Genomic DNA, 57,671 nt, shown 5'->3' on the forward strand with positions numbered 1-57,671 from the left:
GTGCAGGGTGCAGGGTGCAGGGTGCAGGGTGCAGGGTGCAGGGTGCAGGGTGCAGGGTGCAGGGTGCAGGGTGCAGGGTGCAGGGTGCAGGGTGCGCCTTCCGCATCGACCTTTTTGCGCCTTCGGCAAATTCGGGAGTGACGTCACACGCCCACCGCCGGGCGCGCAAGATCGAACGGCGTGGCCGCGTTCGAAAACGCCAAGGACGCGCCAAGGCTGGAAGCCTCCCTGCCACGTCACCCTCCCTGCCACGTCACAATGACGCCTATGGGAACACGCTGACGCCGATGCGTGCGCCGTGGCGGTGTTTGCGGCGCAGGATCGACGGAAACTGTCGTTTTTACTCTGCCGCGACGGGTGCCGGGCCGCTAGGCTCTGCCTCAACGCTAGGGAGAGACACATGGCACTGGATGAGCGCAAGGGCGTCTGGAAATCGGCACCGGGCAAGGGGCGCAAGACCCCGAAGGGCCGGCAGCTTGACGAACAGGCACATGCGGAGGTCTGCGCTTTGCTGGAGGATCGCTCCCGGCAGCGCGATTTACTGATCGAGCATCTGCACCTGATTCAAGACCATTTCGGACATCTCTCCGCCCGGCACCTGCGCGCGCTGGCCGAGGAAATGCGCCTGAGCATGGCCGAAATCTACGAGGTGGCGACGTTCTATGCGCATTTCGACGTGGTGCGCGAGACTGAAGCCCCGCCACCTGCGCTGACCATTCGGGTGTGCGATTCGCTCAGCTGTGCGCTCGCGGGGGCTGAAAGCCTGCGTGCCGCGCTCGAAGAGGGGATGGATCCGACGGAGGTCCGCGTGCTCCGCGCGCCCTGCATGGGACGCTGCGACACCGCACCGGTGCTGGAACTGGGCCACAACCATATCGACCACGCAACCCCCGAGAAAGTCGCCGCGGCCATCGCAGCGGGCGATACCCACGCACGTATTCCCGATTACCAGACCTTGGCGCAATATCGCGCCGAAGGCGGGTACGAGACGCTCACGAGCCTGCGAGAGAGCGGCGAGTGGGAGGCGGTGCAGGAACAGGTGCTCTCCTCCGGTCTGCGCGGTCTTGGCGGCGCGGGTTTCCCGTCGGGCCGCAAATGGGGGTTCGTGCGGGCAAATCCCGGCCCGCGCTACCTTGCCGTGAATGGCGACGAGGGGGAGCCCGGCACGTTCAAGGACCGTTACTATCTCGAACGGGTGCCGCATCTGTTTCTCGAAGGGATGCTGATCGCGGCCTGGGCCGTGGAGGCGGCACAGTGCTACATCTACATGCGCGACGAATACCCGGCGGTGCTCGAGATCCTGCGCCGGGAGATCGCGGCATTGGAGGCGGCAGGTCTGGTGGCGCCGGGTCATATCGCACTGCGTCGGGGCGCGGGCGCCTATATCTGCGGCGAAGAAAGCGCGATGATCGAATCGATCGAAGGCAAACGCGGCCTGCCACGGCATCGCCCGCCTTATGTCGCGCAGGTTGGGCTGTTCGGCCAGCCGACACTTGTCCACAATATCGAGACGCTACACTGGATTGCCCGGATCTGTCGCGAGGGGCCGGAAGTCCTGTCGGCGCATGAACGCAATGGCCGTGTCGGTTTGCGCAGTTACTCGGTCTCCGGGCGCGTCGCGCGTCCGGGCATGTATCTGCTCGAAGCCGGTTCCACCATCGCCGACATTATCGCAGCAGCAGGCGGAATGGCCAAAGGCCATGTCTTCAAGGCATATCAGCCGGGCGGTCCATCGTCGGGCCTGCTGCCGGCGAGCATGGACGACATCCCGCTCGATTTCGACACGTTGCAGCCGCACGGCTCCTTCATTGGCTCGGCAGCGGTGGTGGTTTTGTCCGATCAAGACAGGGCGCGCGATGCGGCGCTCAACATGTTGCGCTTTTTCGAGGATGAAAGTTGCGGTCAGTGTACCCCGTGTCGTGTGGGCTGCGAAAAGGCGGTCAAGCTGATGAGCGCGGAGACATGGAACCAGCCCCTGCTGGAAGAGCTGTGTCAGGCAATGGCGGATGCGTCGATCTGCGGTCTGGGTCAGGCCGCGCCGAACCCCATCCGTCTCACGATGAAGCATTTCGGTGAGGAATTGTAGCGCCGCACGACCTTGGACCCGTGCCCGCGCGCGGCGATAGACGCGCCTCTCTGGGCATGTCACGCGGGGCCGACTGCCATGGTGGCGCGATGCGCGATGCGATCAGTCTCCGAAACACTCCCGGACGCCTGCCCGCGGTCTCGGCCCGGACCAGAAGCGGTGGACCCCCGCGCTCAAGGCCACGGATCGGCTCGAGGCAGGGCGCCCGTGGTCCATAGGGGACTCGAGAGCCGTCCGGCCTGGGTCTCAAACCGGTCCGTGCCACCCCGCTCAGAGACTGTCACGGGGCGTTGCGGTAGACGGCGCAAAGGCACCCCTTCGCCTTGAGGTCGCGACACAGGCGCCAGGCTGTGTCTTGCGTGTCGCGTCCGAGGCGCGCCATGAAGTACCCACCGCGCGGGCTGGCGCGACTGCGCTGCCAGATCAGTTCAGGCTCTTCATCGTCGATGACCGCGGTGCAGGCGCGCATGCGTTCCGAGAATTGCCGCCGGGCCCTGTCGCGGGTCGTGCCAAAGGCCACCTGCACGCCCCAACGCGAGAACTGTTCTTTCGGTTCGGGATACGGCGTAAGCACGCGCTGCCGAGCGAGGGCGTAACAGGCCGGCTGGAAGCCGATATCCTTCTGCAGACGGTAATCATGGTCTTGCGGCGGCGCGTCGCGCCAGATCTGTGCCGGCAGGCCGGTGATGATCTGCACGTAATCAACCGTTTCCTGCGCAAGCCAACCGCTGCCGGCGACCAATCCGTTTGCCCGCCCCTCGCCGCCATTATACGCGATGGCCGCCATCCCGAAGCTGCCATAACGGCGTGTCAGGTCGCCGAGATATTCGGCTGAATACTCAAGCGCTTCCGCTGGGTTATACGGGTCGCGCAAACCGCGCCGTGCGGCGGTTGCCGGGATGAATTGCGCGATACCCTGCGCGTTTGCGGGGCTGCGTGCATGTGGATCAAAGCGGCTTTCCTGCCAGAGCAGCCGGGCAAAAAAACCGGGATCGAGCCCGTGGTGATGCGCGAGCGTTTCGATCGCTTGGCACAGATCGTAGACCCTGTGCGCGGGGCGGATGCACTGCACCGGTCCGAACGCGCCGGGCGAGCATTGGGTCGCCGGATCGCGGGATGCATGAGCCCGAAGCTCGCCGGAAGAGAGCACGAGGGCCGCAAGAACAACGGCCGCAAGAACAAGGGCAAGAAGTGGTCTCATGGGTCCGAGCCTGCGCCCTGACCGGGGAACGGTCAACCGGCCTTTCATTCCGGCGGCTTGCGTATTACATCCCCTTCTGACGCGCCGCGCTCCGGCAGGCACGGACACCGTGTACCGTCGCAGGCATGGCAGGCGAGGGTCCGGACTTCGAATGACGACGGTGTGCTCCGGACCCCGGTGGGACGGAAAGCCAGCCTCTGGAGGAAGAATGTCCTTTTTCGGCAAGCTGAAGAACAAGCTTTTCAAATCCTCGTCGAAACTGGACGAAGGCCTCGACGCGATCATCCAGGATGGCGGAACGGAAGATGCCCCCGCGGCGCAGGCGCCTGCAAAGACGGAACACCCCGCAGCGCCCGCACCGGTGGCGGAACCACGGGACCCGGGCGCTCCGGGCGCTGACGCCGATGCTGTGGAGCCGCAACCTGCCGACGACGCGCTCAAAGATCCAAGCGCAAGCGACCTGACACCCCCGCGCGAACCGGAACCGGATGACAACCGGCCCTTCCCCTCGGAGGCGCTGGAACCGGAGACGCGGCGTGCCGAGGATGCGGAGCCCAAGGAAACGGACGCGGATGCCGAAGTCGCCGCTGATCTGGCGCCTCCGGCGTCTGCGGCACCCGCATCGCGCCCGGTTCAGGAGCCCCCGGCGGTGGCGCCGCCCCCCCGATCCGCGCCCGAACCGTCCAGGCCCCTTGCGGATGATCCCGCTCGGCCACCATCGCCCGCGCCGGCGCGCAAACACGACCGCGACAGACAGCCGGAACAGGCGCCCGCCCGCATCGACACGCGCGCCACGATCGACGCGATGGAAGCGATGGATCTCGCGCAGGCAACGGAAACGGCCGACACGGGTGCGCCCAGACCGGGCCTTCTGGGGCGACTGTTCGGGCGGGGCGAAAACAAGGGCGCCCCCGTCATCCGGCGTGAATTGAACGATGAGATGCTGGAGCAGCTCGAAGAGCTTCTGATCGCGTCGGACATGGGGGTCGAAACGGCCCTGCGCGTGACCGCCAACATTGCAGAGGGGCGATTTGGCAAACGTCTCTCGACGCAGGAAATCAAACAGCTGCTTGCAACGGAAATCGCCCGGATCATGGAGCCTGTGGCGCGTCCCTTGCCGCTCTACCCGTCAAAACCGCAGGTTGTTCTCGTGGTTGGGGTCAATGGGTCCGGCAAGACCACGACCATCGGCAAGCTGGCATCGCAATTCCGGGCTGCCGGGAAATCCGTGGTGATCGCGGCGGGAGACACCTTTCGTGCCGCCGCGGTGGAGCAGTTGCAGGTCTGGGGCGACCGTGCCGGCGTCCCGGTGCTGACCGCGCCCGAGGGTTCTGATCCCGCAAGCCTTGCCTTTGATGCCATGGGCCGGGCACAGGCCGATGGCGCCGATCTGCTGATGATCGACACGGCAGGGCGGCTGCAAAACCGCGCCGATTTGATGGAGGAACTGGCCAAGATCGTGCGCGTGATCCGCAAGAAGGATCCCGATGCGCCGCACAACACGCTGCTTGTCCTGGATGCCACCACCGGGCAGAACGCGCTGCGCCAGGTCGAGACCTTCCAGAAACTTTCGGATGTCTCCGGCCTGGTGATGACGAAGCTTGATGGCACCGCGAAGGGCGGCGTGCTGGTGGCGCTTGCGGACCGGTTCGGTTTGCCCATTCACGCCATCGGCGTCGGCGAACAGATCGACGATCTTTCGCCGTTTGACCCCGAGGAATTCGCGGCCGCCCTGACTGGCCTCGATCCTTCGTGAGCCGGCGCGGGGTTTCTTTGAGCTCGAAATATCCCGGGGGGCTCGCCTCTGGCGAGCGGGGGCAGCGCCCCCACAGATCCAAAATGAAAGGCCTGCGCGTTGAGTGAGGCATTGATCGCGCTCGAGGGCACGGAGGCGGGCCATCGGGTCGCCTTGATGCTGGCGCTGCTTGCGGCGTTTCTGCATGCCGCCTTCGGCGCGCTGCAAAAGGGCCGGCACGACCCGTGGCAGAGCCGCGCGGCCATCGATCTCAGCTACGGGCTGATGGCGGCGCCCATTGCCCTGTTTCTGGTGCCTTGGCCGGAGCCGCATATGTGGCCGATCTTTGCCGTGGCCTGGCTCATCCACACCGTTTACAAGCTTCTGCAGGGCTACGCGTATACCCAGGGCGCCTACACGGTGGTTTACCCGGTGGTGCGCGGCACGGGCCCCTTGTTCACGGTGATCGGGGCCGGGTTCCTTTTCGGCGAGCGGTTTACAGGCGTGCAATGGCTGGGTGTCGGGGTTCTGCTTGCCGGCATCTACGGTCTGGCGCTCTACAATCTGCGCAATCTCACCGATGGGCGTGACCGGTTGCCGCGTGCGTTGGTCTTTGCGGTGGCCACGGGTCTCTTCGTGGCGCTCTATACCACGTATGACGCTTATGGCATCCGGGCGACCGCAGACCCGTTCACATTCCTTGCGTGGTTCTTCCTGATCGACGGCTGGGTCATGCCGCTGCTTATGGCGGGAAAACTGCGCCGGGCGGTGGTCGAGGGGGAGGGTGCTGCGCTGTTCCTGCGCGGCATGGTGGGCGGTGTTGTCGCGTTTTTCAGTTTCGGGTCCGTGATGCTGGCCACGCGTCTCGACAAGGTGGGCGAAGCGGCGGTTCTGCGCGAGACCTCGACGGTCTTTGCAGCGCTGATCGGTTGGCTCGTTCTGCGCGAGACGGTCGGTCCGCGGCGCATCGCGCTGATGGCGCTGATTGCGGCCGGCGCCGTGATCGTGGAGCTTGGCGGATGAACGATCCGAGCGCGCGCGCCGCATATCGTCAAAAACAACAGCTTTTGTCGATCTGCGTTGAGCCTGACGCATGATCACCCTAGATCCCAAGTGACCGTCCGGTCCGCAGCCAAGGAGCGCCCATGAGCCAGAACAAGATCAATCCCGTTCTCAAATCGACCCTCGAACTGGGCCCGGTTCTGGGGTTTTTTGTGGCCTATCTCTGGTTGAAGGACGAACGCTACACCCTTTCGGGCGTGGCCTATGACGGATTCATCATCGTCACGGCGGCGTTCATTCCGATTTTCCTGCTCGCCATGGGGGCGCTGTGGTGGCTCACCGGCAAATTGTCAAAGATGCAGGCGGTCACGGCGGTGATGATCGTGATTTTTGGCGGGCTGACATTCTGGCTGAACGACGAGCGGTTCATCAAGGTCAAGCCGACGCTGGTCTACCTTGTTTTCGGCGGGCTGCTCGGGCTTGGACTGCTGCGTGGGCAATCCTGGTTGCAGATGGTGATGGAGGAACTCATGCCGCTCAAGGACGAAGGCTGGATGATCCTGACCCGGCGGTTCATGTGGTTCTTCTTTGCCATGGCGGCGGCCAATGAAGCGATCTGGCGGACGCAATCCACGGAAACCTGGGTCTATCTCGAAACCTTCGGCTTTCCGGTCGCGGTGTTCGTTTTCTTCATGGTGCAGTCGAAATTGTTTTCAGATTATGCGCTTGAGGAGGAGAGCCCGCAGAACGATCCGTGAGCGCGATACGCTGTCGGGTCGCCGCGCTTTCGCCATCAGATTGCAGAGGTTTCATGCGGATCGGCGCGAGGATCAGGAGGGGGGGCGGTCGCTCCGTTGGAGCGGCTTTGTTTGTGGGGTGAGGGGCCAGCCCCTCACACTCCCCGGAGTATTTCAAGACAGAAGAAACTCGCAGAGGATCCCTCGCGGGCAAATGGTGCCTTGGCGGCTGTCAGCGTGCGATTTTGGTGCTGAGGTGGATCAGGCTTTCCGAGCTTCTCACCCCTTCGGCTTCGCCGATCTTGTCCAGGGTGGCGTCGAGCGCCTCGGTATCCTGTGCGCTGAGCGTGATGAGCAGGTCGACGCGGCCCGAGGTTGTATGCACCGTTTCGACGGCGGGCATCGATTTCAGCCTGCTGAGCACGGCGGGGGCGGCGCGCGGCTCCAGTGCCACCAGCACCGTGGCGCGTAAGGGCGGCCGCAGCGCCGCGCCGCGCTTGAGCGTGTAGCCCGCGATGACGCCTTGCGTCTCCAGCCGGTCAAGCCGTGCTTGCACCGTTGTGCGCGCAAGGCCGAGACGGCGCGCCAGATCAGACACGGGCAGGCGGGCATTTTCCGCAAGCAACGCCACAAGTGCGCGGTCTGTTTCGTCGATATTTACGATCATGTCGTCAATCCGTCAGTTATATGCTTCATTTTGTGCTGAGTGACAGGTGATTGTGAAGGGGGTTTGATGTGATCCTCTCTCCAGAACACAGATGAGTTGGAGAGGCAGTCATGCATCACGATCGGTCCGGCGTCATTGCCGCGCGGGATTGGCTCTTGCGGCACCAGCCCGACGAGCCGGTATTTTTCTTTGCCCCTGCGCGTTTGCGTGCGCGGGCATGGCATTTTCTGCGCCGTTTTCCGGGGCAGGTCACCTACGCTGTGAAGGCCAATCCGGACCCGGCGTGCCTGCGCGTGTTGGTGGAGGCCGGTGTCGGCGCATTTGATGTCGCCTCGGTGGCGGAAATGCAGGCGGTGCGTGCCGTCGCCCCCGATGCGGCATTGCATTACCACAACCCGATCCGTTCGGCAGGCGAGATCGCTCAGGCGCGCGGTTTCGGCGTCCGCTCATGGTCGGTCGATCGGGCGAGTGCGCTCGACGCGCTGGGCGATATTGCCGGCGCGCAGATCGCTGTCCGTCTGCGGCTGCCGGTTTCTGGTGCGGCTTATGATTTCGGGGCAAAATTCGGCGCCGACCCGGATGCCGCCGAGGCGCTTTTGCGGCTTGTGGCGGCGCGGGGCGGCGTGCCATGCATGACGTTCCATCCCGGAACACAATGCGAGAGCGCGGCACCCTGGGCGGCGTATATCGCTGCCTGTGCGCAGATTGCCCAGCGTGCCGGGGTGCGCCTCGCCCGGTTGAATGTCGGTGGTGGGTTCGCCGCGCATCGCAGCGGGCGCGCACCCGACCTCGATGCCGTTTTCAACCGCATCGCGTCGGCCCGCGAGGCGGTCTTTGCGGACTCCGGAGGGCAGCCGGAGCTAGTCTGCGAACCCGGACGCGCCATGGTGGCCGATGCCTGGCAGATTGCGCTGCGCGTGAAGGCCAGCGACGAGACCGGCGTGTATCTCAACGACGGGGTGTATGGCGCGCTGTCCGAGTGGCGCGACCTGCCACCGGGGGATCGGATCGCCGTCTTTGCCGCTGACGGCGCAGACCGGCGCGGCGCCGCCGTGCCGCGGGTGGTGTTTGGCCCCACCTGTGACAGTCTGGACCGGCTGCCAGCTCCGCTGCCGCTGCCCGATGATCTGCAGGTCGGGGATTATCTGCTGATCGAGGGGATGGGCGCCTATTCCGGTGCGCTGGTGACTGGATTCAACGGGTATGGCGCAAGACAGGTCGTCACGACCGTCGCGACCGGCGCAATTCCCGTATTGCATGGCACGAAACCGACCGGGCGGGGTCGAAAGGCCGCTGGACACCGCGTGTAATCCTCCTAGTGTCCGCCTCAACAGAAGGTATGACACGGGACGAGCGCGATGGATAAATTTGGGAAGAGCCAGCCAGTCAAGCGGCGCGAAGATGTGCGGTTTCTCACGGGAGAAGGCCGTTACGTGGACGACATCACGCCCGATGGGGCGCTCCGGGCTTTTGTGTTTCGCTCTCCTGTCGCGCATGGGCGGATCACCGAGCTCGATGTGCGCGATGCGGAAGCGGCCGAGGGTGTGCATCTTGTGGTGACCGGTCAATCGATGCTCGATGCCGGGGTCAACACGCGCATGAAGGCGGCATTGGTGGACAACCGCGATGGGAGCAAGGGCGCAGATCCCAAGCGCCCGATGCTTGCGGAAGGGCGGGTGCGCTTCGTGGGGGAGCCGGTGGCGGTGGTGATCGCCGAGACCCTCGAACAGGCGCGCGATGCGGCGGAATTGATCGTATTCGACGTCGAGGATTTGCCTGTACATATGGAGGTCGCACCGGGTGGTCCGACGATCCATGACGAGGCGCCCGACAATATCGCCTTTGATTTCGGACTGGGCGACGAGGCCGGAACCGAGGCCGCTTTTGCCAAGGCCGCGCGTGTTGTGAGCCTCGACATTTCCGATAACCGCGTGATCGTGAACGCGATGGAGCCGCGCGGTGCCTACGCTGAATGGGACGGTGAGCGCTTGCATGTGGCGTTCAACGGGCAGGGCGTCTGGGGCATGAAGGGCGACCTGGCGGTGGCGTTCGGGCTCGATGCCGCGCAGGTCCGGGTGACCAACCCCGATGTCGGCGGCGGGTTTGGCATGAAAGCCTTCGCCTACCCGGAGTATTTTGTCGTGGCGCATGCCGCGCGCGTGCTGGGCCGCCCCGTGCGTTGGATGTCGGAACGCACCGAAGCGATGCTCTCGGATAATGGCGGGCGCGATCTGACGACGCTGGCGGAACTGGCCTTTGACGAGAACAACCGCATTCTGGGCTACCGGTTGCACTCGCGGTGCAATCTCGGAGCCTATAATTCCGCCTTTGCCCAGGCGATCCAAACCAATCTTTTCTCGAAGATCCTGACCGGCGTTTACGACATGGGCGCAGCCTACATGCGCTGCGAGGGTATTTACACCAATACCACGCAGGTCGATGCCTATCGCGGGGCCGGGCGGCCCGAGGCGATCTATGTGATCGAACGGGTGATCGACCGCGCGGCGCGGGAGCTGGGTGTCGACCCCTGGGAATTGCGCCGGATCAATTTCATTCGCGCGGATCAGTTTCCCTATGACACGATCGCGGGTGAAACCTATGACGTGGGCGACTTCCATCGGGTGCTGGCGCATGCCGAGCGGCTCAGCGACCGCGCCGGGTTTGCGGCGCGAAAGGCGGCCTCCGAGGCGGCTGGAAAGATCCGGGGGCAGGGGCTGTGCTACTATATCGAGAGTATTCTCGGCCAACCGCACGAGGACGTGGCGGTCGAGTTCACCGATACGGGGGGCGCCGTGATTTACGTGGGCACCCAATCCAACGGGCAGGGGCATGAGACGGTTTTTGCGCAGTTCCTGTCGGATCAGACCGGTATTCCGACACAGGCGATCGAGGTCGTGCAGGGCGACAGCGACCGGATCGCCCGCGGCGGAGGGACCGGCGGGTCGCGTTCCGTGACAGTGCAGGCCAATGTCACGCTGAAAGCTGTGGCAGAGATGGTCGAACAAATCTCTGCCTTCCTGGCTGGTGAAATGGGAGTTGCCCCGGAGGATGTGAGCTTTGACGATGAACGCTTCCGGGCTGACGGTTCGAACCTGACCCCGACCATGCTCGAAGCGGCACAGATGGCGCGCGAGGCTGGCCGGACGGACTTGCTGCGGTTTGATGCCCATGCCCAGCTTCCGGCGCGGTCCTTTCCCAACGGCGCGCATGTCGCCGAGCTGGAGATCGACCCGGAGACCGGCAAGGTCACGATTGACGGCTACTGGATCGTGGATGATTTCGGCAATCTGATCAATCCGATGCTGGCCGAAGGTCAGGTGCACGGCGGTGTGGTGCAGGGCATTGGGCAGGCGCTGACGGAGCGCGTCGTCTATGATGAAGACGGGCAACTCTTGACCGCGACATTCATGGACTATGCAATGCCCAGAGCGGATGACGTGCCCATGATCGGGTTCGCCTTCGAACCGGTCCCCTCCACTGCCAACCCGATGGGCATGAAGGGCTGCGGAGAAGCCGGGACGGTGGGTGCCCTTGCGGCAATTGCAAATGCGATGCAGGACGCCCTGTGGGATCGCGGTGCGCGACAGGTGGATATGCCCTTCACGCCGCAGCGTGTCTGGGCCTTGTTGCAGGAAAACCAAGGCAAGATCGCAGCGGAGTAAGTTTTGAAGCCCCCTGTCAGACGGCGTGTCGGGCAGGGGTGCCGGCCTCGCCATGACGGTCCGGCAACAGGGCTATCCTGACGCATCAAGCGGGCCTGCATTCCGGCTGGGGGCTCAAGGGACCGGTTGGCCGCCATGTCGATGTTCATTGGGGCCTTGCGCCAAAGGGATGTTTGCGGCATCGGCGGCTTTTCGCGCATTTCGTGACAGAATTCGTCAAGATATGTCCTGGATATGCCTTTGGAACCCTTTTCATCGAAATTTTGTCTCCTATGTATTTCGGTGTACCGCGGAGCCGGAACCTTCGCGGAGCATTACTGTCCCTCGTTCCGTGACTTGCGCCCGTGGCTTTTGCCCGGGCGCTTTTTCTTTTTGACATAAGGCGCTAGGGTGCGGCATGACTTTGCCAGATCCCCCCAGTGACGAAGACCTCAAGGCAGTTTTGACCCGCACACGCGAGATTGCCGTGGTCGGTGTCTCCCCCAATCCCGTCCGCCCCAGCTATTTTGTGGCGCGCTATCTGAGCCTGAAGGGATTCACCGTCTATCCGGTCAATCCGGGCCATGCGGGCAAACCGCTTTTCGGCCAGACCATCCGTGGCAGCCTGACGGACTGCCCTGACAGTGTTGACATGATCGACGTCTTTCGTCGGTCGGAATTTGTTCCGGAAATCATCGATGAAGCGCTTGAGGGGTTGCCCAATCTGCGGACCATCTGGCTTCAGATCGGGGTGCGCCACGACGAAGCGGCAGCACAGGCCCGCGGGCGCGGCATCGACGTGATTCAGGATCGCTGCCCGAAGATCGAATATCAACGCTTGTTCAACGAATTGCGGATGGGCGGCTTCAACACCGGTGTGATCTCCTCCAAGCTCTGACCCAAGACCGGCGTGCCCGTGATGCTGCATGACGCCGCGCAAAACGAAAAACCACCCGTCATGGCGACGGGTGGCATTGCTCACATTCGGGAGCCGGGCGGGGGAGACAGCGGCCCCGCCCGAGCAGCTTCAGCCTTCGGAATACGGCTCTGCGGCTTCAAGCTCGGAGCGTGGCATGTCGAGCGAGACACGGGCGATCTCACCGCTCGCCGTTTCTTCGATCATCAGCGCGTCGAGATCGACAGCCACGGGCTTTTCGCCGAGGCCAAGGAAGCCGCCCACATCGATCACGGCCTTCTCAATGGAGGTGCCGTCGTCGGCGAGGATCAGTTCACCCACTTCGCCAACCCACTCATCGCCAGCGGTGTAGACCCGTGCGCCGGTGAGATCTTCGGTTGTGATGTCGGCCTCGGACGCGCGAACGGCGTTCATACCTGCGGTCGTCATATCGGTGTCGACCGTGCGCAGATCACTTTCAGCGGTCTCAGTCTCCATCGCGCGCGCATCCGTTTCGGCGCTTGCCGTGTCTTCGCTGGCCGTCATCGCATCATCGCCCGTTGCGCTGATATTCGCGGCTTGGGTCACGGTGGCGTCACCGTCTGCCATATTCGGCTGCGCGGCATAGGCGGACCCTTCAGTCTCGTCTTCATTCGCCATCGGATCGGCGGCACTGGCAGACTCCACTTCGGTGCCTGTCGCCATCTGACCGTCCTTCCAGGCCTGCTCCGCTTCCTGGTAATCCGGTGCATCCTTGAGCATGTCGGTCGGGCCGTTGAAGACGATGAAATACTCGTCGGCCTCTGCGCCATCGCTGATGAAGGTCAAGGCATCCATGGAGATGGAAATCTCCTTCTGACCGAGCCCGAGGAACCCGCCGACGGCTGCGATGATGTGATCGACCTCGCCGTCCTTGCCGATGATCACATCATTGATTTCACCGGCCATGTCCCACTCGAGTTCTTCGGGGTCGGTTGTCGTGGCCGCGACATCAATCGACTTTTCGGTCTGCCACAGCGTCGCGCCGATCAGATCCGTGCCGCGATACTGCTGTGCCTCGAATTCGGGTTGAAAGCTCTCTTCGTTGATATTGGCGGTCTGTGCATAGGCCGGCAGGCTGATTGCAAGTGCCAAGGCTGTCGACGCGAGAAGCGGTTTCATGATAGTCCTCCAGTTGATGTTGTTTGACCCTTTCCAGCAGGTCACTTGGACAACATCGAGAGCGGCGCCGGGTTCCCGGTGCCGCTCACTTTTTTGTGCAAAAGGCGAAATAAATGATCCGCCCCCGCGTCACATTGAGTGCGTCTGAGCGGTCCTGCCGTGCGGGATCTGCGTCTCATGGGATTGGTCTTGTGACGCCGCTTTGCGCTTGGCGCATGTCTGGGTGCGTTGGCGAGAGACGGGTCTCAAAGCGGGTGGGATGACCCGCCTGATGGCGCCTTGCGTATCGGCGCTAGGACCGGCGCGCGGCTTTCTCGGCAAGGCCCGATTGACCCTGACGCGCATCGAGCACCGCCATGACCTCGGAGACGCTCACATCCCGCGCCTTGAGCATCACCAACAAATGAAACAGCACATCCGCCGCCTCGCTGGTGAGCCTGTCCCGGTCGCCCTTGACCGCTTCGATCACCGCTTCAATGGCTTCCTCGCCGAATTTCTCCGCAACCTTGTCCGGCCCTTTTGCAAGCAGCTTGGCGGTCCAGCTCTCCTCGGGCGTGGCCTGCGCGCGGGACGCGATGATGGTCTCGAGCTCTTCGAGTGTCATGACGCGGCCCTTTCTCAGATCCTGACCGGGATGCCTGCGGCGGCCATATGCGCCTTGGCCTCGGCGATGGTGAAGGTGCCAAAATGAAAGATCGACGCGGCAAGCACGGCCGAAGCATGACCCTCTGTCACCCCTTCTACGAGGTGGTCCAGCGTGCCGACCCCGCCGGATGCGATAACGGGAATGTCCACCGCATCCGCGATGGCGCGGGTCAGCGGCAGGTTGAAGCCCGACTTGGTCCCGTCCCGGTCCATGGAGGTGAGGAGAATCTCACCCGCCCCCTTGGCCGCTACGGTTTTGGCAAAGGCCACGGCATCGATGCCGGTGGGACGGCGCCCGCCATGGGTGAAAATTTCCCAGCGGCCCGGCTCCACGGTCTTGGCGTCAATGGCGCAGACGATGCACTGGCTGCCGAACTGGTCCGCGGCGCGCGCGATGACGTCGGGATCAGCCACGGCGGCCGAGTTGAAGCTGACCTTGTCCGCCCCGGCCAGCAGCAGCGCACGCACATCGTCGACCGTGCGCACCCCGCCGCCCACCGTCAGGGGAATGAAGCATTGCTCGGCGGTGCGTGTCACGACATCGAACATCGTGCCGCGATTCTCATGCGTGGCATGGATGTCGAGAAAGCATATTTCGTCGGCCCCTGCCGCATCATAGGCGCGCGCGGCATCCACGGGGTCGCCGGCATCGACGAGATCGACGAAGTTGACCCCTTTGACGACGCGCCCATCGGCCACGTCGAGGCAGGGAATGATGCGGGTTTTCAACATGGCATCGGCCTAGCGCGAAACGGTCGGTCTTGTGAAGAGGGCAGTTGGTGCAGAGGCCATTTCGGGGCGCATCCCTGCGCGTGCCGCGTGGCGGGACGTGACAGGAAAAAGCGGTGCGGCCATCCCTCAGTTGCGCAGCAGCGCAATCGCCTCGCGCAGATCCAGGGCCCCGTCGTAAAGAGCCCGGCCGGAGATCGCGCCGTTCAACGCGGCGCCACAATCGCGCAAGGCCCTGAGATCCTTCAACGAGGAAACGCCACCCGACGCGATCACGGGAATCGAAACCGCTCTTGCGAGCGCGGCGGTCGCAGCCACGTTCGGCCCCTGCATCGCGCCGTCGCGATTGATGTCGGTATAGATGATGGCGGCAACACCGGCGTCTTCGAAGCGCCGCGCCAGATCGGTGGCGTCAACATCCGTCACCTCGGCCCATCCGCGCGTGGCCACACGCCCATCCTTGGCGTCAATGCCCACGGCGATCTGACCGGGGAAGGCGCGCGCGGCATCGCGAACCAGATCGGGATCTTCGACGGCAACCGTGCCAAGGATGACGCGCGCGAGCCCACGCTCCAGCCACCCTTCGATGGTCGCCATGTCGCGGATGCCCCCGCCAAGCTGTGCCGGTGTGCGGGTCTGTTCGAGGATCGCCTCAACCGCTGCCGCGTTCACCGGTTCGCCGGCAAAGGCGCCGTTGAGATCCACAAGGTGCAGCCATTCGCAGCCGGCGGCGACAAATTCCAGCGCCTGCGCTGCGGGGTCGTCGTTGAACACGGTGGCTTTGTTCATGTCACCGCGCAGCAGTCTCACGGCTTTACCGTCTTTCAGGTCAATGGCGGGGTAAAGGATCATAACTCAGGCACTTTCCACTCATGCTGCGCTGCCGCACAATTGTTCCTGTCGTTAATCTGACGCCACGACAGATGCAAGCGGACCTCGCGTCACGCTTGATCACGATGCGCGCCCCGCGAAAGGATTGTGCTCGAAAAACGGGAGGACAGACAATGAAACCCTTGATGATTGCCGCCGCGCTCATATTTGGCGCGGGCGGTGCGATGGCCGATCCGGTGCTTGGCACCTGGAAAACGCAGACCGATGACGGGCGCTATGCGCATGTGACGATGCAGCCCTGCCAGGGCAAGATCTGTGGCGTGATTGTGCGCACCTTCAACGCCAGCGGTGAATATGCCTCGCCGAACAAGGGCAAGACGCTGGTGATCGGCATGACGCCGAACGGTGGCGGGAAATACACCGGCAAGGTTTGGCGACCGTCCAATGACAAGGTTTATAACGGCAAGATGACGCTTTCGGGCAATGCGCTCAAGATGTCGGGCTGTGTTGCCGGTGGCCTGCTGTGTTCGAGCCAGACGTGGAGCCGCGTGAACTGAGCGCCGCACCGGAGACAATGCGCAAGAGGGCGGGCCGAAGCGGCGCCGCCCTTTTTTCAATGGGCGTGTGGGATCAACCCCTGCCGGGTCGAGGCTCGCCAGCGGAATTTGGCCCGCTCCTCAAGGCCGCCAGCGCAGAAAGTTTGCGATCATCTGCATGCCGACGGAGGCGCTTTTCTCCGGGTGGAATTGAAACCCGATCCTGGTGCCATGGCCGACCACGGCCGTCACCGCGCCACCATAGTCACAGGATGCGATCCGCTGTGCGGGGTCATCCATCACCATCTGGTAGGAATGCACGAAATAGACGTGCTCTCCGCTGCTGATCCCGTCGAGCACCGGATGGCTCTGTTCGATTTGCAGATCGTTCCAGCCCATATGCGGCACTTTGAGCGCGGCATCCCGTGGTTCGATGCGGCGCACCTCTCCATCGACCCAGCCAAGCCCGTCCGTGGGTTCGTATTCGTGACCGCGGCGCGCCATGAGCTGCATCCCGACGCAGATTCCCAGGAAGGGCCGGCCGCGGGATTCCACCGCTTCGATCATGGCGTCGAAACAGCCCGATGCGCGCAGGGCGGAAGCACAGGCCGGGAACGCGCCGTCGCCGGGCAGCACGATGCGGTCGGCACGGGCGACGATTTCGGCTTTGTCGGTGACAACGACCGTGCCGGATCCGGTTTCCTGAGCCATTTTCTGAAAGGCTTTTTCCGCGGAATGCAGGTTGCCGCTTTCGTAGTCGATGATGGCGGTCAGCATGGCACGCTCACAAACTGCCCTTGGTCGACGGGATGGTGTCGGCCTTGCGCGGGTCGGGCTCCAATGCGTCGCGCAGGGCGCGGGCGACCGCTTTGAAGGCGGCTTCGGCGATGTGATGACTGTTGATCCCGTCAAGCGCCTCCACATGCAGGGTGATCCCGCCATGTGTCGAGAAAGCCTGAAAGAATTCGCGCACGAGCTCGGTATCGAACGTGCCGATCTTCTGCGTCGGCATGGTGACTTTCCATGTCAGGAAAGGCCGGCCCGAGAGGTCGAGCGCCGCGCGCACCAGCGCGTCATCCATCGGCAAAAGGCACGCGCCATAGCGGCGGATGCCGCGCTTGTCGCCAAGTGCCTGCGACAACGCCTGACCCAGGGCAATGCCCACATCCTCGACGCTGTGATGGTCATCGATATGCAGATCGCCCGCGCAGCGGATCGTCATGTCGATCAGCGCATGCCGCGACAGCTGGTCGAGCATGTGATCGAAGAACCCGACGCCCGTCTGGTTGTCATATTGGCCGGTGCCGTCGAGCGCGATGTCGACGGAGATCTCGGTTTCCGCGGTCTTGCGGCTGACCTGCGCGTGGCGCATGGGCTCTCTCCCGTGGCTGGTTGCGGCCCTTATAGGCCCCGGGGTTTGCGGGGCCAAGCCTGTGACGCGGAACGGGATTTCGCCGTTGTGCGACCGTGTCGCCTGTGCCAGCCTTGCATGTGCGCAGGAGGACCGCGATGGATGTCATCACAAGACCACTCGCGGCGGCGGTGCGGCGCGCCGGCTGCGTGCTCGCCTTGCTGCTTCTGGCGCCCGGCGCACTTGGCGCGGAACCCAAGGTCTATGAAGGCCGGGAAGCGCAGGCGCTGAAATGTGCATGGATCATTGCCGCAGCGGCGCGCGTGCTTGAAGAAGCGGGGATGATCTCGACCGAAGACCACGGCGTCTCCATCGCGATCAGCGCGCGTATCCTGCAGCTCTATGTGACCGGTAGCGACCGACAAAAACTTGGCGCTTTTCAAGAGATTGCCCTGCGCAATGACCGCAGCGGCGCGGTGCAGGCGTTTCAGGATCAGGCCCTGCTGTGCATCCGGCAATTCCCGGTAGAGTGAGGGAGTCGCGCGGAGACGCGTTACCCATCGAAGCAGCGGCTTCGGATGTCTCGCCTCTGCGCGCTGAGAGTTGAATCCGATGGAGCGGGCGAGGCGATTCGAACGCCCGACCCTAACCTTGGCAAGGTTATGCTCTACCCCTGAGCTACGCCCGCATGACCATCGGTGGCCAGTCCATTTGGAGCGGGCGAGGCGATTCGAACGCCCGACCCTAACCTTGGCAAGGTTATGCTCTACCCCTGAGCTACGCCCGCGCTGCCAAATGGTTCCCGCGATTTAGCTTTGCCGCGCGCGGGGTGCAAGAGGAAATTTCGGGAAATTTTGCCAATGGCCCGGAAACCGGACACGCCCCGATTGCGAAAGGGGCGGTGCCGGTTGATGCGCAAGGGTCGGATCGCTGCGTTGGTGCGGATTTCGCTGCGCGCCCATGGCGCAGGCTGACCCCGGAAAGGCGCAATTAGTGAACGTAATGAGAGTGTTACGCGGAGTCTGGGTCATGTGAGCCGGCCATGGCCACGGCGAAATCCTCGCTATGGATCACCGCGCCGGTTGGGCCGGTGAGTGCAATGCCATAGGCGCCGGGCTCATCGACGCTCAGCGCGGTGGTTTTCGCCGAGAGGGCCATGGGCATCTGGTGGCACGGGCTTTTGAGTGTCGTGAAGGCGATGCCTTCGACCGCGCCAGAGATGGTGCGATGCACATGCCCGCAGAGCAGCTGGACCGGACCGCGATAAGCCTGCAGACGGTCGAGAAGCGCGCGCGGATTGGCAAGACCGATCCCATCCATACCGGCAAAACCGGTGGCAAAGGGCGGGTGGTGGCAAGCGATCAGAAGCGGTGCGCCATCGGCGGCGGCCATTTCTCCATCGAGCCAGTCAAGCCTTTGATTGCAAAGCCATCCGCCGTGCCGGGGCGCTGATCCATCGCGGTCGAGCGTGTCGAGCAAGAGCACCCGCATGCCGCCGTTTTGCAGGGCGTGACAGGCAAAGCCGTCGGTCATCTGGTCTGGAAATTCTGCGCCGAATGCCGTGGCATCATCGTGATTGCCGAGCGTGGCAAAAACCGGGCAGGGGATGTCGGACAACAGGGCCGCGAGCCCTGAGTATTGGCCGGGCCGCCCGTGATGCGTGAGATCGCCGAGCAGCAGGAGCGCGTCGGCATCGGGATGTGTCCGGATCGCGTGGGAGAGGGCGGCGCGGCTGCGCGCGGCGGGGTCGAGCCCGATGATTGTCTGGCCGGGATCGGTCAGGTGCAGATCGGTCAGAACGAGGAGTTTTCCGGTCATGGCGGGGAGAGTCTTTGGCTGAAAATCGAGGATGCACAACGCATGCACATCCCATGCACAACCCATGCGCATGCTCTGTGTCAATCAATTTACCGCCCCGGGGGCCTTGGTGTGGGGTGGGAGCCGGGTTGGGGGCGCTGCCCCCGTCTTCGCAAGCGAAGACTCCCCCGGAGTATTTTTCGACAGAAGAAGCCGGGGGCGCGGCGCGACGGGGCGGCGGCGGGTTTGGGGCCGGGCAGGGCGCGGGGCGGGGGACGTTGCGGGGCCGCGTTTGGCCGGCTTGCCGCGTCACGGTGGATGGCTCAGGCCATCGGGACCTGTTCGCAATGCAGGACCGGGCCAGCGTCGGTGTCGAGCAGCACATGGTAGAGCGGCGGCACGTCAAAGATTGGCGTGATAGCGTCGCTGTTGGTGGCGAGCGCTACGTCGAAGGCGGTGCTGCCGAGGATGGCGGTGCTCTGGCCTTTCAGGGTTGCCAAGATCGGGCGGTGCAGGTGCCCGCAGATCAGCAGATCCACGCCATGCGCCCGCAGCAGGTCGAGCAACGCATCGCCATTGCGCAGGCGCAGCCTGTCGGGACCGGCCATGCCGACAGCGGCGGGCGGGTGGTGGGCGACGACCACCCTGTGGCTTGCCGCACAGGCCGCGAGCTGTGCGTCCAGCCAGCCGAGCCGGTCGGCGCAGAGGACGCCGCTGTGTTTCGGGTCCGGTTCGCGGTCGAGCGAGTCGAGGCAGAACAGCGCCGTGCCCCCCAGCGTGACGACCGATTGCACAAAGCCATGCGCATCCTGCGCGGCGTCGGGAAAGACCGAGGCAAAAGCCGCGCGGTTGTCGCAATTGCCCATCAGGAGCGTCGCGGGCAGCGCTCAGCGCAGCTTGCGCGCGTGCCAGCGGGTCGTAGCCGGGTGGCCCCCCCGGTTCAGCCGCAAGGTGCAGATCGCTGAACAGGAGGGCCTTGTGCATCGGGCGCTATTCCAGCTCGACCAGCAGATCCTTGGCGTCAATCTGGCCGCCGGGCGTGACATGCACCGCTTTGACGGTAGCGTCGCGCTCGGCGTGTAGGCCGGTTTCCATCTTCATCGCCTCGATGGTCAGCAGCAGGTCCCCGGTTTTCACCGCATCACCCGCCTTGACCGCAACCGTTGCCACCACGCCGGGCATCGGCGCGCCGATATGATCGGCATTGCCGGGCTCTGCCTTGGGCCGGGCGGCGGTGGCCGCTTTCACCACGCGGTCCGGGACACGGATCGTGCGGGGCTGGCCGTTGAGTTCGAAGAACACCCGGACCTCGCCGTCATCCTGCGTCTCACCCACGGCCTGAAGCCGGATTTCGAGCGTCTTGCCGGGGTCGATTTCGGCCGAGATCTCCTCGCCCGCTTCCATGCCGTAGAAGAACGTCCGTGTCGGCAGCGCGCGCACCGGGCCATAGGTTTCGTGCCGGGTCGCGTAATCGGTGAAGACCTTTGGATACATCAGGTAGCCATTGAGGTCCTCGTCATCGATCTCGATGCCCAGCTTGTCGGACAGGCTCTTGCGGGTCTGCTCGATATCGACCGGCTCGGCCAGAAGGCCGGGGCGCTTGGTGAAGGGTTTCTCGTCCTTGAGGATGCGCTTCTGGATCTTGGTGGGCCAGCCGCCGGGAGGCTGGCCGAGATTGCCGCGCATCATGTCGACCACGGAATCGGGGAAGCTGACTTCGGTGGTGCCGTTTTCCACATCGGCGCGGGTGAGCCCCTGAGACACCATCAGCAGCGCCATGTCACCCACCACCTTGGAGGAGGGCGTCACCTTGACGATATCGCCAAACATCTGGTTCACGTCGGCATAGGTCTGGGCGACCTCGTGCCAGCGCTCCTCCAGCCCCATGGAGCGGGCCTGTGCCTTGAGGTTGGTGAATTGCCCGCCGGGCATTTCGTGCAGGTAGACCTCCGAGGCGGGAGCCTGCATGCCGGACTCAAAGGCCGCGTATTGGCCGCGCACCGCTTCGAAATAGTTGGAGATCGTGCGGATCGCGCCGATGTCGAGCCCGGTGTCGCGCTCGGTATGGCGGAACGCCTCCACGACGGAGCCGAGCGTCGGTTGCGAGGTGTTGCCCGACAGCGCGTCCATCGCCGCATCGACCGCGTCGACACCGGCTTCGGCCGCGGCGATGATCGTTGCGATGGCGGCCCCGGAGGTGTCATGCGTGTGGAAATGGATCGGCAGGCCGACCTCTTCCTTGAGCGCGCGCACCAGCGGACCGGCGGCGGGGGCTTTCAAAAGGCCCGCCATGTCCTTCAGACCAAGCACATGGGCGCCGGCATCACGCAGCTCCTTGCCCATGTCGACATAGTACTTGAGATTGTATTTGGCGCGATCGGGGTCGTGGATGTCGCCGGTGTAGCAGATCGTGCCTTCGAGCACGCGGCCGGTGTCGAGCACGGCGTCCATGGCGACGCGCATGTTCTCGACCCAGTTGAGGCTGTCGAAGACACGGAACACGTCGACGCCGGTCTCGGCTGCCTGTTTGACAAAGAACTGCACCACGTTGTCGGGGTAGTTGGTGTAGCCCACGCCATTGGCGCCGCGCAGCAGCATCTGGGTCATCAGGTTGGGCATCGCCGCGCGCAGGTCGCGCAGGCGTTGCCACGGGCATTCTTGCAAGAAGCGATAGGCGACGTCGAAGGTGGCCCCGCCCCAGCATTCCACAGAAAAGAGCTGCGGCAGATGATGGGCATAGGCCGGGGCCGCGCCGATCATGTCGATGGAGCGCATGCGGGTCGCCAGCAGCGACTGATGCCCGTCGCGCATGGTTGTGTCGGTGATCAGGAGTTGTTTTTGCGCCGCCATCCAGTCGGCCACGGCCTGGGGCCCGTGCTCTTCGAGCATGGTCTTGGTGCCGGGCGACGGGGTCTGGCCCACGGGCACCTGTGGCGGGCGCGCGGGCTTGAGGTCGGGATGCGGGCGCGGACGGCCCTGCACCTCGGGATGGCCGTTCACGGTGATGTCGGCAATATAGGTGAGCACCTTGGTGCCGCGGTCGCGCCGCAGCTTGAAGTCGAACAGATCCGGCGTCGTGTCGATGAACTTGGTGGTATACTGGTTCGTCAGGAAGGTCTGGTGTTTGAGCAGGTTGATGACAAAGTCGATATTGGTGGTCACGCCGCGGATGCGGAATTCGCGCAGTGCCCGGTCCATCCGCTTGATCGCCTTTTCGGGGGTCTGCGCCCAGGCGGTGACCTTGACCAGCAGCGAATCGTAGTAGCGCGTGATGACCCCGCCGGCGTAGGCCGTGCCGCCGTCGAGCCGGATGCCCATGCCGGTGGCCGCGCGATAGGCGGTGATGCGGCCGTAATCGGGGATGAAGTTGTTCGACGGATCCTCGGTTGTGATCCGGGTTTGCAGTGCGTGGCCGTTGAGGCGGATGTCGTATTGGCTGGCGCGGCCGGTGGCTTCGGCCAGTGATTTGCCCTCGGCGATCATGATCTGGGCCTGCACGATGTCGATGCCGGTGACCTCTTCGGTCACGGTGTGCTCGACCTGCACGCGCGGGTTGACCTCGATGAAATAAAACGCGCCGCTGTCCATATCCATCAGGAATTCGACCGTGCCAGCGCATTCGTAATTCACATGCGCACAGATCTTGCGGCCAAGCTCGCAGATTTCCTCGCGCTGGGCTTCGGAGAGATACGGTGCGGGGGCGCGTTCCACGACTTTCTGGTTGCGGCGCTGCACCGAACAGTCGCGCTCATACAGATGATAGATCTGGCCCTGTTTGTCGCCGAGGATCTGCACCTCGACGTGGCGGGCGCGGAGGATCATCTTTTCGAGATAGCCCTCGCCATTGCCGAAGGCGGCCTCGGCTTCGCGGCGGCCTTCGAGCACCTTTTCCTGCAGCTCGTCGGCATTCTCGATGGGGCGCATGCCGCGCCCGCCGCCGCCCCAGCTGGCCTTGAGCATAAGCGGAAAGCCGATCTCGGCGGCCTCCTTGGTGATGGCGTCGAAATCGTCGCCCAGAACCTCGGTGGCGGGGATCACGGGAACGCCCGCCTCGATCGCCACGCGGCGGGCCGACGCCTTGTCTCCCAGCGCGCGCATGGTTTCGGCGCGCGGTCCGATGAAGGTGATGCCATTGGCGACGCAGGCATCGACGAAGTCTGGGTTTTCCGACAACAGGCCGTAGCCGGGGTGGATTGCATCCGCGCCCGACAGCTTGGCCACGCGGATGATTTCCTCGATGCTCAGATAGGCCTGAACCGGGCCAAGACCCTCGCCGATGCGGTAGGCTTCGTCCGCCTTGAACCGGTGGAGCCCCAGCTTGTCCTCTTCGGCATAGATCGCGACGGTCTTCTTCCCCATCTCATTGGCGGCGCGCATGATGCGGATGGCGATTTCGCCGCGATTGGCGATGAGGATCTTCTGGAATTCGGCCATGACGGTCCTTTCCGTGAGAGGCTGGCTTTCCGCGTGGCATAGGCCATGGAACGGCAATCGACAACTCGTAGAACTGGGTAGTGGGACGAAATTACCCGGTTGGGCGCGGCGTTGCGACGGACGCTTTGCGATGTCCGGCTTTGCGCAGGGAGCCGGGCGGGCAATGGGGCGCGGGTGGCATCCGGTCGCTGCGCGGCATCCGTCGGTCCGGTTTGCGAATCCCTGCCGCGCCTCCGGCGCGAACGGGGGCGCGGCGCGTGGGTTTTCCGGTCCGTCTTGCGACGCCCGCGCCGCGGAAGGCGGCCCGCTGCGTCCGTTATCCGGTCGGTCTTGCGGCGCCCGTGCCGCGGAAGGCGGCCGGTGCCTGCCCGGCATGCCGGCTGCGGCGATCGATCTGACGCCCGACGATGGATCTGGCGATCCGGTTTGTGGAGCGCGCCTACGGCACCTGGCCGCGTTAACCTTTTCACGACCGCGTTTACGATTTGTTAACCTTTTGGTATGAGTCGGAAATGGCCGGTGAAGTCGAACTTGCGGGAATCCTGTGCGCCTTGCTGTTGCAAGGCGAGGCGGAGGTGCGCCATCCCTATGTCGCGGCCGGAGAGCGTCGCCATGTGATTGTGGATTGTGAGACGAACACTCATGTGGTCGAGGTCGGGTTCGACAACAAGCGCAGCAGCTTTGACAGTCTTCACCAGGCGCTGTTTGCGGCGGAACTCACCGGCAAGCTGCCGATGGTTGTGGTGATCGACACGGATGGCATTGAAGAGGCGCAGCAATTCCAGATCGAATCCGTGTCGCGCCGGGTGGGCGTCTCTTACCTGACGGTGACCGAGAATTTCCTGCTGCGGTGGCGGATGACCGCGCCGTTTCGTGCAGATCACGCGGTGCCACTTTTCGGATTCTGACCGGGATCCGGGTGCTTTGCTCCCGTCCCGGTCCTTCGGGCGCGCAGCGCGACGAGCCCACGCTTTCGCGTTTGAAATCGGGAAAGAGTGCATTTCCCGCGTTGGCCGGTCGGTTTTTCGCCGCAGCGCCAGGCAGAATTTTTTATATCGGTCGGTGGTCGCGGTTGTGCGCACGGTCTCTGCGCCCGTGCGGACGGGCTTGAGGGCACCGCTCGATCATGGGCCGCCACGCCCGCGGATGTGAGGCCACGGCGCCTGGGGGGGCTTGGACCGACCGCCCGCGGCGCGGAAGGGATCCCGCGGATTGACGGGGTCCTGAAGCGGCGGCGGTTGCTGCTCGATGGCGAAAGGGGCAGCCCGCGCAGCGGTCGCCGCAGCTGTGCCGCGAAAGGGCATGTGCAACCGAATGGGGACAGCCGCATCTGGGCGGCGCGCGGCCGGGACGGGGCGGTTGCCCTAGGGACCGGAAGCGCGCGCGAGGATCTCGGTGCCGCGCAGATCCACCGGTCTGTTGGCGCCAAGCTGTGCGAGATTGGCGCAGAGATCGGCGCGCAGGATCTTGGCCAGATGCGCCGCGCCGGGGGCTCCGAGCGCTGCGAGCGCGTCGTGCCAGCCGCGCCCGAGCATCACCAGATCGGCCCCCAATGCGATGGCGCGCAGAATGTCCAGCCCGCCCTCGATGCCGCTGTCATAGATCAGGGGCAGGGTGCAGGCGGCGCGGATCCTGCGCAACGAGTCCAGCGGAGCGGGCGCGCCATCGAATTGCCGACCGGCATGGCCCGAGACCCAGAGCGCGTCGATTCCGGCCGCTTCGAGTCGTGGCGCATCCTCGGCGCGCAGCACACCCTTGACGATGAGAGGGCCGTCCCAGAGGGCGCGGGTTTCCTCCAGGTAGGTCCAGTCCGGCGAGACGCGCAGCCGGTAGCCGATATGGGCCGTGGCGCCGCCGGTGGCATTGTCGGCATAGGCTTCGAGCGTTTTCATCGAGGGCATGCCATGGCGCAGCCGGGCCAGCGACCATGCCGGACGCAACGCGCATTGCAGCGCCAGCCGGGGGGTGAGCCGTGGCGGCTGTGTCAGGCCCGACGCGAGCAGACGTTCGCGCCGTGACGCGGCGGGCAGGTCGGCGGTGAGCACCAGCGTGGAAAACCCCGAATCACGTGCGCGTGCGAGCATGTCGGCGCGGATCGCGGGATCACGCGGGCAGTAAAGCTGGAACCAGCCCTTGCCCTGCGTCGCCGGTCCCACCTGTTCCGGCGTGGCCGCCGCGACGGTGGAGAGCGTGTACGGGATCCCGGCATCGGCGGCGGCGGATGCAAGAAGGCGTTCGGCATCGGGCCAGATCAGCCCTGACATGCCCACCGGCGCCACGCCGAAGGGGGCGCTCCAGCGGGTTCCCAGGACCTCGGTGCTGAGGTCCGGCGCGGGCTCGCCGGTCAGGATGGCCGGTTGGAACAGCACCGCGTCGAGTGCGGCGCGGATGCGGTGCCGGGCTGTTTCCGCGCCGGTGCCGCTGTCGAGATAGTCCCAGACAAAGCGTGGCAGGCGTTGACGCGCGCGGGCGCGCAGGTGCGGCAGGGACGGGAAGCGGGCATCGAGATCCATGCGGCTCATTTGGATGCGGATGCGCGGGATTGTCCAGATCGGGGATGCGATTGGGGATCTGTTGGGGGCGCTGCCCCCAAACCCCCGGGATATTTCTGGCCCAAAGAAGCCGGGGCGCGGTTCCCTGGATGGCACGTGCGCAGCGCGCGTGGTCAGGTGGATGGGCGCCGGGCGGGCAGCGATGCATTTCGGCGGAACATTGCGCGAACGTGTGCTTTTCCTCGCCGTGGCTTTGCGCTACTGTGTCGGCCATGAGCAGTTTCGATGACATGGATGCCTTCGAGGGCGCGTCACTGGCCGCCCGAGCGATGGCCGCGCGGCCCAAGCCTTACCTGGACGGGTTGAACCCCGCGCAGCGCGAGGCGGTGGAGATTGCCGACGGGCCGGTTTTGATGCTGGCCGGGGCGGGCACCGGAAAGACCAAGGCGTTGACCACGCGGATCGTACATCTGTTGCAGACCGGCCGGGCGCGGCCGAACGAGATCCTTGCGGTGACCTTCACCAACAAGGCGGCGCGCGAGATGAAGGTTCGGGTAAGCGGGATGCTCGGCCAGTCAGTGGAGGGGATGCCTTGGCTCGGCACGTTCCATTCGATCTGCGTCAAGCTGTTGCGTCGCCATGCGGAGCTGGTCGATCTGAAGTCGAATTTCACCATTCTGGACAGCGACGACCAGCTGCGGCTGCTCAAGCAGTTGGTGCAGGCGGCGGGCATCGATGACAAGCGCTGGCCCGCGCGGCAGCTGGCCTCGATCATCGATGGCTGGAAGAACCGCGCGATCACGCCCGAGAGCATTCCGGCGGCGGATGCAGGGGCGTATAACCACGCAGGTCCGAGGCTTTACGCGGAATACCAGGCGCGGCTCAGGGAGCTGAACGCGGTCGATTTCGGCGACCTGCTGTTGCATATGGTGCAGATCTTCCAGACCCATGATGATGTGCTCCAGCAATACCAGCGGTGGTTCCGATACATCCTCGTGGATGAGTATCAGGACACGAACGTGGCGCAGTACCTGTGGCTGAGGCTGCTGGCATCGGGGCACAAGAACATCTGTTGCGTCGGCGATGACGACCAGTCGATCTATGGCTGGCGGGGCGCCGAAGTGGGCAATATCCTGCGGTTCGAGAAGGACTTTCCGGGCGCGCATGTGGTGCGGCTGGAGCAGAATTACCGCTCGACGGAGCATATTCTTGCGGCCGCCTCGGGGGTGATTGCGGGCAACAGCGATCGGCTCGGCAAGACGCTCTGGACGGCGGCGGAAGGCGGCGAGAAAGTGCGGCTCATCGGCCATTGGGATGGTGACGAGGAGGCGCGCTGGGTCGGCGAGGAGATCGAGGCCATGCAGGGCGGCACGCGCGGCATGCGGGCCTATTCGCTCGACGAGATGGCGATCCTCGTGCGCGCGAGCCACCAGATGCGCGCGTTCGAGGACCGGTTCCTGACCATCGGCCTGCCATACCGGGTGATCGGGGGGCCGCGATTCTACGAGCGGATGGAGATCCGTGACGCGATGGCCTATTTCCGGCTGGTGGTCTCGCCCGATGACGATCTGGCCTTCGAACGGGTGGTGAACACGCCCAAGCGGGGGCTGGGCGACAAGGCGCAGCAGACGATCCAGCGTATCGCACGGGAAAACGGCGTATCCTTGGTCGAGGGCGCGGCGCTGGCCGTCGAAGCGGGCGCGATCAAGGGCAAGGGCGGCAAGGCGCTGGGTGAGCTTGTGGTGGCGCTGGCGCGCTGGGCAAAGATGGCGCGCGGGCCGCTGCGCGTGGTCGAGGATCCCGATGCGGTGGTCGATGATGGCGCGCCGGAGCGGATCGAGGAGGGCAAGCCGGAGATCAGCCACATGGAGCTCGCCGAGATCGTCCTCGACGAGAGCGGCTACACCGCCATGTGGCAAAACGACAAGACGCCCGAAGCGCCCGGGCGGCTGGAAAACCTCAAGGAACTGGTCAAGGCGTTGGAAGGCTTCGAGAACCTGCAAGGCTTTCTGGAACATGTCAGCCTCGTGATGGACAATGACAGCGATGACGGCGGCGCAAAGGTCTCGATCATGACGCTTCACGCGGCAAAGGGGCTGGAGTTTCCCGCCGTGTTCCTGCCCGGCTGGGAAGACGGGCTGTTTCCGTCGCAGCGCTCGATGGACGAGCAGGGGCTGAAGGGGCTCGAAGAGGAACGGCGGCTGGCCTATGTGGGCATCACCCGCGCCGAGGAACTCTGCACGATCAGTTTTGCGGGCAACCGGCGGATATTCGGGCAATGGCAGAGCGCGATGCCCAGTCGCTTCATCGACGAACTCCCCGAGGCCCATGTGGATGTGCTCACGCCGCCGGGTCTCTACGGAGGGGCCTATGGCGCGGCCGGAATGGCGGCATCGGCCTCGCCCGCGGCCATGGCGGAGGCCGCCAGCGACCTTCACGACCGCGCAGCGGAGGCCAATGTCTACAACTCGCCGGGATGGCGGCGGCTTCAGGCGCGCGGCGGCGCGCGCAGCCTCAGCCAACCGAAGGAAACGCGCAACCAGATCATCGATCTCGACGCGGTCAGCGCTTACACGGTGGGCGAACGGGTGTTTCACCAGAAATTCGGCTACGGCGCGATCACGGGCATCGAAGGCGACAAGCTGGAGATCGATTTCGAAAAGGCCGGCAGCAAGAAAGTGGTGGCGCGGTTCATCATGGCGGCGGATGATGTGCCGTTCTGACTCAAGCCCGCCAGACAGGGTCCCGGGCGGCGCGAGGCCCGATCAATGAGCGGATCGCTGATCGCAGGGGCTCTGTGGGTTCTGGCATCGACAGGGGTGGCGCTCCTGCCCATCGCCGCGCAATACAAGCCGGGGGTAATCCTGCTTGGGCTGGGACCCGTGCTGATCCTCTGGATCGGCTGGGAGCATGGTTGGATCTGGGCGGCGGTGGCCGCCACCGCCTTCTTGTCGCTTTACCGCAATCCGTTGCGTTTTCTCTGGCGGCGCCTGCGTGGAAAGCGCCCCGCCACATCTGACCGGCCAGGAGGACAGGGGCCATGGCATTATCGGTGATTGCCGGATTCCTGTGGCTTTTGATTGCCAATGTGCTGGCGATGATCCCGTCGAAGGACAATCACTGGAGCCGCGCCTATGTGTTGATCGCAGTGGGAGTGCCGATCTTTCTCTGGATCGGGATCGAGTCCGGTTGGCTGATCGCCTGTTTCTTTCTCGCCGCTGGAATGAGCGTGCTGCGCTGGCCCGTGCGATACCTCTTTGCCTGGATCAAACGCATGCTGTCCCGCGGGTAAGCGCGCCGATACCCCCGCAAACGCGCCCTCGGGGAGACGCCTTTGGTTTCTTCTGTCCGGCAATACTCCGGGGGTTTGGGGGCAGCGCCCCCATAGGCAAGCATGATGGGCATGGGCGCGCGCCGCGGTCGGCCTGAAATCGCTGCCTGGGTTCGGCGCCCATGCTCCGCCGGATCGCCGGACCCGCCGGACCTGAACCGGCGCGGCTGCGGCAGGCTTGCACCGCTGGCGGCATCGCGCTAACCCCGCGCCATGACCACCATGCCTGACCCCCGGGGCCGACTGACGCCCGACCGCCCCTTGAACGATCTGACATGGCTGCGCGTGGGCGGGCCGGCGGAATGGTTGTTCCAGCCTGCGGACCGCGCGGATCTTGCCGAATTCCTGCGGGCGCTGGACCGGGACGTGCCCGTATTCCCGATGGGTGTCGGCTCCAACCTCATCGTGCGGGACGGCGGCTTGCCCGGCGTCGTGATCCGCCTCGGGCGCGGCTTCAATCATATCGAGGTCGAGGGCAACCGGGTGCGGGCCGGGGCCGCGGCGCTGGATGCGCATGTGGCGCGCCGCGCGGCGGAAGCCGGCGTGGACCTGACGTTCCTGCGCACCATCCCGGGCGCCATCGGCGGTGCCCTGCGCATGAACGCGGGCTGCTATGGATCCTACGTGGCCGATCACTTTGTCGAGGCCACGGCGATCACCCGGGCGGGAGAGACCGTTGTGCTGGGCGCGCGCGACCTCAATTTCCGCTACCGTCAGACCGATCTGGAGCCCGGCAGCGTGCTGGTCGAGGCGGTGTTCGAGGGAGGATCGGGCGACCCTGCCGCTCTCGAGGCGCGGATGGCCGCGCAGCTGGCCAAGCGCGACGAGACCCAGCCCACCAAGGACCGCACCGCCGGCTCGACCTTCCGCAACCCTGTGGGCCATTCCTCGACCGGGGCGGACGATGACACCCACGAGCTCAAGGCGTGGTCGGTCATCGACGCGGCCGGCCTGCGCGGGGCGACCCTCGGTGGCGCGCAGATGTCCCCCAAACATCCGAACTTTCTGGTCAATACCGGGGCAGCCACGGCCAAGGATCTCGAATCATTGGGCGAGCTGGTGCGAAAAAGGGTTTTCGAACACTCCGGAATAGAGTTACAGTGGGAAATCATGCGCGTCGGCAAACCGGCGCCAGAATAAGGGCGGCAAACGCCCATTCCGGGATGGCGCAACAGGGCCGGACCGGCGTGACCGAGGCAGGTTGCACAAGAAACAGGGGCAAACCCCTGACAAAACCGGGAAAACCGGAGTGACGCACCGCGATTGGCGAGCCGATTGGCTCCGTGCGATGCAGGCAGATTGAGGCGGATTGGGCATGTCGAGCAGGGCATCCCGAACGGTGGTGGTGATCAAGGGTGGTCCTTCGTCAGAGCGCGAAGTGTCCCTGAGTTCCGGTGCGGAATGCGCCGCCGCGTTGCGGGAAGATGGCTTTCAGGTGATCGAACTGGACGCGGGCGCGGATCTCGCGCAGCGACTGGTCGAGATCGGCGCGGATGTCGTGTTCAACGGGTTGCATGGCCGTTGGGGCGAAGATGGCTGCGTGCAGGGCCTGTTGGAATGGCTGCGGCTGCCTTACACGCATTCCGGCGTGATGGCCTCGGCGCTGGCCATGGACAAGGAGCGCACCAAGGACATCTACCGCGCCGAAGGGTTGCCGGTGGCGGCGAGCCGCCTTGCGACCCGTGCAGAAGTTGCCGCAGGGCACGTGATGGCCCCGCCCTACGTGGTCAAGCCCTATAACGAAGGCTCCTCCGTCGGCGTCTATCTCGTGCATGCGGGCGACGCGCCGCCGATCCTGTCGGACGCGATGCCGGAAACGGTGATGGTCGAAGCCTTTGCGCCCGGTCGCGAACTGACCACCTCGGTGCTGGGCGCAGGCCCGCTTGGGCCGGCCCGCACGCTGGGGGTGACCGACATCCTCACCGACGGCTGGTATGATTACGATGCGAAATACAAGCCGGGCGGCTCGCGCCATGTCTGCCCGGCGCAGATCCCCGAAGAGATTGCCGCGCTGTGCGAGGATTACGCGCTGCGTGCCCATGAGGCGCTTGGTTGCCGGGGCGTGACGCGGACGGATTTCCGCTGGGACGAGGCACGCGGGTCCGACGGGCTGATCCTTCTGGAGACCAACACCCAGCCGGGCATGACGCCCACATCGCTTGTTCCGGAGCAGGCGCAGGCCAAGGGCATCAGCTTTCCTGAGCTGTGCCGCTGGATGGTGGAGGATGCGTCATGCGACAGGTGAGACGGGATCCGGAAATGGCGCGGCTCGATCCGTCCGTGAGCCGTGCGAAATACCGCATCGAGCGGCTGATGCTCACACCGCTCTTTCGCTTTGCAATGCGCGTCGGGGTGCCGTGCGCGCTTGGATTTGGCGCGGTGACATGGTGGGCCTCGGTCGAGGAAAACCGCACCGCGTTCAACCTCATGGTGGCCGATGTCCGGGCGCAGTTCGAAAGCCGGCCCGAGTTTCAGGTCAAGCTGATGGCCATTGACGGGGCGTCGCCCCAGGTCGCCGAAGCGATCCGCGCGACGCTGCCAGTGGGCTTTCCGGTGTCGAGCTTCGATCTGGATCTCGAGACCATGCAACAGGCCGTGATCGAACTCGACCCGGTCCGCAGCGCGGATCTGCGCATCAAGCAGGGCGGTGTGTTGCAGGTCGACGTGACCGAGCGGGTGCCCGCGGTGCTCTGGCGCAGCGACGCGGGCCTGTCTGTGCTCGATGCCGATGGCGTGCGCGCGGCCTGGGCCGGGTCGCGGGCCGAATATGCAACCCTGCCGGTGATTGCCGGGGAGGGGGCGGAGAAGGTTGTCGATGAGGCGCTTGCCTTATACGCAGCGGCGCAGCCGATCATGGACCGGTTGCGCGGCTTTGAGCGTATGGGCGCGCGGCGCTGGGACGTGGTTCTGGACCGCGATCAGCGCATCATGCTGCCCGAAGAGGAGCCGGTGCTGGCGTTTGAGCGGGCCATTGCCATGCAGCAGATCCCGACCATGACCCTGCTGGATCGCGATATCGTTGCGGTGGACCTGCGTTTGCCGCATCGCACCACGTTCCGGATGACCGCAGAAGCGGCGGCGGAATTCAGAAAATTCAAAAAAATTGAGGCTGGCGGAGACCCAAACCCATGATCGAGCTCTATGAGTCGCAGCGGGCGATGCGCAACATGCGCAAGGCAGCAATGCAGCGCGGTGTGATTGCAATTCTGGATGTCGGCAGTTCCAAGATTGCCTGTCTGGTGTTGCGGTTTGACGGGACCGATCCGGCTGAGGATGGGGTGGGCAGCCTTGCGGGGCAGTCCGGGTTCCGGGTCATCGGCGCGGCCACCACACGCTCGCGCGGGGTGCAGTTTGGCGAAATCACCGCGATGGGCGAGACCGAACGCGCGGTGCGCACCGCCGTGCAGGCGGCGCAAAAGATGGCCGGGATCCGGGTCGACCACGTGATTGCCTGTTTCTCCGGCGCGCAGCCCGCGTCCTACGGGCTGGCCGGGCAGGTGGAGATCGCGGGCGTCACGGTGGACGAACAGGATGTGGCGCGCGTGCTGTCGGCCTGCGACGTGCCGGATTTCGGGGCCGGGCGCGAAGTGCTGCACGCGCAGCCGGTGAATTTTGCGCTCGATCACCGCTCCGGGTTGATTGATCCGCGCGGCCAGATCGGCCACGAGCTGAGCTGTGACATGCATATGCTGACGGTGGACGGGCAGGCGATCCAGAACCTCGCCTATGCGGTGCGGCGTTGTGACCTTGAACTCGCGGGGATCGCGTCGTCGTCCTACGTGTCGGGCATCTCCGCGCTGGTGGAGGACGAACAGGAGCTGGGCGCGGCCTGCATCGACATGGGCGGCGGGGCCACGGGGCTTTCGATCTTCATCAAGAAACACATGATCTATGCCGACAGCGTGCGCATGGGCGGCGATCATGTCACGCAGGATATCTCCATGGGGCTTCAGGTTCCGATGGCGACAGCGGAGCGGATCAAGACCTTTTACGGCGGCGTTGTCGCCACAGGCATGGACGACCGCGAGATGATCGAGATCGGCGGCGAGACCGGCGATTGGGAACACGACCGCCGCACGGTGTCGCGCGCGGAACTGATCGGGATCATGCGCCCGCGCGTCGAGGAGATCCTCGAAGAGGTGCGCGCGCGGCTCGACGTGGCGGGGTTCGATCACCTGCCGTCGCGCCAGATCGTGCTGACCGGCGGCGCAAGCCAGATTCCCGGCCTTGACGGGCTGGCCACCAAGATCCTCGGCCAGCAGGTGCGCCTTGGCCGCCCGCTGCGCGTGCATGGCTTGCCGCAGGCCGCGACGGGGCCGGGATTTGCCAGCGCTGTGGGCCTGTGCCTCTTCGCCGCCCACCCGCAGGACGAATGGTGGGATTTCGATCTTCCGGTGGACCGCTACCCCGCGCGCAGCTTCAAGCGCGCGGTGCAGTGGTTCCGCGACAACTGGTGAGCCCGCGCTTCGGCCTTGACGGGCCGGGGCGATGCGGCCTGCGCGAAGGCGTGTGATTCTTCCGGAATGGTGGCGGCCCGCGGGTCGCCCTATGGGTCGTGGCCCAAAAACCCGCGATATGTGCGCCATACCCTGAAATACAGCGTCTATTGGCAAGGTTTCGCCCATATTTTGCGGTAAATTTGTGTTTTTTGGGTGACGATCCACCCATGAGTCTGTAAGAATTGAGACCAATGGGACGAAAAAAGGCCGGATACGCGGCTTGCAACAACACAGGCGGACACACGCGATGACACTCAACCTATCGATGCCCGGACAGGACGACCTCAAGCCTCGTATCACCGTCTTTGGTGTTGGCGGCGCGGGCGGTAACGCGGTCAACAACATGATCGAGAAACAGCTCGACGGCGTGGATTTCGTCGTTGCCAACACCGATGCCCAAGCGCTCCAGCAAAGCCATGCGGAAAGCCGCGTGCAGCTTGGTGTGAAGGTGACCGAAGGGCTTGGCGCCGGGGCGCGGGCCTCTGTCGGCGCCGCCGCTGCCGAAGAGAGCATCGAGCAGATCGTCGACTACCTTGCCGGCGCGCATATGTGCTTCATCACCGCCGGTATGGGCGGCGGCACCGGCACCGGCGCGGCGCCGATCATCGCGCAGGCCGCGCGGGAGCTTGGCGTGCTGACGGTGGGCGTTGTGACCAAGCCGTTCCAGTTTGAAGGCATCAAGCGGATGCGTCAGGCCGAAGACGGCGTGGAAAGCCTGCAAAAGGTGGTCGACACGCTGATCATCATCCCGAACCAGAACCTGTTCCGTCTCGCCAATGAGAAGACGACCTTCACCGAGGCGTTCTCCATGGCGGATGACGTGCTTTACCAGGGCGTCAAAGGCGTGACCGACCTGATGGTGCGCCCCGGCCTGATCAACCTCGATTTTGCCGATGTGCGCGCCGTGATGGACGAGATGGGCAAGGCCATGATGGGCACAGGCGAGGGCGAGGGCGAAGATCGCGCGACCCAAGCCGCCGAGAAGGCGATTGCCAACCCGCTGCTCGATGAAATCAGCCTCAAGGGTGCCAAGGGGGTGCTCATCAATATCACCGGCGGTCACGACCTGACGCTGTTCGAACTCGACGAGGCGGCCAACCGGATCCGCGAAGAGGTGGATCAGGACGCCAACATCATCGTCGGCTCCACGCTGGACGATGGCATGGCGGGCACGATGCGGGTCTCCGTCGTCGCAACCGGCATTGACGCCGCGGTGTCCAACGCCGAAACGCCGCTGCCGCGCCGGTCGCTGCGTGAGCCGCTCCAGCCGACGGTTGCCGCGGCCGAGCCGGAGCCGCAGCCGGAGGCCGTTGTCGCACGGGTCGCCGAGCCGCAGGAGCCGCAATACGAGGAAGAGTACGAAACACGGGCCGCGCCCGTGGCCGCCGCCGCGGAAGAGCCGACGCTTTTCGAGGGAATGAACGCCGCCGAACGCGATGTGCCCGCCGACAGCTTCTATGACCGCGCGCAGCAGGCTCAGGACACGGAGGATCGTCTTCCGGAACCGGCCTATCAGGCGCGCGCCGCCGAATATCAGTCCCGCGGCGACAGCATCGACGCGGATGCGGATCCGGAAGCCTATGTGGCACCGCGCGCCCCGGCGCCGGCGGCAGCCGCGCCTGCCCGCACCAATGCCGAGGCGATTGCACGGATGCGCGCGGCGTCGGCCAAGGCTCGCGAAGCCGAGGCCACCGCAGCCTCCGAACCGCGCCGCCCCGCTGCGCCCGCAGCCCCGGCGAGCCCCGAAAAGGGCCGGTTCACCGTGAACACCCTGCTGGGCAAGATGACGGGGAGCGGCAAAGCCGAAGCCACCGCCGCACGGCGTCAACCACCGGTTCAGGCGCATCAGCCGGCCCCGGTTGAAGACACGGATCCGGAGCAGGACAAGATCGAAATTCCCGCGTTCCTGCGCCGTCAGGCCAACTGAGCGACGCGGAATTCCGCTTCAAATAGCGAGGAAACGGGCCTGTGGATGGTTTCGTTTTATCGAATTAAAGCAGGGGCTTGCCCCTGCTTTTTTATGTTTGGGCGAAGTTCCGCCTGCGGCATCGGCGAGGATGTTTCATCCGGTTACAATCTTTGATTTGAGCCATCGTGCCCGGTCCCTTAGATCCTTTGGCAAGAAGAAAAAGACCCGCATTGCGTTCGCGGGCCCGCCAAGGGGACAGGCCAGTGCAAACGACCATCCGATCCGCGATCACCTTTCTGGGCGAAGGCCTGCATTCCGGCGCGCCAGCGCGGTTGACGATCCGTCCGGCATCCGCCGAGCACGGCATCTGGTTCAAGCGCACCGACATCCACGTGGGCGACACACTTGTCCCGGCCCGCTGGGACGCGGTCGAAAGCTCCCCGCTGTGCACCCGTATCGTGAACCGGGCGGGGGTCTCCGTCTCCACCATCGAACATGTGATGGCCGCTTTGGCCGGGTGCGGCGTGCACAACGCGCTGATCGAAATCGACGGGCCGGAATGCCCGATCCTCGATGGGTCCTCCGCGCCCTTCGTGCGCGGTATCCTGACCCGTGGCACGCGTCGCCTCGTGGCGCCGGTTCGCGCGATCGAGATCCTCAAGCCCGTCACCGTGAAGACCGAGGCGGGCTGGGCGCGGCTGAGCCCGTGGCGTGGCACGGCGATGACCTTCCATATCGAGTTTGATGACGCCGCAATCGGGGTGCAGCACAAGCGGCTGAACCTCGCCAATGGCGCGTTTGTCCGTGAACTCTGCGACAGCCGCACTTTCTGCCGCTCGGCGGATATCGACGCGATGCGCGCGGCGGGAAAGGCTCTTGGCGGCACCTACGAGAACGCGGTTGTGGTCGATGGCGACCGGGTTCTGAGCCCGGGCGGTCTGCGCCATCGGGACGAGGCCGTGCGCCACAAGATGCTGGACGCGTTGGGCGATCTGGCGCTCGCAGGTGCGCCGATCCTCGGTCATTATGAAGGCCACAAGGCCGGCCACGCGATGACAAATGCGCTGTTGCGCGCGCTCTTCGCCCAGCCCGATGCGTTCCGCGTCGTGCTGTGTGACGAGGCCATGGCGGGGCGTTTGCCGGGTGCAGGCGTCGAGAGCCATGAAATTCCGGCTGTCGCCTGAAATCACGGCTCCGGGATCGTCTGCACGCAGGGCGCGCTTTGACGTTTTGCACCGGAATTATCTATGCTAGGACCGTCTGTGACACCGCCGCAGCACTGTGGCGGGAGAGAATGATTGCCAGAGGATTGTCACGCATGGCTGGGGGCTTTTTGCGCACACCCATGATACTCGCAGCAACCGCGGCGTTCGTGCTGGCGGGGTGCAGCGAGTTGCAGCGCCGGGACACCGGCCCGGGCGGCGCTCCGTTGGAGACGTTCACCGCGGAACAGATCTTCGAGCGTGGCGAGTTCGAGCTCAACCGCTCCAACGAAGAGGCCGCGGCGTTTTATTTCGGTGAGGTGGAGCGGCTCTATCCCTACTCGGAACTGGCCAAGCGCGCGCTGATCATGCAGGCCTTTGCCTATCATCAGGACAAGGATTACGAGAACGCGCGCGCCGCCTCGCAGCGTTTTATCGATTTCTATCCCGCCGATGACGACGCGGCCTATGCGCAATATCTCCTGGCGCTGAGCTATTACGACCAGATCGAGCTGGTCGGGCGCGATCAGGGGCTGACCTTCCAGGCGCTGCAATCGCTGCGCACGGTGATCGAGCGCTACCCCGACAGCGAGTATGCCCGGTCCGCGATTCTCAAGTTCGATCTCGCCTTCGACCATCTGGCCGGCAAGGAAATGGAGATCGGCCGCTACTACCTCAAGCGCGATCACTACGGTGCGGCCATCAACCGGTTCCGCGTGGTGGTGGAAGATTTCCAGACCACGACGCACACCGCAGAGGCCCTGCATCGTCTGGTCGAGGGCTATCTGTCGCTGGGCCTGATCGAAGAGGCCCAGACCGCGGGCGCGGTTCTGGGGTATAACTATCAGTCGACCGATTGGTACGAAGACAGCTATGCCCTGCTGACCGGACAGGGGCTGGAGCCGAAAGTCTTCGAAGGCAACTGGCTGGGCGCGGTCTATCGTCAGATGGTTCGCGGCGAGTGGCTCTAGGAAACGACGGGGCTGCTCCCCGTCCTGCGGACACTGTCCATGCTGCGTGCGCTTGAAATTCGCGATATCCTGATCATTGATCACCTCGACCTGGCCTTTCAGCCGGGTCTCAACGTGTTGACCGGCGAAACCGGGGCCGGGAAGTCGATCCTGCTCGACAGCCTGGGGTTTGTGCTGGGGTGGCGCGGGCGCGCCGAGCTGGTGCGTGCGGGGGCGCCTCAGGGAGAGGTCACGGCGGTCTTCGATCTGGGACCGGACCATCCGGCGCGCGCGATCCTCGCGCAGGCGGGGTTGCCCGATGAGGGCCCGGAGCTGATCTTGCGCCGGGTCAACACCTCCGAGGGGCGCAAGACCGGGTGGGTGAATGACCGGCGGGTCTCTGGCGAGGTGTTGCGGCAGCTCTCTGCGACGTTGGTTGAGCTGCATGGGCAACATGACGATCGCGGCTTGCTGGACCCGCGTGGCCACCGCGCGATCCTCGATGCCTATGGCGCGCTGGATGCGGAGCGCGCCGCCTGCCGACAGGCGTGGCGCGCGCGCGTCGAGGCACAGAAGGTGCTGGATCAGGCGCGGCAAGCGCTGGCGGCAATCCGCGAAGAAGAGGATTTCCTGCGCCACGCGGTTGCCGAGCTGACCAAGCTTGCACCGGAACCGGGCGAGGAGGCCGCGCTCGATACCGCGCGCCGCACCATGCAGGCCGCCGAGAAGATCCGCGAGGATATCGCGCAGGCATCCAGCGCCCTGGGGTATGACGGGGCCGAAGGCGCCATGGCCAATGCGCTGCGCTGGCTCGAAGGTGCGGCAGGCCCGGCGGAGGGCCGGTTGGATGCGCCGATTGCCGCGCTGACCCGCGCCTTGGCCGAGCTCGACGACGCGGCGCGCGGGGTGGCGGATTGTCTTGACGACATGCGCTTCAACCCGGCCGATCTCGAAGATGCGGAAGAGCGGCTTTTTGCGATCCGCGGTCTGGCGCGCAAGCATCAGGTCGCCCCTGACGAGTTGCCGGAACTGGCGGAATCGCTGTCGGCGCGGCTTGCGGCGCTCGATGCGGGGGCAGGGCAGATCGACGGCCTCGAACGCGCATTGTCCGAGGCTTCGAGAGCCTATGACACCGCCGCTGCGGCGTTGCGCGCGGCGCGACAGGCGGCGGCGGCCCGGCTCGATGCGGCGGTGGCGGCCGAGCTTGAGCCGCTGAAAATGGGCCGCGCGGTTTTTGCGACACAGGTTGAGCCCGCACCGCCCGGCCCGGAGGGCGGGGATGCGGTGCAATTCACCGTAGCGACGAATCCCGGTGCGCCCTCAGGGCCACTTGACAAGATCGCCTCCGGGGGGGAGCTGAGCCGGTTCCTGCTGGCGCTCAAGGTCTGTCTGACCGGCGAGAAACAAAGCGGCGCCACGCTCATTTTCGACGAGATCGACCGTGGTGTTGGCGGCGCGACCGCTGATGCCGTGGGCCGGCGTTTGCAGGCGCTGGCCAGCGGTGGGCAGGTTCTGGTTGTCACCCATTCGCCGCAGGTCGCCGCGCGCGGCGGCCATCACTGGCGGGTGGAGAAGCGCGTCAGCGATGACGTGACCACATCGACCGTGGTTCCGCTGGACGCGCGCGACCGCGAAGGCGAAATCGCGCGGATGCTGTCTGGCGATACCATCACGCAGGAAGCCCGCGCGGCAGCCCGGGCGTTGCTCACCGGATAGGGCGTTTGCGGCGCGCCGAAGCGCCGAAGTTTCGCGCCGGAGCGGCCCGCGCAGGCCAGGCGCCGGTCCGTGCGAGGGGCGTGGCGCGGGGAGAGTTTCGCGGTTTCGTGCGCGTCCCACGGCCCGCCGATCGACGCCCACCCAAACGCGGCGCGCCCCATCGACATCCGCCTGACCACGACGCGCCTGACACAACCCGCCTGTCCCACCGACGCCCACGCAAACGCGGCGCGCCCGTCCTGCCCACCGCCCTAAGTGTCAGTTTGACGCCACCAGCTTGCCCGGATTGAGCAGATTCTGCGGATCGAGCGCGCGCTTGATCGTGCTCATGACCGCCCATCCATCGCCATGTTCGGCCTGCATGAAGGTCAGCTTGCCCATGCCGACGCCATGCTCACCGGTGCAGGTTCCACCAAGCGCCAAGGCCCGTTCGGTCATCCTGTGGGAGAGCCGCTTCGCTTCTTCCAACTCCCCCGGATCGTTGGGATCGACAAGCAGGATGGCGTGGAAATTGCCGTCGCCCACATGGCCCGCGATCGGGCCGGGAATCGACGATGCCGAAATGTCGCGCTGTGTGGCCTCCACCGCCTCGGGCAGGGCCGAGATCGGCACGCAAATGTCGGTGACCAATGCGCGGGCGCCCGGCCGGGCATTCAGAATGGCGTAATAGGCATTGTGCCGCATGGCCCAGAGCGCGCGGCGGTCTTCCGCGCGACTGGCCATCTCGAGCCCGAGGGCGCCGTGATCCTCTGCGATCTCGGCAAAGCGCTCGGCATCTTCCGCCGCCCCGGCGGTTGATCCATGAAACTCCACCAACAGGTGCGGTGCATCCCGCATCCGAGCGCCGGCATACGCGTTGAAGGCCCGCGCCGTGGCCGCATCGACAAATTCCAGCCGCGCGGCGGGAAGCCCCATCTGGATCGTTTCGGTGACCGCGGCCACGGCCGATCCCATATCCGGGAAGGCGCAGATCCCGGCATGCACCGCCTCCGGCAAGCCGTGCAGCCGCAAGGTCAGCCGCGTCACCAGGCCGAGCGTGCCTTCGGAGCCAACCATGAGACCGGTCAGATCGTAGCCCGCGGCTGATTTGCGCGCGCGGCTTCCGGTTTCGATGATCCGCCCGTCGGCCAGAACGACTTCGAGCCCGATGACATTGTCGCGCATGGTGCCGTAACGCACGGTGGTCGTGCCGGAAGCCCGCGTCATCGCCATGCCCCCGATGCTGGCATTGGCGCCAGGATCGACGGGAAAGAACAGCCCCGTGGCGCGGAGTGTCTCGTTCAGCGCCTCGCGGGTGACGCCCGGCTGCACCGTCACATCCATATCCGCTTGCCGGATATCGAGCACCGCGTTCATACGCGAAAAGTCCACCACCACGCCGCCGCGCACGGCCAGCCCCTGGCCTTCGAGCGAGGTGCCCGCACCCCAGCCGATCACCGGACAGTCATGGGCGGCACAGATCCGCATGATGTGCGCGACCTCCTGCGTATTGTCCGGCCAGACGACCGCGTCGGGCGGTGTGAGCGGAAAATGTGTCTCCGAGCGACCATGCGCCTCAAGAACAGGCTTGGAACGGCTGACCCGTTCGCCTAACAGGGAAGACAGATCCCCGATCGCATCCGCTATGGCCATGATGGTATTCCTTGAATCACCCGGGCCAGCTTATCCAAGCGCGGCTGGACGCGATAGCCCGCGGTATCGGAGGACCCGCCTTTGCTGAGCCTTCTGACCAAGGAAATCCGCAGCGCGGCGTCGCATTGCGCCCGCGGGTGGGACCTGTTGCGCCACAAGGGGCCGGGGCAGATCCAGTTCTGGTTTATCGCGCTCGGGATCGGGATCGCCGCGGGCTTTGCAGCCATCGGCTTCCGCGCGGCGGTCGAAGCGCTGCAGGGCTTCGTCTACGGCTCGCCCAATGCCGCCTCGCTGCACAGCTTCGCGGCCACCTTGCCGTGGTATTGGCTGCTGCTGATCCCCGCCTTCGGCGGCATGGCCGTGGGGATCGTGCTGCACTGGCTGACCGATGACGGACGGGTGCGGTCGGTGGCGGATGTGATCGAGGGGGCTGCGCTCAATGACGGACGGGTGGAAACCAAGGCCGGTCTGGCCTCCGCGCTGAGTTCCTGGATCACCCTGTCCACGGGGGGATCGACGGGCCGGGAAGGCCCGGTGGTGCATATCGCGGCGCTGATTTCCACCTGGGTTGCCAACGCGCTCCGCGTCGATGGGATCACCGGGCGCGATCTTCTGGGCTGCGCCGTGGCGGCGGCGGTCTCGGCGAGTTTCAACGCGCCCATTGCCGGTGCGCTCTTTGCGCTCGAGGTGGTGCTGCGCCACTTCGCACTGCACGCCTTTGCGCCGATCGTGGTGGCAAGTGCTGCGGGGACGGTGATCAACCGGTTGTTCTATGGCGATGTGACGGAATTCCTGCTGCCGGGAACCACGGTGGTCGAATTCTATATCGAGCTCCCTGCCTTCTTCCTGATGGGGCTGGTTTGCGGTCTCGTGGCGGTGATCATGATGCGCACGGTGTTCTGGGCGGATGATCTGGAAACCGATCTGCAAAACAGGCTGGGCTTGCCGCGTTGGCTGCGGCCCTCGGTGGCGGGGTTGCTGCTTGGTGGCATCGCGGTGTTCTACCCGCATATCATGGGGGTGGGCTACGAGACGACCTCGCGGGCGCTGACCGGAGATCTGTTGCTGCACGAAGCGATTGTCTTCACCGTGATCAAGGTGGCGGCTGTCGCCATTACCATGGCGGGCCGGATGGGGGGCGGGATCTTTTCGCCCTCGCTCATGGTCGGCGCCATGACCGGGCTGGCCTTCGGACTGATCGCGACCGGGTTCTTCCCGGACCACTCTGGCGCCTTCACGCTCTATGCCCTGGCGGGTATGGGGGCGGTGGCCGCCGCCGTGCTGGGCGCGCCGATCTCAACCACGCTCATCGTGTTCGAACTGACCGGCGACTGGCAAACCGGCCTAGCGGTGATGATCTCCGTCTCGATGTCGACCGCCGTCGCGTCGCGGCTGGTGGACCGCTCGTTCTTTCTCACCCAGCTGGAACGCCGCAACGTGCATCTGGCCGCCGGCCCGCAAGCCTATCTTCTTGCCATGTTCCGCGTTCAGGGCGTGATGCGCAAACCGCAGGACCCCGGTGCCGCCGATGAGGCCGCGTGCCATGAAATGATCGAACAGGGGCTTTTCCTGCTGGCGACGGCGACCCTCGAAACGGCGCTGCCACGTTTCGAAAGATCCGGCGTTGCCTTCCTGCCGGTGGTCACCATGGAGGAACAGGACGGTGCCCAAGTGCCGATCCTGCAGGGCGCGCTGTTCCACGTGGATGCGCTCAAGGCCTATAACCGCGCGCTCGCCGCCACCGCGGCTGAAGAGCATTCCTGATCCGCTGATCCGCTGCGCCGTTCCGCCGCTCTGCCGTCCCGCCGTTCCGCCGCTCTGCCGTCCCGCTGTTTCTTTGGGCTGCAAATATCCCGGGGTCCGGGGCAGCGCCCCGGTCCGTCATCTGCCCCGCGCCGGCGCGCTACTCGAGCGCGTAGGGCAGGGTCTCCCGCAGCATCGGGTCAATCGCCAGCCGCTTTTCCAGCGGGGGGACGGAGCGCTGATGGCACTGCGTCCGCTCGCAGATCCGGCAGGAGATCCCGATCGGTTCGAAGGCGGCGGGCCGGGTAAAGTCCATGTCATCGGCATAGACCAGCCCCGCCGCGTGGCGGACCTCGCAGCCCAGGGCAATGGCGTAGCGCCGCCGCGGCGCGCCGAAATGGCCGCCGGTCTTGGAGACGTCGCGCGCAAGGCTGATATAGCGCACCCCGTCGGGGGTTTCGGCCAGCTGCCGCAGGAACTGCCCCGGCAATTCAAACGCGGCATGCACGTTCCACAGCGGGCACGCCCCGCCGAACCGGGCAAATTGCAACCGCGTGGCGGAATGCCGCTTGGTGATCGTTCCGGCCTGGTCCACGCGCACAAAGAAGAACGGCACACCCTTGGCGCCGGGCCGTTGCAGGGTGGACAAGCGATGCGCCACCTGCTCGATCGAGGCCCCGAACCGGGTGGCGAGCAACTCGAGGTCGTGCCGCGTGTCCTGCGCCGCCTCAAGAAACGCGCGGTAGGGCATCTTGGTGGCACCCGCAAAATAGTTGGCAAGGCCGAGTTTCGCAATGCTGCGGGCCTGATCGGATTGGAACCGCGCCAGATCCAGCGTGGCATCGAGAAGCTGCGCCTGCCGCAGCAGCGCGGTCTGCACCAGCAACTGGAAGGTCTGGGTTTCGGGGCGCGCAAGCGATGACAGCGTCAGCTCCTTGCGGTCAGGATCAAAGCGCCGCAACGGTGCTTCGCGGGAGCGGCGCACGGTGATGCCCAGCCGCGCCAGACGCTCGGTCAGGGCCTGTGCCAGCGGGCCTTCCTTGGCGAGCCCTTCGGCGAAATGCTCTGCCGCGCGGTCCACCGCGTCGATGTAATTGTCGCAATAATGGAAGAAGTCGCGCACTTCTTCCCAGGGAGAGGGTTGAAGCTGCGCGCCCTCGCGCCCCAGCGCCTCGTCCAGCGAGGCAAGCCGTTCGTGGGTTTGCCGATAGGCGCGGTGCAGTTCCAGAAAGGCCCGCGCCAGCGCCGGGGCGTTGGAGGCGGTCAGACGCAGATCGGCCAGCGGCGGTGCGCCATCGGCAAAGACGGGGTCGGCCATGGCCTCGCGCATATCCGTGACAAGCCGTTCCGCATCGCCCTGTCCAAGCTCGGTCACGTCAAAGCCGAACTCCTGCGCCAGCGCCAGCACCACCGTCGTCGAGACCGGACGGTTGTTGTTTTCCATCTGGTTGAGATAGGGCAGGGAAATGCCGAGCTTGGCGGCAAAATCCTTTTGCGTCAGCCCGAGCCGCGTCCGCAATTCGCGCAGTTTCGCCCCGGCATAGAGTTTCTGGCCCGCCATTTTGCACCTTTGCATGTTCCCATGCGCAGGTTTGCAGTGTGATCAGGCTAGGTCCAGCTTTTTCAACTGCGCCTCACGCCAGATGACGAAGCGGATGGCGCAGACAGCACAGACCGATGTGGCAAACATCAGCACGATCAGCGGCTCCGCCCCGGTGCCCGGACCAAGCAGCGCCCCGGCCAATGCCGAGAGCGCGGCCCCGCCGCCGATCATGATCGCGCCGCCCAGCCCGGAGGCCGTTCCCGCAAGGTGCGGGCGCACGGAGAGCATCCCGGCCGTGGCGTTGGGAATGGTCAGCCCGTTGCCCACACCCACCGTGGTCATCATGCCGAAGAACCACAAGACGGACCCGTGACCGCTCAGGAACACCGCAAGCAAGGCGCTCATGCCCAACGCCACGATGCTCGATCCCCAGAGCACCATGCGGTTCACGCCAAACCGGGCAGAGAACTTGCCCGAAAACCAGTTGCCGCAGAAATAGCCGATCGCAGGCGCCCCGAAATAGATGCCAAGCTCGGAGGCATCGAGGCCAAAGACTTCCGAGCCCACAAAGGGCGCGCCTCCGAGATAGGAGAAGAACGCGCCGGAGGCGAATCCCGAGGCCAGCGCATAGCCCCAGAACCGCGGTGCGGTCAGCAGCTCGGGATATTCGCGGAACTGCTGGGTCAGCGACAGGCCCGAGGGCGTCGCGGTTTCGCCCAGATCGCGCCAGCACAACGCAAAGAGCGCCACGCCCAGACCCATCAGCAGCCAGAAATTCGCGTGCCAGCTATAGGCCTCTTCGAGCAGCCCCCCGATTGCCGGCCCGATCATCGGCACAACGGCCATGCCCATGGTGACATAACCGATCATCGAGGCGGCCTGGTCCTGTGGAACCATGTCGCGCACGATGGCGCGGCTCAGGACCATGGCCACCACGATCACCGCCTGCGCCATGCGAAAGGCCAGAAATACCCAGATGTTGTCGGTCATCAGGCACCCGAGGGTCGCCAGGATGAACAACGCGATTCCCCAAAGGACGACGGGGCGGCGCCCAAGTTTGTCGGAAAGGGGCCCGACCACCAGTTGCAGCACGGCGTTCACCGCCAGGAACACTGCGACAGAAAGCTGCACGATACGGTATTCGGTGTCGAAATAGGCCGTCATCGACGGCAGGCTGGGCAGGAAGATGTTCATCACCAGCGCAGACAGCCCCGCCATGACGACAAGCGTGAACAGGTGCGGGGCTGTGGATCGGTCGAGAAAACGGACGTTTGGCATGTCGGACATATGTTCGGATTACGCCGCAAGCCAAGGCATGTCCAATGCGCTGACACAGAATCGTATCAACTTTGCTATTTTTCATTTTTCACCGGAGTATATATTCAGAGTTTGCAAATTTGCCAATCTTTCCTTGTTCGCACCTGCAGCGACAGTATTGTGCGCTACAAACGGAGGACGGCATGAAAGATATTCTCGAAGAGCTGCAGAACCGTCGCGACAACGCGCGGCTGGGTGGTGGGCAAAAGCGGATCGACGCGCAGCACGCCAAGGGCAAGCTGACCGCGCGGGAGCGGATCGACCTGCTTCTCGATGAAGGCAGCTTCGAGGAATACGACACGTTCGTTGCGCATCGCTGCACCGATTTCGGCATGGAAGACAACCGCCCCTATGGCGACGGCGTGGTGACCGGCTGGGGCACCATCAACGGTCGGATGGTCTATGTCTTCAGCCAGGATTTCACCGTGCTCGGCGGATCGGTCTCGGCCACCCATGCCGCCAAGATCTGCAAGATCATGGACATGGCCGTGCAGAACGGCGCACCGGTGATTGGCATCAACGATTCCGGCGGCGCGCGGATCCAGGAAGGCGTCGACAGTCTCGCGGGCTATGGCGACGTGTTCATGCGCAACATTCAGGCATCCGGCGTGGTCCCGCAGATCAGCCTGATCATGGGGCCCTGCGCCGGTGGGGCGGTCTATTCGCCAGCCATGACCGACTTCATCTTCATGGTGAAGGACAGCTCCTACATGTTCGTGACCGGCCCGGACGTGGTCAAGACCGTCACCAACGAGCATGTCACCGCCGAAGAGCTTGGCGGTGCCACGACCCACACGCGGAAATCCTCCGTGGCCGATGGGGCTTTCGAAAATGACGTCGAGGCGCTGGCCGAAGTGCGCCGGCTGGTGGACTTCCTGCCGCTGAACAACCGGGAAAAGCCGCCTGTGCGGCCGTTCTTCGATGACGTGGACCGGATCGAAGCCTCGCTCGACACGCTAGTGCCGGAAAACCCGAACACGCCCTATGACATGAAAGAGCTGATCACCAAGCTCGCGGATGAGGGCGACTTCTACGAGATCCAGGAAGAATTCGCCAAGAACATCCTGACCGGCTTCGTGCGGCTCGAAGGCCAGACCGTCGGCGTGGTGGCAAACCAGCCGCTGGTGCTGGCCGGGTGCCTCGACATCGACGCGTCGCGCAAGGCGGCCCGTTTCGTCCGCTTCTGCGATGCGTTCGAGATCCCGCTTCTGACCCTTGTGGACGTGCCCGGCTTCATGCCCGGCACCACGCAGGAATATGGGGGCGTGATCAAGCACGGCGCAAAGCTTCTGTATGCCTATGGCGAGGCGACCGTTCCCAAGGTCACGGTGATCACGCGCAAGGCCTATGGTGGCGCCTATGACGTGATGGCGTCGAAGCATTTGCAGGCGGATGTCAATTATGCCTGGCCCACATCGGAGATTGCCGTGATGGGCGCGAAAGGCGCGGTCGAGATCCTTTACCGCTCCGAGCTTGGTGACACGGACAAGATCGCCGCGCGCACAGCGGAATATGAAGACCGCTTTGCCAACCCGTTCGTGGCCGCAGAGCGCGGTTTCATCGACGAGGTGATCCAGCCCCGCTCGACCCGCAAACGCGTCGCGCGGGCCTTTGCGGCGCTGCGCAACAAGACGGTGCAAACACCGTGGAAGAAGCACAACAACATCCCATTGTGAGGGCCGGGCCATGAGCGAGGTTCACGAGGGGGGGTGTTTGTGCGGCGCGCTGCGCTACGCGGTCTCGACCGCGCCAAAACGCACATCCTTCTGCACCTGCCGCTTCTGTCAGAAGCTGACAGGCACGCCGATGAACGCGCTTGTGGCCTTTGACGAGGCCGGTTTTACGCTCACGAGCGGTGAGACGCACAGCTATACGCATGTCTCCGAAGGCAGCGGCAAGGCGCTGCACATGCAGTCCTGCCCGGTTTGCGCCACGACTGTCTATGTCACGCTTGAGCGCTTTCCCGGCATGGTGGGCGTTATGCTCGGCACGTTCGACGATCCCGACTGGTTCGAGCGCACGCCAGAAACCGCCCGCTACATCTTCACCGGCTCCGCCATGGCGGGAACGGTCGCGCAGGCGCATTTCCCGGTCTACGCCGAGCATGTGGCCGATGCGGATGGCACGCCGCAGGTGCCAGAGATCCACGATGCGCCCTGGAGAGTGAAGTAGATGACCCAGCTTTGGAAAAACCAGGCCTTCACCATCGCCCATGCGGATGATGGCAAGTTCGAAGGACAGGGGCTGCGCCCGTTCTTTGAATACCGCCAGCTTGGCATCGCGGAGGCAACGCAAGGCCGATACGGCGCACATGTGATCCGGGCCGTGCCGGGAATGGAAAGCCCGGGCGCTTGGCACAGCCACGCGCTCGATTTCCAGATGGTCTATGTGACAAAGGGCTGGGTGGTCTTCGAGTATGAAGGGCAGGGGGAGCACCTCTTGCGCGAAGGCTCCTGCGTGCTCCAGCCGCCGGGCATCAAGCACCGCGAATGCCGCCATTCCGACGATATGGAGCTGATCGAGATCATCAGCCCGGCGGAATTTGCGACACAGGACGAGGATGCGCCGCTTTGACTGTTATGCGCTGTCTTGGACTGGGGGCCGCGTTTGCGGTCTTGGCGGGCGCTGCCGGCGCGGACGACCGCTTTGCCGTGCCGTCGGGGGTGATGTTGGCGTTCCACGACATCGTGTCCGCGCCCGATGACGGGCTTGCGACGGTGCGGTTTCGCTTTCTCGCGCCCGACATTGCAGGCATCGATCCTGACCCGGAGGTGATCGTGGCCGATATGGAATACCTCTGCGCCAAATTCGCCAAGAGCTTTGTCACCGATGCGGGCGGCCCGCCGCAGGAGGTGGTGATCACCCTGATGTCGGAGCCAACGGAATTTGGCGTCGCAAACCCCGGCGTGACGCAGTTTTTCGAGCGTTTTCGCCTTGAGGATAACGTCTGCATCTGGGAGGCGTTTTGATGGACATACAATATCTTGCGAAGCACAGTGCATGTGGACAACTTTCTGAGGCTTTCGAGTCACAGACACGCGTTGCGGGTGACGCGGCGTATCTTTTCCACAGCCCAAGCGGTATCTTGTCGGTGGATTGCACCCAAGCAGTCTGTACCTCGAAGTCGGGAGCGGCGGCGCCTAGCGGCGTTGACGGACCCGGCGTCACTGACAGGAGTAAGAGATGTCCAAGAGCATCAAGCTTCTTGCCGTCCTCGGCCTTGCTGCAGGCGTTGCCGCCTGTGCCAAGCCTGCGGAAGAAGAGTTCGTCGTGGTCGACCCTGAGCCGATCACGTATGAGCCCGTCTACACCGGCAAGTACAAGTAATCGACTACCGGGGCGGGCCGTTGCGCCCGTCCCCTTTTCTCCTGTTTCGATTGCCGCAGCCGTGTCCTTCTGTGACGGGGGACTGGTGGCATGATCAAGCATCGCGGTTTTCCGGGGCGTTTGCCCGGCACTGATTTTCAATTCACCATCCGTCGCGCCAATCCCAAGGGCGCCACCCCGCTGACGCGGCGCGAGCGGTTTCGCGACCGGCGCGCGCCCGACAAACGTGCCGATGCGGCGTTCATGGCTGCGCTGTGGGCGCAGTTCGGCACCGAGCCTTTCGAGCGCGGCAATCTGGATGCAGGGCGGCTGTCCTGGCTTTTTGGCCGCGAGGTGCTGCCCTATGACGATCCGTTTGACCCCGAGGATTACGCGGCGCGTCTGATCATTGACGAGGCTGCCGCCCGTGCCGCGTTTCCCGAGGCGTTCGAGGGGGAGGGATGGGCATGAAATCGCCGAGCGGCACCCGGAATGCGCAACCCATCGCCGAAACAAGATGCAACGGCACGTTGTGCTTGGCGCGGGGATCACTTTGCGCGACGGTTGTTTCGGAAGCAGCACGGACCCATTGCGGGCAGACCGGATTGCTCCGTGACCCTAAGTCCCTCAGGTGGCCCGGCGCGTCCCCAAGCCGGCCACCTGTTTTTTCCGTTTGTCGTGATTTATCTGTTGATTGGCAAGGGTTTGCCGATATGCTTGCCACAGCGTCGAAAGGCTGGACCGACGCTGCAAAACCCGTCACATACTGGCCTGCATCCTGCAGCGAAATCGAGGACCGCGTCTCATGTCTGATCTTCGTCCCGGGCTTGTGCTTTTCTGTCTATGCGTGTGCGCATCCTGCACCGCTATGCCAGAAGCAGCGAGCCGTGCCGCACAGGTCTCCCCGACCGAAACGGCGGACGGCATGGGGGAATGCGCGCGCTTCCCGTCGCGCTGCTGACAGGGATGCCGCGTCGCGTGCGGGGGCTCCCCGCCACACGACGCTGACATCGGCAGGAACCCGCAGGCAAGCGCGGGCGTTCCTGCCCTATCGGTCATGGCACGAGGCTATGGCCTGTGATTGGGAGAGTTCATCATGCGTATCAAACCGGTTTTGCTCAGCTGCGTTGCGGCCCTTGGCCTTGCGGCCTGTTCGGGCACGGATCTCGAACGGGGTATCATCGGCGCCGCGGGCGGGGCGTTCATCGCGGACCGCACCGGCGGCGACCCGGTTGTGGGCGCGGCCATTGGCGGCACCGCTGGCGTCGTGTGCGACGACGTCACGCCGCAGGTCTGTAACTGAGCCGACCGCTGACCAGATAGCGCGCCAATCCGCGTCTTTCATGCGGATTGCGACATTTGCCCGGACGCACATGACCCATGTGCGGCGGGACGAGAATTGCGAAAGCCGGTCCGACAGCCTGTCGGGTCGGCTTTTTTCGTGCCTGCCGTCCGCCGTGCTGGCGGACCAAAGAACGCCCGCCAAACGGGCCACCGTCAATTGAAGGGACAGACATGTTCGACAAGATCCTGATCGCCAACCGTGGCGAGATCGCCTGCCGCGTCATCAAGACCGCCCGCCGGATGGGTATCAAGACCGTGGCGATCTATTCCGATGCCGACCGCAACGCGCTGCATGTCGAAATGGCGGACGAGGCCGTGCATATCGGTCCGCCGCCGGCGAACCAGTCCTATATCGTGATCGACAAGGTGATGGACGCAATCCGCCAGACCGGTGCGCAAGCGGTGCATCCGGGCTATGGATTCTTGTCGGAAAACCCGAAATTCGCCGAGGCCCTTGAAGCCGAAGGCGTGGCCTTCGTGGGCCCGCCGGTCAAGGCCATCGAGGCGATGGGCGACAAGATCACCTCGAAGAAGATTGCGCAGGAGGCCAATGTCTCGACCGTGCCCGGATATATGGGGCTGATCGAGGATGCCGATGAGGCTGTGAAGATCTCCAACGAGATTGGCTATCCGGTGATGATCAAGGCCTCTGCCGGGGGCGGCGGCAAGGGGATGCGCATCGCGTGGACCGATGAGGAGGCGCGCGAAGGCTTCCAGTCGTCCAAGAACGAGGCGGCGTCCAGCTTTGGCGATGACCGGATCTTCATCGAGAAATTCGTCACGCAACCGCGCCATATCGAGATTCAGGTGCTTGCCGACACCCATGGCAACGCGGTCTATCTGCACGAGCGCGAGTGCTCCATCCAACGCCGCAACCAGAAGGTTGTCGAAGAGGCGCCATCGCCGTTCCTCGACCCGGAGACCCGCAAGAAGATGGGCGAAGAGGCTGTGGCTCTGGCGAAAGCCGTGGGATATGCCAGCGCGGGCACGGTGGAATTCATCGTCGACGGGGACAAGAACTTCTACTTCCTCGAGATGAACACCCGCCTCCAGGTGGAGCACCCGGTGACCGAACTGATCACCGGTGTCGATCTGGTTGAACAGATGATCAATGTCGCCGCCGGCGGCACGCTGCCGATGAAGCAGGAAGATCTGAAGATCAACGGGTGGGCGATCGAAAACCGGCTTTATGCCGAAGATCCCTATCGCGGGTTCCTGCCGTCCATCGGGCGGCTCACGCGGTATCGTCCACCGGCGGAAGGCCCCTTGGGGGATGGGATCGTGCGCAATGACACCGGCGTGTTCGAGGGCGGCGAGATCTCAATGTATTACGACCCGATGATCGCCAAGCTCTGCACCTGGGGGCCTGATCGTCCGACCGCCATCGAGACCATGCGCAACGCGCTGGACAGTTTCGAGGTCGAGGGAATCGGCCACAACCTGCCCTTCGTGGCGGCGGTGATGGACCATCCGAAATTTGTCTCGGGCGACATGACGACGGCCTTTATTGCCGAGGAATATCCGGATGGCTTTGACGGGGTCACGCTTGGCGAGACCGACCTGCGGCGCGTTGCGGCGGCTGCGGCGGCGATGAACCGGGTGGCGGAGATCCGGCGCGCGCGGATCTCTGGCACGCTGGACAATCACGAGCGCCACGTGGGCGAGGATTGGGTCGTGACCGCGCAAGGCGCGCGCATGGCGGTGAGCATTGCCGCCGATCACGACGGCTCCACCGTGACCTTCGAGGATGGCGGCGCGCTCAGGGTCGAGGGCGCCTGGACGCCGGGCGACAGCCTGGCGTGGATGACCGTCGACGGCAAACCGCTTGTGCTGAAGGTTGAAAAGATCACGCATGGCTATCGGTTGCGCACCCGCGGGGCGGATATGAAGGTGCATGTGCGCACGCCGCGTCAGGCGGAGCTGGCCGCGCTCATGCCCGAGAAGCTGCCGCCGGATACATCCAAGATGCTGCTTTGTCCGATGCCCGGCCTCGTCGTGAAAATCGACGTGGAAGAAGGGCAGGAAGTGCAGGAGGGGCAAGCGCTCTGCACCGTTGAGGCGATGAAGATGGAGAACATCCTTCGCGCCGAGCGCAAGGGGGTGGTCTCTGCGATCAAGGCGACCGCCGGAGACAGCCTCGCGGTGGACGACGTGATCATGGAGTTCGAATAACCGTCATGGGTGGCGCGATCCCGTCCGATCCCGGCGCAAGCGGCGCGGTTCCCCAAGGGACCGTGTCCTGTGCTGTGGCGTCGCACGGGACGTGCGCCACTGTGTTGCACGGGACGTGCGCCACTGTGTTGGACGGGACGTGCGCCACTGTGTTGGACGGGACGTGCGCCACTGTGTTGGACGGGACGTGCGCGCCTGCGCTGCACGGGAAGTGCTCTGTCATCACCGACACCCCTTATGCGCGGCCGATAACCAAGGTCTCCACTGTGCCGTATCGAGGCATCGTTATCGTGGCAGATGCCCGGCGCGCCGGGCCGCCCCCCTGCGGACCACGCCCCGCGCGTGCCAAGCGGCGCGGGGCGGCACCGGTTCCCCGGCCCTTGCGTGCCGGTGGCCCCTCAGCCCCGCGTCACGGCCGGGCGGTATCGCGTCTGTCGCGGATCTCCTGGATCCGCAGCGGCAGCTTGTCGATGGAGCGCGAGATTTCCCGCACATCCCATGGGGCGGGTTTACGCGTCACGATTGTGCCGTCCTTGGCGATGACCACCAACATGAACCCGCGCGCGCGCAGCTTCGTGCGCACCGATGACCGCGCAGCCGGGTCGGTGTCTGTGATGACCACCACGTCGCGAAGGTCGAGCGCATCGAGCCGGTCCAGGATCAGTTGCATCTGCTCGACATATCGTGGATCGGCCGGGCTATCGGCAAAGACGACCACCGGACGCTTGATCCAGAGCCAGTCATCGAGCGAGGTTTCGGTGGCAACAAGAATGCGCGGCGCGGTCTCTGCGGCCGCCTCGGCCTCTGTTTGTGCAGTCTGCTCAGGATTTTCCGGCGCGGTGTCCGCAATGGCAGCGGTCTCCGCAACGCGAGCGGTGTCATCGGCGCCTTGCGCGGTGCCGGTTGTCGCTACGCCGACCAGCAGCGCGCAATATGTGAGTTGTTTCAAACCTGTCATACTTTTGGATATAAGTCCGCGCAGGCGCTCTGCACAGGCTTTGCACCCTCAAGGCGGTGAAATTTTTGACTTTAACGTCATGCTCACGATCCTGCGTCACAACCTTGGGTGCGGCGCAGGGCCGCGACGCAACAGGGGGCTGACGGCTGCGATGGATGTGATTTTGCATGGCGGGGCGCACCGCACGGCGTGTGGGTCGTTTCAGACCTTTCTCGATGCGCATGAAACCACGCTTCGCGAACAGGGTATCGGGTATTGGGGACCTGCGCGGACCCGTCCGGCCTTGCTGCGTGACCTGTGCGGCACGCCACGCAACCGGGCCGCGTGGGACCGGGCCGTCGGGCGTTTGAGGATGAACCTCGCGGCGGCGGAACGCCGGGGGGTCAGACAGCTCCTGGTATCCGATCCCCGGATGATCGGCACAGCCCGCGGAGCGTTGCGGGCGCGATCGCTCTATCCCGATATTGGCGAGCGCATGGCCCGGATCCATGCCGCTTTTGGCGAGGTTCGGCGGGTTGTCCTGCAAATCCGTGCGCCGGACACCTGGTGGTCCTCGGCCATGGCCATGCTGGTGGCGCGCGGGCTGCGGTTGCCGTCGGTCGAGACCTGTGACGCGATTGCGTGCAGCAACCGAAGCTGGCGCGACGTGATCACCGATCTGTCCTGTGCCTGCCCCGGAAGTGAGATTGTCGTGACCTTGTTCGAAGAGCGCAGCGATGCGCCCGCGGATCTGCTGGGCGCCATCACCGGGGCGACGGGCGTGCCGAAGACCGAGCCACGGGCCTTCCGCGTCAACCGCAGCCCGCAGAAACCCGCGTTGCGCCGCATCCTTGCGGAGCGCGGCGTCGACACCGCGCGGGTGGCGCATGGCGAGGGGCGCTGGCTTCCGTTCAGCGCCGCCCAGGGCGCGCGCCTCAGGGAGCTTTACGCCGACGATCTGTTCTGGCTTCGCGCCGGGGCGGATGGGCTGGCGATATTCACACCGATACCGGAACCAAACAGACCGGTGATCACACCGGCACCGGTTCTGCAAGAGAGAGGAAGAACCCACCATGACGGATCTGCCCGACGATTGGCGTAAGCTGGCCGAAAAGGAATTGCGGGGTCGCCCGCTCGAGGATCTCACCTGGGACACGCTTGAAGGCATCCCGGTGAAGCCGCTCTACACGGCTGCCGATATCGAAGGCCTGCCGCATATGGGGGGCACACCCGGCGCGGAGCCCTTCACCCGAGGCGTGAAGGCGACCATGTATGCCGGCCGGCCCTGGACGATCCGGCAATATGCCGGGTTCTCCACCGCCGAGGAATCGAATGCGTTTTACCGCAAGGCGCTGGCCGCCGGGCAACAAGGGGTGTCCGTGGCGTTCGATCTTGCGACCCATCGCGGGTATGACAGCGATCATCCGCGCGTTGTGGGCGATGTCGGCAAGGCCGGTGTGGCGATCGACAGCGTGGAGGACATGAAGATCCTGTTCGACCAGATCCCGCTCGATCAGGTGTCCGTCTCGATGACGATGAACGGCGCGGTGATCCCGATCCTTGCCAGTTTCATCGTCACCGGCGAAGAACAGGGCCATGATCGCGCGCTGCTGTCCGGCACGATCCAGAACGACATTCTCAAGGAGTTCATGGTCCGCAACACCTATGTCTATCCGCCCGAGCCCAGCATGCGGATCATCGCGGATATCATCGAATACACCTCCGCCGAGATGCCGAAATTCAATTCCATTTCGATTTCCGGCTATCACATGCAGGAGGCGGGCGCGAACCTTGTGCAGGAACTGGCCTACACGCTCGCGGACGGCAAGGAATACGTCAAGACCGCCATGGCGCGCGGCATGGACGTGGACAAGTTTGCAGGCCGCCTGTCGTTCTTCTTTGCGATTGGCAAGAATTTCTTCATGGAAGTGGCGAAGCTGCGCGCGGCGCGGATGCTGTGGCACCGGATCATGACCGAGCTTGGCGCACAGAACCCGCGCTCCAAGATGCTGCGGACCCATTGCCAGACCTCGGGCGTGAGCCTTGCGGAACAGGATCCCTACAACAACGTGGTGCGCACCGCCTATGAGGCGATGTCGGCGGTGCTTGGTGGCACGCAGAGCCTGCACACGAATGCGCTCGACGAGGCCATCGCGTTGCCGACGGAGTTCTCCGCGCGCATTGCCCGCAACACCCAGTTGATCTTGCAGGAAGAGACCGGCGTGACCAAGGTCGTCGATCCGTTGGCCGGGTCTTACTATGTCGAGAAGCTGACCCATGACCTCGCCGAGGCGGCCTGGGCGCTGATCGAGGAGGTCGACGAGATGGGCGGCATGACCAAGGCCGTCGCGTCGGGCATGCCGAAGCTGCGCATCGAGGAGACCGCGGCGCGCCGTCAGGCGGAGATCGACCGGGGCGATGACGTGATCGTCGGGGTCAACAAGTATCGGCTCGCGAAGGAAGACGCGCTGGACATCCTCGATATCGACAACGCCAAGGTCCGCGACGGGCAGATCGCGCGGCTTGAAAAGATCCGCGCGGAGCGGGACGCGGCAGCCTGTGACGCAGCCTTGGCCGAACTCAGCCGCCGCGCGGAAGAGGGGGGCAACTTGCTCGAGGCGGCAGTGGAGGCGGCCCGACATCGTGCCAGCGTGGGAGAGATCAGCATGGCGATGGAAAAGGTGTTTGGGCGGCATCGTGCCGAGGTGAAGACGCTCGCAGGGGTGTATGGCGCAGCCTACGAGGGCGACGAAGGCTTTGCCGCGATCCAGAAATCGGTTGAGGCCTTTGCCGAGGACGAAGGGCGCCGCCCGCGGATGCTGGTGGTCAAGATGGGGCAGGACGGGCATGACCGTGGCGCCAAGGTCATCGCGACCGCGTTTGCCGATATCGGGTTTGACGTGGATGTGGGACCGCTGTTCCAGACCCCGGATGAGGCCGCGCAGGACGCCATCGACAATGACGTGCATGTGATCGGGATCTCGTCGCAGGCGGCGGGTCACAAGACGTTGGCGCCGCAGCTTGTCGACGCGCTCAAGGCGCAGGGCGCGGGGGATATCCTCGTGATCTGCGGCGGGGTTATTCCCCAGCAGGATTACGACTTTCTCTACAAGGCGGGTGTGAAAGCGATCTTCGGGCCGGGAACAAACATCCCCGAGGCGGCACAGGATATTCTGCGCCTGATCCGCGAAGCACGCAGCGACCACGCCGCCTGAGCGAGGTTTTGTCGGGGTCCGGGGCGGAAAGCCGCGTCGGACCCTGATGGCGCGCAACACCGGATTTGCCCGCAATCGGCGTGGCGGTGTGCGTGCCGCCCGGCGCGACCGTTGAGGACGCGCGGTGGTCCGAGCAACCATGGCGTCGATGGGGGCGCGAAGATCGGGGGCGCGCGTTCCGTAGGTGCGGCTGGTTCACCGAACCGGCAGGCTTGAGGCTCTGGCCCAGAGCGAGAACGGCTTTCTCGTCGCTTCGGTATCCGGAACAGTGCCGTGCAGCAGCGCTCCACACAGCGGCGGCAACACCTCGGACCCCAAAAGGAACGCGGCGGGCCAGACACCAGCCGCGCGTTTGGGGAGCCTCCCGGACCGGCGCGGATTTCAAGCCTGGGCTACGCGCGGAGGTGGTCCGGGGCGGGGCGCCATCGAAAGCGACGGAGGATCGGTTTTTGGGGAAGAGCGCGGGGGCGCTCGGACCGGATCGCGCCTGCGGACGGCTCACCCGCCAGATGCGATACCTTGTTGGTTGAAGGCCCGGACGTCAGAGCGGCAAGTAAGACATTGTCTCTCCCGCCGCGCGCGGCGGGTCGCCCACCGGACGCACCACAAGCGCATTGGCCGCGCCGAGGACGGATAACAGGCTCGAGTCCTGGCGGTCGAACACCGTCAGCCCGCTGTCATCGAGCCGCGCGCGCATGTAGTGTTCTCGCGTTCCATTCGCCGTGATCGGAGCGGCGAGCGGCGCTTCCTGTCGTGGCGCAGGTTCCGCGGGAAGGCCAAGAAGCGCGCGGATCACGGGGGCCACAAAGACGTGGCCACAGACCATGGCCGAAACCGGATTGCCGGGCAGGCCGATCATCATGGCGGATCCGATCCGGCCCGACATCAATGGTTTGCCCGGCCGCATGGCGACCT

The 57,671-nt window shown here is 64.8% G+C and carries 49 protein-coding genes and 2 tRNA genes (1 of these 51 running past the window's edge); 32 read left to right on the forward strand and 19 right to left on the reverse strand.

The window, feature by feature from the left end:
* The first annotated feature begins 400 nt into the window (after positions 1-400).
* A complete protein-coding gene (locus tag J1C49_RS07740; RefSeq protein ID WP_227445244.1) occupies positions 401-2,086 on the forward strand; it encodes an NAD(P)H-dependent oxidoreductase subunit E in 1,686 nt (561 codons plus the stop codon).
* 280 nt (positions 2,087-2,366) lie between these two features.
* Here J1C49_RS07740 and J1C49_RS07745 read toward each other — a convergent pair whose 3' ends face one another.
* Entirely contained in the window at positions 2,367-3,287 is a 921-nt protein-coding gene (locus J1C49_RS07745; protein WP_227445245.1) for a lytic transglycosylase domain-containing protein, read from the reverse strand.
* A gap of 208 nt (positions 3,288-3,495) precedes the next feature.
* Between J1C49_RS07745 and ftsY the strand changes: the two genes are divergently transcribed.
* The 3 genes from ftsY (at position 3,496) to J1C49_RS07760 (ending at position 6,782) form a co-directional block, all read left to right on the forward strand.
* Positions 3,496-5,043, forward strand: coding sequence for a signal recognition particle-docking protein FtsY (gene ftsY / locus J1C49_RS07750; RefSeq protein WP_227445246.1), 1,548 nt, complete (start codon positions 3,496-3,498; stop codon positions 5,041-5,043).
* A 99-nt stretch (positions 5,044-5,142) separates the two neighbouring features.
* Positions 5,143-6,045, forward strand: coding sequence for an EamA family transporter (locus J1C49_RS07755; protein ID WP_227445247.1), 903 nt, complete (start codon positions 5,143-5,145; stop codon positions 6,043-6,045).
* A 122-nt stretch (positions 6,046-6,167) separates the two neighbouring features.
* On the forward strand, positions 6,168-6,782 hold the full coding sequence (locus tag J1C49_RS07760) for an inner membrane-spanning protein YciB (RefSeq protein ID WP_227445248.1): 615 nt from the start codon (positions 6,168-6,170) through the stop codon (positions 6,780-6,782).
* A gap of 211 nt (positions 6,783-6,993) precedes the next feature.
* Here the strand turns inward: J1C49_RS07760 and J1C49_RS07765 are convergent, their stop codons facing one another.
* Positions 6,994-7,428 carry an Lrp/AsnC family transcriptional regulator gene (locus J1C49_RS07765; protein WP_227445249.1) on the reverse strand — a complete coding sequence of 145 codons (435 nt, stop codon included), beginning with the start codon at positions 7,426-7,428 and terminating at the stop codon, positions 6,994-6,996.
* 110 nt (positions 7,429-7,538) lie between these two features.
* Here J1C49_RS07765 and J1C49_RS07770 point away from each other — a divergent pair, with 110 nt between their 5' ends.
* From J1C49_RS07770 to J1C49_RS07780, 3 genes are all read left to right on the forward strand, one after another.
* Positions 7,539-8,738 carry a type III PLP-dependent enzyme gene (locus tag J1C49_RS07770; RefSeq protein ID WP_227445250.1) on the forward strand — a complete coding sequence of 400 codons (1,200 nt, stop codon included), beginning with the start codon at positions 7,539-7,541 and terminating at the stop codon, positions 8,736-8,738.
* A 48-nt stretch (positions 8,739-8,786) separates the two neighbouring features.
* Positions 8,787-11,090, forward strand: coding sequence for a xanthine dehydrogenase family protein molybdopterin-binding subunit (locus J1C49_RS07775; protein WP_227445251.1), 2,304 nt, complete (start codon positions 8,787-8,789; stop codon positions 11,088-11,090).
* A 397-nt stretch (positions 11,091-11,487) separates the two neighbouring features.
* Positions 11,488-11,967 (forward strand): CoA-binding protein, encoded by a 480-nt coding sequence (locus J1C49_RS07780; RefSeq protein WP_227445252.1) that lies wholly within the window; start codon positions 11,488-11,490, stop codon positions 11,965-11,967.
* A gap of 129 nt (positions 11,968-12,096) precedes the next feature.
* On the opposite strand, the gene J1C49_RS07785 is transcribed toward J1C49_RS07780, so the two are convergent.
* The 4 genes from J1C49_RS07785 to hisA all read right to left on the reverse strand — a co-directional run bounded on the left by J1C49_RS07785 (position 12,097) and on the right by hisA (position 15,351).
* Positions 12,097-13,125 (reverse strand): PRC-barrel domain-containing protein, encoded by a 1,029-nt coding sequence (locus J1C49_RS07785; protein WP_227445253.1) that lies wholly within the window; start codon positions 13,123-13,125, stop codon positions 12,097-12,099.
* A gap of 292 nt (positions 13,126-13,417) precedes the next feature.
* Positions 13,418-13,729: a phosphoribosyl-ATP diphosphatase gene (locus tag J1C49_RS07790; protein WP_227445254.1), complete on the reverse strand. Its 312-nt coding sequence runs from the start codon at positions 13,727-13,729 to the stop codon at positions 13,418-13,420.
* 14 nt (positions 13,730-13,743) lie between these two features.
* Positions 13,744-14,502 (reverse strand): imidazole glycerol phosphate synthase subunit HisF, encoded by a 759-nt coding sequence (gene hisF, locus J1C49_RS07795; RefSeq protein WP_227445255.1) that lies wholly within the window; start codon positions 14,500-14,502, stop codon positions 13,744-13,746.
* Positions 14,503-14,628: 126 nt separating this feature from the next.
* Positions 14,629-15,351, reverse strand: a complete 723-nt coding sequence (gene hisA, locus J1C49_RS07800; RefSeq protein ID WP_227445256.1) for a 1-(5-phosphoribosyl)-5-[(5-phosphoribosylamino)methylideneamino]imidazole-4-carboxamide isomerase — start codon at positions 15,349-15,351, stop codon at positions 14,629-14,631.
* A gap of 152 nt (positions 15,352-15,503) precedes the next feature.
* Here hisA and J1C49_RS07805 point away from each other — a divergent pair, with 152 nt between their 5' ends.
* Positions 15,504-15,887, forward strand: a complete 384-nt coding sequence (locus tag J1C49_RS07805) for a DUF2147 domain-containing protein (RefSeq protein WP_227445257.1) — start codon at positions 15,504-15,506, stop codon at positions 15,885-15,887.
* A gap of 120 nt (positions 15,888-16,007) precedes the next feature.
* On the opposite strand, the gene hisH is transcribed toward J1C49_RS07805, so the two are convergent.
* Together hisH and hisB are read right to left on the reverse strand one after the other, a co-directional pair.
* Positions 16,008-16,643 carry an imidazole glycerol phosphate synthase subunit HisH gene (gene hisH, locus J1C49_RS07810; protein WP_227445258.1) on the reverse strand — a complete coding sequence of 212 codons (636 nt, stop codon included), beginning with the start codon at positions 16,641-16,643 and terminating at the stop codon, positions 16,008-16,010.
* Between the two features lie 7 nt (positions 16,644-16,650).
* Complete coding sequence (gene hisB, locus J1C49_RS07815; RefSeq protein WP_227445259.1) at positions 16,651-17,238, reverse strand: imidazoleglycerol-phosphate dehydratase HisB; 588 nt, start codon at positions 17,236-17,238, stop codon at positions 16,651-16,653.
* Between the two features lie 137 nt (positions 17,239-17,375).
* Between hisB and J1C49_RS07820 the strand changes: the two genes are divergently transcribed.
* Positions 17,376-17,750 (forward strand): hypothetical protein, encoded by a 375-nt coding sequence (locus J1C49_RS07820; RefSeq protein WP_227445260.1) that lies wholly within the window; start codon positions 17,376-17,378, stop codon positions 17,748-17,750.
* Positions 17,751-17,830: 80 nt separating this feature from the next.
* On the opposite strand, the gene J1C49_RS07825 is transcribed toward J1C49_RS07820, so the two are convergent.
* From J1C49_RS07825 to J1C49_RS07845, 5 genes are all read right to left on the reverse strand, one after another.
* Positions 17,831-17,905, reverse strand: a tRNA-Gly gene (locus J1C49_RS07825).
* Positions 17,906-17,929: 24 nt separating this feature from the next.
* Positions 17,930-18,004 (reverse strand) — tRNA-Gly (locus J1C49_RS07830).
* Positions 18,005-18,228: 224 nt separating this feature from the next.
* On the reverse strand, positions 18,229-19,035 hold the full coding sequence (locus J1C49_RS07835) for a metallophosphoesterase (protein ID WP_227445261.1): 807 nt from the start codon (positions 19,033-19,035) through the stop codon (positions 18,229-18,231).
* Positions 19,036-19,337: 302 nt separating this feature from the next.
* Positions 19,338-19,898: a metallophosphoesterase gene (locus J1C49_RS07840; protein WP_370639385.1), complete on the reverse strand. Its 561-nt coding sequence runs from the start codon at positions 19,896-19,898 to the stop codon at positions 19,338-19,340.
* A gap of 106 nt (positions 19,899-20,004) precedes the next feature.
* Positions 20,005-23,448 (reverse strand): pyruvate carboxylase, encoded by a 3,444-nt coding sequence (locus J1C49_RS07845; protein ID WP_227445263.1) that lies wholly within the window; start codon positions 23,446-23,448, stop codon positions 20,005-20,007.
* 512 nt (positions 23,449-23,960) lie between these two features.
* On the opposite strand from J1C49_RS07845, the gene J1C49_RS07850 reads away from it, so the two are divergent.
* Positions 23,961-24,356: a hypothetical protein gene (locus J1C49_RS07850; protein WP_227445264.1), complete on the forward strand. Its 396-nt coding sequence runs from the start codon at positions 23,961-23,963 to the stop codon at positions 24,354-24,356.
* A 456-nt stretch (positions 24,357-24,812) separates the two neighbouring features.
* Here the strand turns inward: J1C49_RS07850 and J1C49_RS07855 are convergent, their stop codons facing one another.
* Entirely contained in the window at positions 24,813-25,970 is a 1,158-nt protein-coding gene (locus tag J1C49_RS07855) for an alpha-hydroxy acid oxidase (protein WP_227445265.1), read from the reverse strand.
* Positions 25,971-26,212: 242 nt separating this feature from the next.
* Here J1C49_RS07855 and J1C49_RS07860 point away from each other — a divergent pair, with 242 nt between their 5' ends.
* From J1C49_RS07860 to recN, 11 genes are all read left to right on the forward strand, one after another.
* Positions 26,213-28,663, forward strand: coding sequence for an ATP-dependent helicase (locus J1C49_RS07860; RefSeq protein WP_227445266.1), 2,451 nt, complete (start codon positions 26,213-26,215; stop codon positions 28,661-28,663).
* Between the two features lie 45 nt (positions 28,664-28,708).
* Positions 28,709-28,996, forward strand: a complete 288-nt coding sequence (locus tag J1C49_RS07865) for a DUF2484 family protein (RefSeq protein WP_227445267.1) — start codon at positions 28,709-28,711, stop codon at positions 28,994-28,996.
* The gene (locus J1C49_RS07870) at positions 28,981-29,232 is read left to right on the forward strand and encodes a DUF2484 family protein (RefSeq protein WP_227445268.1); all 252 of its coding nucleotides are present in this window, start codon (positions 28,981-28,983) and stop codon (positions 29,230-29,232) included. The genes J1C49_RS07865 and J1C49_RS07870 overlap by 16 nt, the downstream gene beginning before the upstream one ends.
* Before the next feature lie 252 nt (positions 29,233-29,484).
* A complete protein-coding gene (murB, locus tag J1C49_RS07875; RefSeq protein WP_227445269.1) occupies positions 29,485-30,411 on the forward strand; it encodes a UDP-N-acetylmuramate dehydrogenase in 927 nt (308 codons plus the stop codon).
* A gap of 175 nt (positions 30,412-30,586) precedes the next feature.
* Positions 30,587-31,516, forward strand: a complete 930-nt coding sequence (locus tag J1C49_RS07880; RefSeq protein ID WP_227445270.1) for a D-alanine--D-alanine ligase — start codon at positions 30,587-30,589, stop codon at positions 31,514-31,516.
* The gene (locus J1C49_RS07885) at positions 31,504-32,403 is read left to right on the forward strand and encodes a cell division protein FtsQ/DivIB (protein ID WP_227445271.1); all 900 of its coding nucleotides are present in this window, start codon (positions 31,504-31,506) and stop codon (positions 32,401-32,403) included. The genes J1C49_RS07880 and J1C49_RS07885 overlap by 13 nt, the downstream gene beginning before the upstream one ends.
* Positions 32,400-33,728 carry a cell division protein FtsA gene (gene ftsA, locus J1C49_RS07890; protein ID WP_227445272.1) on the forward strand — a complete coding sequence of 443 codons (1,329 nt, stop codon included), beginning with the start codon at positions 32,400-32,402 and terminating at the stop codon, positions 33,726-33,728. The genes J1C49_RS07885 and ftsA overlap by 4 nt, the downstream gene beginning before the upstream one ends.
* A 289-nt stretch (positions 33,729-34,017) precedes the next feature.
* Positions 34,018-35,697: a cell division protein FtsZ gene (gene ftsZ / locus J1C49_RS07895; protein ID WP_227445273.1), complete on the forward strand. Its 1,680-nt coding sequence runs from the start codon at positions 34,018-34,020 to the stop codon at positions 35,695-35,697.
* Positions 35,698-35,942: 245 nt separating this feature from the next.
* The gene (lpxC, locus tag J1C49_RS07900) at positions 35,943-36,863 is read left to right on the forward strand and encodes a UDP-3-O-acyl-N-acetylglucosamine deacetylase (RefSeq protein ID WP_227445274.1); all 921 of its coding nucleotides are present in this window, start codon (positions 35,943-35,945) and stop codon (positions 36,861-36,863) included.
* Between the two features lie 134 nt (positions 36,864-36,997).
* Positions 36,998-37,852, forward strand: coding sequence for an outer membrane protein assembly factor BamD (locus J1C49_RS07905; protein WP_227445275.1), 855 nt, complete (start codon positions 36,998-37,000; stop codon positions 37,850-37,852).
* Positions 37,853-37,891: 39 nt separating this feature from the next.
* The gene (gene recN, locus J1C49_RS07910; protein ID WP_227445276.1) at positions 37,892-39,547 is read left to right on the forward strand and encodes a DNA repair protein RecN; all 1,656 of its coding nucleotides are present in this window, start codon (positions 37,892-37,894) and stop codon (positions 39,545-39,547) included.
* 258 nt (positions 39,548-39,805) lie between these two features.
* Here recN and J1C49_RS07915 read toward each other — a convergent pair whose 3' ends face one another.
* On the reverse strand, positions 39,806-41,179 hold the full coding sequence (locus tag J1C49_RS07915) for an FAD-binding oxidoreductase (RefSeq protein ID WP_227445277.1): 1,374 nt from the start codon (positions 41,177-41,179) through the stop codon (positions 39,806-39,808).
* Between the two features lie 84 nt (positions 41,180-41,263).
* Between J1C49_RS07915 and J1C49_RS07920 the strand changes: the two genes are divergently transcribed.
* On the forward strand, positions 41,264-42,943 hold the full coding sequence (locus J1C49_RS07920; protein ID WP_370639386.1) for a chloride channel protein: 1,680 nt from the start codon (positions 41,264-41,266) through the stop codon (positions 42,941-42,943).
* Between the two features lie 139 nt (positions 42,944-43,082).
* Here the strand turns inward: J1C49_RS07920 and J1C49_RS07925 are convergent, their stop codons facing one another.
* Both J1C49_RS07925 and J1C49_RS07930 read right to left on the reverse strand, forming a co-directional pair.
* The gene (locus J1C49_RS07925; RefSeq protein WP_227445278.1) at positions 43,083-44,483 is read right to left on the reverse strand and encodes a short-chain fatty acyl-CoA regulator family protein; all 1,401 of its coding nucleotides are present in this window, start codon (positions 44,481-44,483) and stop codon (positions 43,083-43,085) included.
* 42 nt (positions 44,484-44,525) lie between these two features.
* Entirely contained in the window at positions 44,526-45,752 is a 1,227-nt protein-coding gene (locus tag J1C49_RS07930) for a multidrug effflux MFS transporter (RefSeq protein WP_227445279.1), read from the reverse strand.
* A 173-nt stretch (positions 45,753-45,925) separates the two neighbouring features.
* On the opposite strand from J1C49_RS07930, the gene J1C49_RS07935 reads away from it, so the two are divergent.
* The 8 genes from J1C49_RS07935 (at position 45,926) to J1C49_RS07970 (ending at position 52,604) form a co-directional block, all read left to right on the forward strand.
* A complete protein-coding gene (locus J1C49_RS07935) occupies positions 45,926-47,458 on the forward strand; it encodes an acyl-CoA carboxylase subunit beta (RefSeq protein ID WP_227445280.1) in 1,533 nt (510 codons plus the stop codon).
* 10 nt (positions 47,459-47,468) lie between these two features.
* Positions 47,469-47,954 carry a GFA family protein gene (locus tag J1C49_RS07940; protein ID WP_227445281.1) on the forward strand — a complete coding sequence of 162 codons (486 nt, stop codon included), beginning with the start codon at positions 47,469-47,471 and terminating at the stop codon, positions 47,952-47,954.
* Entirely contained in the window at positions 47,955-48,356 is a 402-nt protein-coding gene (locus J1C49_RS07945) for a cupin domain-containing protein (protein WP_227445282.1), read from the forward strand. It abuts the gene before it with no gap.
* Between the two features lie 5 nt (positions 48,357-48,361).
* Positions 48,362-48,751, forward strand: a complete 390-nt coding sequence (locus J1C49_RS07950; RefSeq protein WP_227445345.1) for a DUF6497 family protein — start codon at positions 48,362-48,364, stop codon at positions 48,749-48,751.
* A 214-nt stretch (positions 48,752-48,965) separates the two neighbouring features.
* Positions 48,966-49,109 (forward strand): hypothetical protein, encoded by a 144-nt coding sequence (locus tag J1C49_RS07955; protein WP_227445283.1) that lies wholly within the window; start codon positions 48,966-48,968, stop codon positions 49,107-49,109.
* A 90-nt stretch (positions 49,110-49,199) separates the two neighbouring features.
* The gene (locus tag J1C49_RS07960) at positions 49,200-49,559 is read left to right on the forward strand and encodes a hypothetical protein (RefSeq protein ID WP_227445284.1); all 360 of its coding nucleotides are present in this window, start codon (positions 49,200-49,202) and stop codon (positions 49,557-49,559) included.
* 625 nt (positions 49,560-50,184) lie between these two features.
* The gene (locus J1C49_RS07965; protein WP_227445285.1) at positions 50,185-50,391 is read left to right on the forward strand and encodes a hypothetical protein; all 207 of its coding nucleotides are present in this window, start codon (positions 50,185-50,187) and stop codon (positions 50,389-50,391) included.
* Positions 50,392-50,603: 212 nt separating this feature from the next.
* Positions 50,604-52,604 carry an acetyl/propionyl/methylcrotonyl-CoA carboxylase subunit alpha gene (locus tag J1C49_RS07970; protein WP_227445286.1) on the forward strand — a complete coding sequence of 667 codons (2,001 nt, stop codon included), beginning with the start codon at positions 50,604-50,606 and terminating at the stop codon, positions 52,602-52,604.
* 409 nt (positions 52,605-53,013) lie between these two features.
* On the opposite strand, the gene J1C49_RS07975 is transcribed toward J1C49_RS07970, so the two are convergent.
* Positions 53,014-53,553: a DUF4174 domain-containing protein gene (locus J1C49_RS07975; RefSeq protein ID WP_227445287.1), complete on the reverse strand. Its 540-nt coding sequence runs from the start codon at positions 53,551-53,553 to the stop codon at positions 53,014-53,016.
* A gap of 160 nt (positions 53,554-53,713) precedes the next feature.
* Here J1C49_RS07975 and J1C49_RS07980 point away from each other — a divergent pair, with 160 nt between their 5' ends.
* On the forward strand, positions 53,714-54,643 hold the full coding sequence (locus J1C49_RS07980) for a hypothetical protein (RefSeq protein WP_227445288.1): 930 nt from the start codon (positions 53,714-53,716) through the stop codon (positions 54,641-54,643).
* Positions 54,615-56,756, forward strand: a complete 2,142-nt coding sequence (gene scpA, locus J1C49_RS07985; RefSeq protein WP_227445289.1) for a methylmalonyl-CoA mutase — start codon at positions 54,615-54,617, stop codon at positions 56,754-56,756. The genes J1C49_RS07980 and scpA overlap by 29 nt, the downstream gene beginning before the upstream one ends.
* A 541-nt stretch (positions 56,757-57,297) precedes the next feature.
* Here the strand turns inward: scpA and glp are convergent.
* Positions 57,298-57,671, reverse strand: the 3' portion of a protein-coding gene (gene glp / locus J1C49_RS07990; protein WP_227445290.1) for a gephyrin-like molybdotransferase Glp. It continues 793 nt past the right edge of the window; only the last 374 of its 1,167 coding nucleotides appear in the window; its start codon lies beyond the right edge, outside the window; the stop codon is at positions 57,298-57,300.

Origin of the sequence: Cognatishimia sp. F0-27, assembly GCF_020667845.1 — a bacterium.
Taxonomy (GTDB): domain Bacteria; phylum Pseudomonadota; class Alphaproteobacteria; order Rhodobacterales; family Rhodobacteraceae; genus JAFMPQ01.

Coding starts and splice junctions, on each gene's coding strand:
- J1C49_RS07740 (WP_227445244.1), top strand. CDS start 401: ATGGCACTGGATGAGCGCAAGGGCGTCTGGAAATCGGCACCGGGCAAG.
- J1C49_RS07745 (WP_227445245.1), bottom strand. CDS start 3,287: ATGAGACCACTTCTTGCCCTTGTTCTTGCGGCCGTTGTTCTTGCGGCC.
- ftsY (WP_227445246.1), top strand. CDS start 3,496: ATGTCCTTTTTCGGCAAGCTGAAGAACAAGCTTTTCAAATCCTCGTCG.
- J1C49_RS07760 (WP_227445248.1), top strand. CDS start 6,168: ATGAGCCAGAACAAGATCAATCCCGTTCTCAAATCGACCCTCGAACTG.
- J1C49_RS07765 (WP_227445249.1), bottom strand. CDS start 7,428: ATGATCGTAAATATCGACGAAACAGACCGCGCACTTGTGGCGTTGCTT.
- J1C49_RS07770 (WP_227445250.1), top strand. CDS start 7,539: ATGCATCACGATCGGTCCGGCGTCATTGCCGCGCGGGATTGGCTCTTG.
- J1C49_RS07775 (WP_227445251.1), top strand. CDS start 8,787: ATGGATAAATTTGGGAAGAGCCAGCCAGTCAAGCGGCGCGAAGATGTG.
- J1C49_RS07780 (WP_227445252.1), top strand. CDS start 11,488: ATGACTTTGCCAGATCCCCCCAGTGACGAAGACCTCAAGGCAGTTTTG.
- J1C49_RS07785 (WP_227445253.1), bottom strand. CDS start 13,125: ATGAAACCGCTTCTCGCGTCGACAGCCTTGGCACTTGCAATCAGCCTG.
- J1C49_RS07790 (WP_227445254.1), bottom strand. CDS start 13,729: ATGACACTCGAAGAGCTCGAGACCATCATCGCGTCCCGCGCGCAGGCC.
- hisF (WP_227445255.1), bottom strand. CDS start 14,502: ATGTTGAAAACCCGCATCATTCCCTGCCTCGACGTGGCCGATGGGCGC.
- hisA (WP_227445256.1), bottom strand. CDS start 15,351: ATGATCCTTTACCCCGCCATTGACCTGAAAGACGGTAAAGCCGTGAGA.
- J1C49_RS07805 (WP_227445257.1), top strand. CDS start 15,504: ATGAAACCCTTGATGATTGCCGCCGCGCTCATATTTGGCGCGGGCGGT.
- hisH (WP_227445258.1), bottom strand. CDS start 16,643: ATGCTGACCGCCATCATCGACTACGAAAGCGGCAACCTGCATTCCGCG.
- hisB (WP_227445259.1), bottom strand. CDS start 17,238: ATGCGCCACGCGCAGGTCAGCCGCAAGACCGCGGAAACCGAGATCTCC.
- J1C49_RS07820 (WP_227445260.1), top strand. CDS start 17,376: ATGGATGTCATCACAAGACCACTCGCGGCGGCGGTGCGGCGCGCCGGC.
- J1C49_RS07835 (WP_227445261.1), bottom strand. CDS start 19,035: ATGACCGGAAAACTCCTCGTTCTGACCGATCTGCACCTGACCGATCCC.
- J1C49_RS07845 (WP_227445263.1), bottom strand. CDS start 23,448: ATGGCCGAATTCCAGAAGATCCTCATCGCCAATCGCGGCGAAATCGCC.
- J1C49_RS07850 (WP_227445264.1), top strand. CDS start 23,961: ATGGCCGGTGAAGTCGAACTTGCGGGAATCCTGTGCGCCTTGCTGTTG.
- J1C49_RS07855 (WP_227445265.1), bottom strand. CDS start 25,970: ATGAGCCGCATGGATCTCGATGCCCGCTTCCCGTCCCTGCCGCACCTG.
- J1C49_RS07860 (WP_227445266.1), top strand. CDS start 26,213: ATGAGCAGTTTCGATGACATGGATGCCTTCGAGGGCGCGTCACTGGCC.
- J1C49_RS07865 (WP_227445267.1), top strand. CDS start 28,709: ATGAGCGGATCGCTGATCGCAGGGGCTCTGTGGGTTCTGGCATCGACA.
- J1C49_RS07870 (WP_227445268.1), top strand. CDS start 28,981: ATGGCATTATCGGTGATTGCCGGATTCCTGTGGCTTTTGATTGCCAAT.
- murB (WP_227445269.1), top strand. CDS start 29,485: ATGACCACCATGCCTGACCCCCGGGGCCGACTGACGCCCGACCGCCCC.
- J1C49_RS07880 (WP_227445270.1), top strand. CDS start 30,587: ATGTCGAGCAGGGCATCCCGAACGGTGGTGGTGATCAAGGGTGGTCCT.
- J1C49_RS07885 (WP_227445271.1), top strand. CDS start 31,504: ATGCGACAGGTGAGACGGGATCCGGAAATGGCGCGGCTCGATCCGTCC.
- ftsA (WP_227445272.1), top strand. CDS start 32,400: ATGATCGAGCTCTATGAGTCGCAGCGGGCGATGCGCAACATGCGCAAG.
- ftsZ (WP_227445273.1), top strand. CDS start 34,018: ATGACACTCAACCTATCGATGCCCGGACAGGACGACCTCAAGCCTCGT.
- J1C49_RS07905 (WP_227445275.1), top strand. CDS start 36,998: ATGGCTGGGGGCTTTTTGCGCACACCCATGATACTCGCAGCAACCGCG.
- recN (WP_227445276.1), top strand. CDS start 37,892: ATGCTGCGTGCGCTTGAAATTCGCGATATCCTGATCATTGATCACCTC.
- J1C49_RS07915 (WP_227445277.1), bottom strand. CDS start 41,179: ATGGCCATAGCGGATGCGATCGGGGATCTGTCTTCCCTGTTAGGCGAA.
- J1C49_RS07925 (WP_227445278.1), bottom strand. CDS start 44,483: ATGGCGGGCCAGAAACTCTATGCCGGGGCGAAACTGCGCGAATTGCGG.
- J1C49_RS07930 (WP_227445279.1), bottom strand. CDS start 45,752: ATGTCCGACATGCCAAACGTCCGTTTTCTCGACCGATCCACAGCCCCG.
- J1C49_RS07935 (WP_227445280.1), top strand. CDS start 45,926: ATGAAAGATATTCTCGAAGAGCTGCAGAACCGTCGCGACAACGCGCGG.
- J1C49_RS07940 (WP_227445281.1), top strand. CDS start 47,469: ATGAGCGAGGTTCACGAGGGGGGGTGTTTGTGCGGCGCGCTGCGCTAC.
- J1C49_RS07945 (WP_227445282.1), top strand. CDS start 47,955: ATGACCCAGCTTTGGAAAAACCAGGCCTTCACCATCGCCCATGCGGAT.
- J1C49_RS07950 (WP_227445345.1), top strand. CDS start 48,362: ATGCGCTGTCTTGGACTGGGGGCCGCGTTTGCGGTCTTGGCGGGCGCT.
- J1C49_RS07955 (WP_227445283.1), top strand. CDS start 48,966: ATGTCCAAGAGCATCAAGCTTCTTGCCGTCCTCGGCCTTGCTGCAGGC.
- J1C49_RS07960 (WP_227445284.1), top strand. CDS start 49,200: ATGATCAAGCATCGCGGTTTTCCGGGGCGTTTGCCCGGCACTGATTTT.
- J1C49_RS07965 (WP_227445285.1), top strand. CDS start 50,185: ATGCGTATCAAACCGGTTTTGCTCAGCTGCGTTGCGGCCCTTGGCCTT.
- J1C49_RS07970 (WP_227445286.1), top strand. CDS start 50,604: ATGTTCGACAAGATCCTGATCGCCAACCGTGGCGAGATCGCCTGCCGC.
- J1C49_RS07980 (WP_227445288.1), top strand. CDS start 53,714: ATGGATGTGATTTTGCATGGCGGGGCGCACCGCACGGCGTGTGGGTCG.
- scpA (WP_227445289.1), top strand. CDS start 54,615: ATGACGGATCTGCCCGACGATTGGCGTAAGCTGGCCGAAAAGGAATTG.